The organism is Amycolatopsis eburnea (genome assembly GCF_003937945.1).
GTDB lineage: Bacteria > Actinomycetota > Actinomycetes > Mycobacteriales > Pseudonocardiaceae > Amycolatopsis > Amycolatopsis eburnea.
Genome location: NZ_RSEC01000048.1, coordinates 114,143 through 171,813, shown reverse-complemented (window position 1 = coordinate 171,813; position 57,671 = coordinate 114,143). Strand labels below are relative to the sequence as shown.

At 66.9% G+C, this 57,671-nt stretch carries 46 protein-coding genes and 2 pseudogenes (1 of these 48 cut by a window edge); 23 read left to right on the top strand and 25 right to left on the bottom strand.

Annotation, left to right across the window (positions count from 1 at the left end; translation table 11 throughout):
* Positions 1–569 precede the first annotated feature (569 nt).
* On the top strand, positions 570–5,444 hold the full coding sequence (locus EIY87_RS22270) for a tetratricopeptide repeat protein (protein WP_125311283.1): 4,875 nt from the start codon (positions 570–572) through the stop codon (positions 5,442–5,444).
* Between the two features lie 334 nt (positions 5,445–5,778).
* Here EIY87_RS22270 and EIY87_RS49265 read toward each other — a convergent pair.
* Positions 5,779–5,915, bottom strand: a pseudogene (locus tag EIY87_RS49265) (IS110 family transposase); the annotation flags it as partial.
* Positions 5,916–6,375: 460 nt separating this feature from the next.
* Entirely contained in the window at positions 6,376–9,180 is a 2,805-nt protein-coding gene (locus EIY87_RS22260) for an NACHT and WD repeat domain-containing protein (RefSeq protein ID WP_125311278.1), read from the bottom strand.
* Between the two features lie 330 nt (positions 9,181–9,510).
* Between EIY87_RS22260 and EIY87_RS22255 the strand changes: the two genes are divergently transcribed.
* From EIY87_RS22255 to EIY87_RS47690, 4 genes and pseudogenes are all read left to right on the top strand, one after another.
* On the top strand, positions 9,511–9,870 hold the full coding sequence (locus EIY87_RS22255; RefSeq protein ID WP_125311275.1) for a peptidase inhibitor family I36 protein: 360 nt from the start codon (positions 9,511–9,513) through the stop codon (positions 9,868–9,870).
* 25 nt (positions 9,871–9,895) lie between these two features.
* A complete protein-coding gene (locus EIY87_RS22250; protein WP_125311273.1) occupies positions 9,896–10,759 on the top strand; it encodes a hypothetical protein in 864 nt (287 codons plus the stop codon).
* A gap of 432 nt (positions 10,760–11,191) precedes the next feature.
* Positions 11,192–11,344 (top strand): annotated as a pseudogene (locus EIY87_RS22245) (IS701 family transposase); the annotation flags it as partial.
* A 559-nt stretch (positions 11,345–11,903) separates the two neighbouring features.
* Positions 11,904–13,226, top strand: a complete 1,323-nt coding sequence (locus EIY87_RS47690; RefSeq protein ID WP_158641338.1) for a tyrosine-type recombinase/integrase — start codon at positions 11,904–11,906, stop codon at positions 13,224–13,226.
* A gap of 337 nt (positions 13,227–13,563) precedes the next feature.
* On the opposite strand, the gene EIY87_RS22225 is transcribed toward EIY87_RS47690, so the two are convergent.
* Positions 13,564–14,769, bottom strand: coding sequence for an IS110 family RNA-guided transposase (locus tag EIY87_RS22225; protein ID WP_125311762.1), 1,206 nt, complete (start codon positions 14,767–14,769; stop codon positions 13,564–13,566).
* A gap of 291 nt (positions 14,770–15,060) precedes the next feature.
* A complete protein-coding gene (locus tag EIY87_RS22220; RefSeq protein ID WP_125311760.1) occupies positions 15,061–16,305 on the bottom strand; it encodes an IS110 family RNA-guided transposase in 1,245 nt (414 codons plus the stop codon).
* A gap of 429 nt (positions 16,306–16,734) precedes the next feature.
* Here EIY87_RS22220 and EIY87_RS47685 point away from each other — a divergent pair, with 429 nt between their 5' ends.
* The 7 genes from EIY87_RS47685 (at position 16,735) to EIY87_RS22190 (ending at position 25,503) form a co-directional block, all read left to right on the top strand.
* Positions 16,735–16,881: a hypothetical protein gene (locus EIY87_RS47685; protein ID WP_158641337.1), complete on the top strand. Its 147-nt coding sequence runs from the start codon at positions 16,735–16,737 to the stop codon at positions 16,879–16,881.
* Between the two features lie 260 nt (positions 16,882–17,141).
* Positions 17,142–18,545, top strand: coding sequence for a cutinase family protein (locus EIY87_RS22215; protein WP_158641336.1), 1,404 nt, complete (start codon positions 17,142–17,144; stop codon positions 18,543–18,545).
* Between the two features lie 709 nt (positions 18,546–19,254).
* Entirely contained in the window at positions 19,255–21,144 is a 1,890-nt protein-coding gene (locus EIY87_RS22210) for a thiamine pyrophosphate-dependent enzyme (RefSeq protein ID WP_158641335.1), read from the top strand.
* Positions 21,141–22,304 (top strand): 3-dehydroquinate synthase family protein, encoded by a 1,164-nt coding sequence (locus EIY87_RS22205; RefSeq protein ID WP_125311266.1) that lies wholly within the window; start codon positions 21,141–21,143, stop codon positions 22,302–22,304. The genes EIY87_RS22210 and EIY87_RS22205 overlap by 4 nt, the downstream gene beginning before the upstream one ends.
* The gene (locus tag EIY87_RS22200; RefSeq protein ID WP_125311264.1) at positions 22,301–23,347 is read left to right on the top strand and encodes an N-acetylglucosamine kinase; all 1,047 of its coding nucleotides are present in this window, start codon (positions 22,301–22,303) and stop codon (positions 23,345–23,347) included. The genes EIY87_RS22205 and EIY87_RS22200 overlap by 4 nt, the downstream gene beginning before the upstream one ends.
* Positions 23,344–24,156, top strand: a complete 813-nt coding sequence (locus EIY87_RS22195) for an inositol monophosphatase family protein (protein ID WP_125311261.1) — start codon at positions 23,344–23,346, stop codon at positions 24,154–24,156. Before EIY87_RS22200 ends, EIY87_RS22195 begins: the two co-directional genes overlap by 4 nt.
* Positions 24,157–25,503: a hypothetical protein gene (locus EIY87_RS22190; protein WP_125311259.1), complete on the top strand. Its 1,347-nt coding sequence runs from the start codon at positions 24,157–24,159 to the stop codon at positions 25,501–25,503.
* 37 nt (positions 25,504–25,540) lie between these two features.
* Here EIY87_RS22190 and EIY87_RS22185 read toward each other — a convergent pair whose 3' ends face one another.
* From EIY87_RS22185 to EIY87_RS22165, 5 genes are all read right to left on the bottom strand, one after another.
* Complete coding sequence (locus EIY87_RS22185) at positions 25,541–25,843, bottom strand: NUDIX hydrolase (protein WP_158641334.1); 303 nt, start codon at positions 25,841–25,843, stop codon at positions 25,541–25,543.
* A complete protein-coding gene (locus EIY87_RS22180) occupies positions 25,818–26,561 on the bottom strand; it encodes a class I SAM-dependent methyltransferase (RefSeq protein WP_125311254.1) in 744 nt (247 codons plus the stop codon). Before EIY87_RS22180 ends, EIY87_RS22185 begins: the two co-directional genes overlap by 26 nt.
* Positions 26,562–26,862: 301 nt before the next feature.
* Positions 26,863–27,918 carry a sulfotransferase family protein gene (locus tag EIY87_RS22175; RefSeq protein WP_225439998.1) on the bottom strand — a complete coding sequence of 352 codons (1,056 nt, stop codon included), beginning with the start codon at positions 27,916–27,918 and terminating at the stop codon, positions 26,863–26,865.
* A gap of 11 nt (positions 27,919–27,929) precedes the next feature.
* Positions 27,930–28,619 (bottom strand): HIT family protein, encoded by a 690-nt coding sequence (locus EIY87_RS22170; protein ID WP_158641332.1) that lies wholly within the window; start codon positions 28,617–28,619, stop codon positions 27,930–27,932.
* 215 nt (positions 28,620–28,834) lie between these two features.
* Positions 28,835–29,485: an HIT family protein gene (locus EIY87_RS22165; RefSeq protein WP_158641331.1), complete on the bottom strand. Its 651-nt coding sequence runs from the start codon at positions 29,483–29,485 to the stop codon at positions 28,835–28,837.
* Positions 29,486–29,596: 111 nt separating this feature from the next.
* On the opposite strand from EIY87_RS22165, the gene EIY87_RS22160 reads away from it, so the two are divergent.
* Positions 29,597–30,322, top strand: a complete 726-nt coding sequence (locus tag EIY87_RS22160) for a TauD/TfdA family dioxygenase (protein WP_158641330.1) — start codon at positions 29,597–29,599, stop codon at positions 30,320–30,322.
* A gap of 2 nt (positions 30,323–30,324) precedes the next feature.
* Positions 30,325–31,062, top strand: coding sequence for a TauD/TfdA family dioxygenase (locus EIY87_RS22155; RefSeq protein ID WP_125311246.1), 738 nt, complete (start codon positions 30,325–30,327; stop codon positions 31,060–31,062).
* A 1,133-nt stretch (positions 31,063–32,195) separates the two neighbouring features.
* Here EIY87_RS22155 and EIY87_RS22150 read toward each other — a convergent pair.
* Positions 32,196–33,143 carry a TIGR03560 family F420-dependent LLM class oxidoreductase gene (locus EIY87_RS22150; RefSeq protein ID WP_125311244.1) on the bottom strand — a complete coding sequence of 316 codons (948 nt, stop codon included), beginning with the start codon at positions 33,141–33,143 and terminating at the stop codon, positions 32,196–32,198.
* 435 nt (positions 33,144–33,578) lie between these two features.
* Here EIY87_RS22150 and EIY87_RS22145 point away from each other — a divergent pair, with 435 nt between their 5' ends.
* The 4 genes from EIY87_RS22145 to EIY87_RS22130 all read left to right on the top strand — a co-directional run bounded on the left by EIY87_RS22145 (position 33,579) and on the right by EIY87_RS22130 (position 37,804).
* Complete coding sequence (locus EIY87_RS22145; protein WP_318531897.1) at positions 33,579–34,307, top strand: NUDIX hydrolase; 729 nt, start codon at positions 33,579–33,581, stop codon at positions 34,305–34,307.
* 174 nt (positions 34,308–34,481) lie between these two features.
* The gene (locus EIY87_RS22140; RefSeq protein WP_225439997.1) at positions 34,482–35,672 is read left to right on the top strand and encodes an OmpA family protein; all 1,191 of its coding nucleotides are present in this window, start codon (positions 34,482–34,484) and stop codon (positions 35,670–35,672) included.
* The gene (locus EIY87_RS22135; RefSeq protein ID WP_125311240.1) at positions 35,669–37,015 is read left to right on the top strand and encodes a hypothetical protein; all 1,347 of its coding nucleotides are present in this window, start codon (positions 35,669–35,671) and stop codon (positions 37,013–37,015) included. Before EIY87_RS22140 ends, EIY87_RS22135 begins: the two co-directional genes overlap by 4 nt.
* Before the next feature lie 81 nt (positions 37,016–37,096).
* Entirely contained in the window at positions 37,097–37,804 is a 708-nt protein-coding gene (locus EIY87_RS22130; RefSeq protein WP_125311238.1) for a vWA domain-containing protein, read from the top strand.
* A gap of 57 nt (positions 37,805–37,861) precedes the next feature.
* Here EIY87_RS22130 and EIY87_RS22125 read toward each other — a convergent pair whose 3' ends face one another.
* The 7 genes from EIY87_RS22125 to EIY87_RS22100 form a co-directional block, all read right to left on the bottom strand.
* A complete protein-coding gene (locus EIY87_RS22125) occupies positions 37,862–38,566 on the bottom strand; it encodes a hypothetical protein (RefSeq protein ID WP_125311236.1) in 705 nt (234 codons plus the stop codon).
* Between the two features lie 11 nt (positions 38,567–38,577).
* Positions 38,578–39,843, bottom strand: a complete 1,266-nt coding sequence (locus EIY87_RS22120) for an SIR2 family protein (protein ID WP_125311234.1) — start codon at positions 39,841–39,843, stop codon at positions 38,578–38,580.
* The gene (locus EIY87_RS47680; RefSeq protein WP_158641328.1) at positions 39,833–40,006 is read right to left on the bottom strand and encodes a hypothetical protein; all 174 of its coding nucleotides are present in this window, start codon (positions 40,004–40,006) and stop codon (positions 39,833–39,835) included. Before EIY87_RS47680 ends, EIY87_RS22120 begins: the two co-directional genes overlap by 11 nt.
* A 133-nt stretch (positions 40,007–40,139) precedes the next feature.
* Positions 40,140–42,029: an SIR2 family protein gene (locus EIY87_RS22115; RefSeq protein WP_125311232.1), complete on the bottom strand. Its 1,890-nt coding sequence runs from the start codon at positions 42,027–42,029 to the stop codon at positions 40,140–40,142.
* Positions 42,026–43,816 (bottom strand): SIR2 family protein, encoded by a 1,791-nt coding sequence (locus EIY87_RS22110; RefSeq protein WP_125311230.1) that lies wholly within the window; start codon positions 43,814–43,816, stop codon positions 42,026–42,028. The genes EIY87_RS22115 and EIY87_RS22110 overlap by 4 nt, the downstream gene beginning before the upstream one ends.
* Before the next feature lie 48 nt (positions 43,817–43,864).
* The gene (locus tag EIY87_RS22105; RefSeq protein ID WP_158641327.1) at positions 43,865–44,980 is read right to left on the bottom strand and encodes a mannose-1-phosphate guanylyltransferase; all 1,116 of its coding nucleotides are present in this window, start codon (positions 44,978–44,980) and stop codon (positions 43,865–43,867) included.
* The gene (locus EIY87_RS22100) at positions 44,977–46,521 is read right to left on the bottom strand and encodes a thiamine pyrophosphate-dependent enzyme (protein WP_125311226.1); all 1,545 of its coding nucleotides are present in this window, start codon (positions 46,519–46,521) and stop codon (positions 44,977–44,979) included. Before EIY87_RS22100 ends, EIY87_RS22105 begins: the two co-directional genes overlap by 4 nt.
* Positions 46,522–46,887: 366 nt before the next feature.
* On the opposite strand from EIY87_RS22100, the gene EIY87_RS22095 reads away from it, so the two are divergent.
* On the top strand, positions 46,888–48,519 hold the full coding sequence (locus tag EIY87_RS22095; RefSeq protein ID WP_125311224.1) for an ISL3 family transposase: 1,632 nt from the start codon (positions 46,888–46,890) through the stop codon (positions 48,517–48,519).
* A gap of 53 nt (positions 48,520–48,572) precedes the next feature.
* The gene (locus EIY87_RS22090; protein WP_125311222.1) at positions 48,573–48,902 is read left to right on the top strand and encodes a hypothetical protein; all 330 of its coding nucleotides are present in this window, start codon (positions 48,573–48,575) and stop codon (positions 48,900–48,902) included.
* 253 nt (positions 48,903–49,155) lie between these two features.
* On the opposite strand, the gene EIY87_RS22085 is transcribed toward EIY87_RS22090, so the two are convergent.
* On the bottom strand, positions 49,156–51,102 hold the full coding sequence (locus tag EIY87_RS22085) for an SIR2 family protein (RefSeq protein WP_158641326.1): 1,947 nt from the start codon (positions 51,100–51,102) through the stop codon (positions 49,156–49,158).
* Positions 51,103–51,190: 88 nt separating this feature from the next.
* Between EIY87_RS22085 and EIY87_RS22080 the strand changes: the two genes are divergently transcribed.
* Positions 51,191–51,805, top strand: coding sequence for a hypothetical protein (locus tag EIY87_RS22080; protein ID WP_125311218.1), 615 nt, complete (start codon positions 51,191–51,193; stop codon positions 51,803–51,805).
* Positions 51,806–51,817: 12 nt separating this feature from the next.
* Here EIY87_RS22080 and EIY87_RS22075 read toward each other — a convergent pair whose 3' ends face one another.
* Both EIY87_RS22075 and EIY87_RS22070 read right to left on the bottom strand, forming a co-directional pair.
* Entirely contained in the window at positions 51,818–52,105 is a 288-nt protein-coding gene (locus tag EIY87_RS22075) for a hypothetical protein (RefSeq protein ID WP_125311216.1), read from the bottom strand.
* 149 nt (positions 52,106–52,254) lie between these two features.
* On the bottom strand, positions 52,255–52,716 hold the full coding sequence (locus EIY87_RS22070; RefSeq protein WP_125311214.1) for a VOC family protein: 462 nt from the start codon (positions 52,714–52,716) through the stop codon (positions 52,255–52,257).
* A gap of 315 nt (positions 52,717–53,031) precedes the next feature.
* Between EIY87_RS22070 and EIY87_RS22065 the strand changes: the two genes are divergently transcribed.
* Together EIY87_RS22065 and EIY87_RS22060 are read left to right on the top strand one after the other, a co-directional pair.
* Entirely contained in the window at positions 53,032–53,742 is a 711-nt protein-coding gene (locus EIY87_RS22065; RefSeq protein WP_404800087.1) for a hypothetical protein, read from the top strand.
* A gap of 40 nt (positions 53,743–53,782) precedes the next feature.
* Entirely contained in the window at positions 53,783–54,397 is a 615-nt protein-coding gene (locus EIY87_RS22060) for a GNAT family N-acetyltransferase (protein WP_225439983.1), read from the top strand.
* Here the strand turns inward: EIY87_RS22060 and EIY87_RS22055 are convergent.
* The 5 genes in view from EIY87_RS22055 to EIY87_RS22035 are tightly spaced (at most 54 nt apart) and all read right to left on the bottom strand, a layout consistent with a single transcriptional unit that may run on beyond the window.
* Positions 54,387–54,881 (bottom strand): NUDIX hydrolase, encoded by a 495-nt coding sequence (locus EIY87_RS22055; RefSeq protein WP_125311210.1) that lies wholly within the window; start codon positions 54,879–54,881, stop codon positions 54,387–54,389. The genes EIY87_RS22060 and EIY87_RS22055 overlap by 11 nt on opposite strands.
* 54 nt (positions 54,882–54,935) lie before the next feature.
* Positions 54,936–55,751 (bottom strand): endonuclease/exonuclease/phosphatase family protein, encoded by an 816-nt coding sequence (locus EIY87_RS22050; RefSeq protein ID WP_125311208.1) that lies wholly within the window; start codon positions 55,749–55,751, stop codon positions 54,936–54,938.
* Positions 55,742–56,374, bottom strand: a complete 633-nt coding sequence (gene tmk, locus EIY87_RS22045; RefSeq protein ID WP_125311206.1) for a dTMP kinase — start codon at positions 56,372–56,374, stop codon at positions 55,742–55,744. Before tmk ends, EIY87_RS22050 begins: the two co-directional genes overlap by 10 nt.
* Entirely contained in the window at positions 56,371–57,477 is a 1,107-nt protein-coding gene (locus EIY87_RS22040) for a radical SAM protein (RefSeq protein ID WP_125311204.1), read from the bottom strand. Before EIY87_RS22040 ends, tmk begins: the two co-directional genes overlap by 4 nt.
* A 46-nt stretch (positions 57,478–57,523) precedes the next feature.
* Positions 57,524–57,671, bottom strand: partial view of a hypothetical protein gene (locus EIY87_RS22035; protein ID WP_225439982.1) — the 3' portion only. Its footprint extends 101 nt past the window's final position; 148 of the gene's 249 nt are visible here — the last part of the coding sequence; its start codon lies off the right edge, out of view — the gene reads right to left on this strand; it ends in the stop codon at positions 57,524–57,526.

Sequence of the window (57,671 nt, the reverse complement as noted above, 5' to 3'; positions counted from 1 at the left end):
ACGAGTGTGCTGCCAAGCTGGAAGAGGTTAGGCAGCTCATGAAAGCCTGAAGCTGCCGCAGCAAGGGCGACCAACGCCGCCATGATCGCAGGCAGGATCGGTCGGGCAACTGCGTTGCCTCGAATTGACCTGCCGCCCACGACGGCCATTGTGCCACAGGGTTCGTAACGACGGGTTGCCAGAATTGTGACTGAGCGTGGCTGACCGATCTTCGGCCCGCTGGGATACTCCAAGATCTCTCGTCGCAGCCTGCTCAGTTGTCAGTACCTTGAGCAACAAGGCCAGCACTCGGTACGCGGCCTCGCGGCGTGTCCTATGTCTGGCCAGGGCGCCGGTGAGTGCCAGAATGGCCACCAGTGTGAGTCCGGCGCCCAGGGCCACCGCGGTCGCGATGGGTGCGGTCGCGGCGGTGACCGCACCGGCGCCAAGTATGCCGGCCCCGCGCAGAAAGGTTGGTCGTTGGTTCGCCATGGTCATCTCCTGACAGGTTGTCGGTGTCGCACGGTCGAGCGTGGCGAACTGGTAGTCCGGTTTGGTCCGGTGCCAGAAACCGGACGGGGCGGGCGACGGTGACCGACGATCCGATACCGGGGTTTCGCGCGCGGCTGCGGGAACTGCGCGTCAAAGTCGGCAACCCGTCGTACGAGGCGCTTGACGCCGCGGCTGGCCAGGCGACCGGCTCAAGGCTTGCGAAGCAGACGACGAAGGACCTGTTGGCGGGATCGGGACTACCCCGATGGAAGACGGTTGAGAAGTTCGTGCGGGCTTGCGGACGGTACGCCACGAGCCAAAAGCTGGGGGTGCCGGTTGACGTGGCGCGTTGGAAAGACGAGTACGACCGGGCGCAGCCCAGGCCTGCGGACACCGATGGTCCGCTGCGGCAGCCGTACCGGGCAGCGGACACGGCGGAGACTCCAGTTCGACTGTTGCGGGCGGAGTATGCGATCGTGCCGTTCGCCGGGCGGGACGAGCAGACCGTCCTGCTGGACTGGTGCCGGCAAGTCGCCGGTGGGGACCGTACGGGCGTCGCGGTCGTGTGCGGCGTCGGTGGCGCAGGCAAAACCCGGCTGGCCCTCGAGTTGGCGCATCAGCTCCATACCGAGAAGTGGACAACCGGGGTGCTACCCAAGGACACCGATCCCGGCCCGCTCGCCGCGGTGACGGGGCCGTTACTCGTGGTGCTCGACTACGCCGACGGCCGGGTCCAGGACGCGATCGCCCTGTTCAAGGTCCTGCGCATGCGACCAGGGCCGCCGGCGGTCGTCATGTTGACCGCGCGGTCGTCCGGCGGACAGTGGCTGACGGACATCATCGGCTCACTCGACGACGACCGACACGCGTACCGGCGCGAGGAGATCGACCTTCCCGACCACCATCCAAACCCGCGCGACATCTACGCCCGCACGGTCGCCGCTCTCCGGACGGACGGTCAGAGCCGACTCGTGCTGCCCCAACCGGCCGCAGAGACCCGCTGGACAACCCTGGACCTGGTGCTGCTGGGCTGGATCGCCGCAGCGGGGGCGACCTCCCTGCCGGCTACCCGCGAGGAGCTGTACGACGAGGTGCTGCGGCACGAAGAGAACTACTGGTGCACGGTCTACACCCGGTTCCGCACGGACGTCGCACCGGACCGTGCACTGCTCCGGCGAGCCGCGGCGTGTGTTTCCCTCGTCACGCCGCTAGAAGAGGCCATCGACACCGTGCTTACCGCGATAACGGACCTCGCCGAGGACCCGACGGAACGGCGCACGGTCCGGCGCACCCTGCAAACCTGCCTCAGCTCGGCGGACGGCGAGGGGCTCGCCGTCCGCCCTGACCCGGTCGCCGACCACCTACTTCGTGAGCTGCTTCGAGACGACGCGCTCGTACACCGTGCGGTCACACGAGCAGGCGAGGATCAACTCGAGGTGGCCCTGCTGGCCATGGACCGAGCCAACCAGGACATACCGGACGCAGTTACCGACCTGCTCGTCACACTGGTCGACGCCGACCCCAGCCGGTGGCGGGCAGTCCTGGCGGTCGCAGTGAAGCGAGCAGGTGTGGCGCTTTGCGCTTTGACGCGTCTCGCCGACCGACCGAACAACCCGCTGCCGCTCGATGAGCTGTCGACGGCCATTCCTTACTCGTCACAGTCGCTATTCGAGCTGGGACTCATCGTCGACGAACGTCGTCTCGATGTGGCACGGACGGCGGCCGGCGAGGAGCTGACCAGGCGCTTGATCGATGTTCATCATCGAGCCATGAAAGCCGGTGATCTCCCACGGGCCCTGAGCTGTGTCGTCGAGGCGGTCGACCGGCTCCGGGATCTCGCTGCCGAAGATCCGGCCACATACCTGGTCCACCTGGCCGGCGCACTGAACAACCGCGGCGCCATACTGACGAACCTGGGCCGCCACGAGGAGGCTGTGGAACCCATCCAGGAGGCCTCCGGAATCCTGGGCGAACTGGCAGATCCTGCCGCGCGGTCCCAGTTCGCGTTGTCGATGGCCAACCTCGGAAACCTGTCATCAATGCTTGGCCGGCATGATGAGGCGGCCCGGTACTGCCATGAGGCCGTCGAACTACTGCAGGACCTCGCGGCCTGTGATCCTGTCGAATATCGCGCCAAACTCGCCACGTCGACGCAGATCTTGGCGTCCGTGCGGTCGAGGATGGGACAGTATGACAAGGCCCTCGCCTGCAGTGCGGAAGCCCTCGCAACCCGCCGGAGCATGGTGGCCGACGACCCTCACCACCTACCCGAACTCGCCGAGGCGCTGAGCAACGTCGGCGCGATGCTGCTGCGGACCGGGCGTTACGCCGAAGCGCTCGGACACTGCGCCGAGACCGTGCAGCTCTACCGTGAGCTGGCCGCGAGCAATCCCGCCAGCTACCGGCCAGGTCTGGCGCTTTCGCTGTACAACCTGGGCGGCGTGTTCACGAAGCTGGGACGGGCGGAGGTGGCACTCGACTACAACCTGGAATCCGTGCGTATCTATCGCGAACTGAGTTCGAGGATCCCGGCGACTCATCAGCCCGATTTCGCGATGTCCCTCAACAATCTCGCATCCGCGTTCCTCGGCATCAAGGACTATGAGCAGGCCTCTCTCACGAGCCGGGAGGCGGTCGCCAACTACCGGCACCTGGCCCACCGATCCACTGCGTGGCAACCCGGGCTCGCGATGTCCCTCAGCACTCTCGGCGCCATACTGATCGGGATGGACTCGCATGACGAGGGAATTGCCGCCCTCCAGGAGGCCGTCACCCTCTACCGACGCTTGGCCACTGAGAATCAGGACCACCGAGCCGATCTGGCCGGTGCACTGCACAACATCGCCGCTGTACTCCCGCTCATGGCGGATCCGCAGTCATCGCTGGAGTACAGCCAGGAGGCCGTCGACCTCTTCCGCGCGCTGGTAGCCGACAATCCCACCGCCCATCGACCCGAACTCGCGGGAGCTTTGCACAACCACGGCGACACGCTCATCAAGCTCCGGGCGTTCGAGCAAGCACTGCCCGCCAGCCAGGAGGCGACCAAGCTCTACCGACAGCTCAGCGCCGACGACGCGACCGCGTACCGGCCAAACCTCGCTGCCGCACTGCACAACCTCGGCACGAGCCTGTCGGAAAGCGGACGCCATGCGGAAGCACTACCCCGTTGTCAGGAAGCCGTGACCCTTCGGCGAACTCTGGCCGACCGCGACCCCACCACAGGGCTTCTGCCCCTCATCGAATCGACGCACCTCCTTGGCACCGTGGCACTACGCGTGGGCTGGTTCGACACCGCTCTGGACCACAGCCGATCCGCTGCAGAGTGCTACCGGCAACTCGCCGACGCCGATCCAGCCGCGTATCTGTCCAACCTCGCCGGCGCTCTGCACAACGTCACCTTGGCACTGAGCGAGCTGGGGCGCGACGAAGAGGCGGTGGCGCCGAGCAGAACCGTCGTCGACCTCTATCGCAGGCTGGCCACCGATAACGGCGCGGAACACCTACCCGACCTTGCCCGGGCGCTGAACAACCTCGGTGCCCGGTTGGTGACGCTCGGACACTTCGAGCAAGCACTGGATCCGGTCCAGGAAGCCGTGGACATCCGCCGCCGTCTGGCCGCCGACAACCCGGCTCACCTACCTGACGTCGCGGCCTCGTTGAGCAACCTCGGCGTCCTGTTGGCCGAAACGGACCAACATGACCATGCCCTGGAGCACAGCAGCGAGGCCCTGGTTCTCTTTCGACGACTGGCGGACGAGAACCCGCCTTACCGTCTGGGTCTCGCGACCTCGTTGAGCAGAACCAGTTCTATCCTGTCTTCCCTGAACCAGCAGGGACAAGCGCTGGCATACGCGAAGGAGGCCGCAGGACTGCACCTGGAAGCGGTTCTCGTCGACCCGCTCGCCCACCTGCCGGAGCTGCTCCGCTCGTTGCGGAAACTCACCGCCGCGGACACCTCCCGGACGGCGTGGACTGAGGTGCTCGCCGAGGTCGCCGACAGCCACACCCGCGCTGTATTACGCACGGAACTGGCCCGGTGCAGCTCGCCGGACCAGGCACGGCGAGAACTCCAACTCGCCGCACAGGAAGCAGCCGTGCCGCCGGAATTCGTCTCGCTCGCCTTAGCTGGTGTTGCTCGGCAGACCGTACGAACCGCGGTCCTCGACCTCGACTTCGACCTCGACAATCTGCCTGGGTGGGCGACCACGGCACTGCCGGAGGCCCATCTCGAACTGCTCGGCGCGCTCCGCGCGGCAACGAACTGGCCTGCGCTGCGTGCGGTACTCCACGAACATCGCGACACCGTCGAATCGCCAAAGCTGACCGCCACAGTGGACACCTACCATGCCTTGCACCCGGCCGACCCGGCGCCACGCGCGCTCCGGCGACTAGTGGAGGAAATCCGCACGCATGGATACGACACCTACGTCAGCATGCAGGAAACCTTCAACACTCACGTGAGACTGCTCAACGAGTGGACCGACGCGACGTCCTGGACGCGATCAGCCGAGTTCTTCCGCGAGAACCAGGAGGCACTCACCGACCCCGAACTCGCCCGAAAATTGTCCACAAACAACAGCGCCGTAGCCAGACAGCACCTGGGCATCATCCAACTGGCCACCACTGAGACGGTTGATCATGCCTACGCGATCGCCACCGACCCAGCCATCGCGGAGGAGGCGGTTTTCGATGCCATCGAATCCGGCGACACCAAACGGCTGGCCGCCATCGCGGCAGCCGCACCCGACCTCCGCACGCACTCCACCACCTGGAGCCTGCTCTCGGCCGTGTTGTGCCTCGCCGACCACAACCTCGACGAAGCGGCGAGCCTCGGCCGGCAAATCGCCGAGCAGGGCAGCCCGATCGTCCGTCGCGCCCACGCCGTTCGGCTGCGCTCGTTCGGCGCACACAACCCGCGAATAGCCGGAGTACAGGACCTCGTGACCATCATCGACCCGACGGACAGAGCATGATGGTCATGCCATCCGAAGGCGGACCGAGGATCGCCCGTGGCGCACCCCAAGCGATCCAAGTGGCCGATCGATGACACCTCTGGAACAACCCCGGCCAGGCCGTCGGAAGGCACCATCGCGCGCCGCCGCACAGCCTACACTCCAATCTCAGCCCCGAACCACTAACCGCTCAGACACCGACTCAACCTGGCGGTGCGTGCAGCTCGATCGCCGCTAGGTGCCACCTGAATATCCAGTCGAGGAAGGCGGGGCCGTAGTCGCTTTACTGTTTGAGGTCCTAGTGGCGCAAGGCGAAGTTGTTGGCGATGTCGAATAGTACACCTTCGTCCTTCCTGAGTAGGCCGCAGATGCGGTTCCTGATCCGGGTGGCTTCGCCGGCGAGGTCGTCGTCAAACCCGGCCAGCACCTCCAGCTCGGCCAGGGCCTCGTTGCCGACGCCGGCCGGCGCAGGGTGTGGTCCGGGAGCGTGCGGCGTCTGCGGCGTTCTTGCCTGTACTTCGCTCCTCCACCCACCGCCGGGCCAGCGCAGCGGTGGGTGGAGGAGCCCGCCGGAGGAACAGTTGGCGACAGCTGCCGGGCAGGATAGCCAAGCCGGTGATGCTGCGTGGGGTCCATCGGTCCAGCATGCGGGGCCGTCTCCGGGACGCGCGTCGACTTCTGGCCTGGGTGGCCTCGGCACCTGGCTGGCCCCGAATGGCCGCTTCTGCTCACCCAATTCCTGGGCGTACTGGCCGGGCCGTTTCTCGGCGCGCGCATACAAGCGAGTTGTCTGCAGCCATCTGATCTGCACAGAAGAATACGTCGGCTTGAATACCGTACCTCCGCCAGTCTGGCTATGCTGGCATATCGTACGGCGCTCCTCTAGCGTCCGGTTGAAGGGTCCGTTGTTTGCACGCGGTCTCACGTATTACTCAATTCACTTTTGGGATTGTCACCCCACGTGCTCCGCAACGATTTTGACGCTGACCTCCCACACGTTAACTCGGTTGTGTAGGTCCACCGATACAAGTTGGTGTCGATTTGCCCCGAAGACAACCGACTTGGGAAAGTCCTGGGTCGTCAGAGTGGCTATCGTGCGCGGCGCCTTCCCGTCCGATATGTCGATGAGCTGTATCGTATTGAAGGAGCTAAAGATCAAAAACTTCCCGTCGTCGCTGAATTGAGGATGGCTACCACCTGGCGTGATAGGCAGCTGTGCGATTTGGTGAGGGTGAAAGATGTCGCGGGTATCCCATAGATGATATCGCCGTTCCGGGCTGCTGGACTCCTCTTCTGTGATCAGGCTCCGGCCATTTCGACTGAAGGCGCTGATAACTCCGAGTTCGCGCGGAAGTTCGTCGCCGCCGTCTCGCGAAGGGGGCTGGTCGGCGTGGTCCCACACTTGGTAGCCGTCATAGCTCGTCTTCCTGACGAAGAGGATTCCTGTAACACCGAGAGCGACAGCGTCTGGCTTGTCGGGAAGCCCGGCCACCTCGCGAGGTTTTCGTGGTGTGCTGATGTCCCAGGTTCCCGTGGTGGCGCCTTCATGCGACGGATGACCTGTTAGCAGGGCGCCGTCTGGGCTAAATGCCGGAGCTCCGTCGTTGGGAACTGATGACAGTGCTATCGGGCTGCGAGGGTTGGCCACATCGAACAGGCGTGTCGAATGAGCGGCCTCGCTTACAGCCAGCAGGCGGCCGTCGGGGCTGAAGGCAAGGGAAGCTTGAGCGCTTGTATCCGTTGTAAATGTGGCCAAGAGCCGGATCATCGGGATCTGCCATAAACTTACGATGCCGAAAAGGTTTACGGCTGCAGCAATGTGGCCGCCGGGCTGGATCGCGACATCACCCTGAGATGTGGGATCGCTGGCGATGCGTAGCTCCTTGCTCCCGGCGGCGGACAGGAGAGCGTCACGCGCCTCGTCGGTCGGGGCGACGCGATAGGCGGCGAGGCCGAGGCGCACTGCCGATGCCGTGTCGTGGTTGGTGTAGAGAGCGAGCGCTTCGGTAGCCATCTGCCGAGAACTCAAGGTCCGCTCCTGGGCGAGTGTGTGTTCGCGCTGCTGGACGGCGACGACGGCGACAGCAGAAACTGTCACGAGAAGGACGACGAGGGCCGCGACGAGCCATCGCAGTTGCCGGTTGCGGCGCTGCTGCTGTGTGTGTTCGCGGGCTTCGGCTTCGCGGCTCGCCTCGAGGAACTGCTGTTCCCGAGGTGTCAACCCATGGTCGCGATCTTGAAAATATTCGTAGGCGACGGTTAGCCGCGTACCGCGCAGCAGGCCGCCCGGATCACGAGCTTCTGCTTCCCAGGCGGCAACCGCGTCGGCAACAAGACGGTGGATGCGTCGACCGTCGCGGTCGGTGGTCAGCCAGTCCCGCAGTCGCGGCCACGCCTTGATTATCGATTCGTGAGCGAGGTCGACGAATGTGACGCCAAGGGTGATCAGCCGGGCATCGACCAACCGGTCAAGCACGACGTCCAGATCCGGATCAGTGGGGTCGAGTTCGTCCCGCGGGATGCGGCGTTTCGTGTCCTCGGTGCTCTCACCGATCGCGGTCAGGCGCAGGAACAGCTGCTTGGCTGCACGCTGCTGGGCGGCGTCCATTGTCTCGTAGAGCTGTTCGGCGGTGCGGGCCAGGCCACCGGCGATACCGCCGGTCGCTTGGTACCCGGCCAGGGTCAGCCGGTTGCCGCTGCGCCGCCGCCACGTCTCCCGCAACGCGTGGGACAACGCCGGCAGCACTCCGACCTGCCCCTCTGTCTCCGCCACCAGCTGCGCCACCAGCTCACCCTCGACCGAATAGCCAGCTCGGACGGCCGGCTGGACGATCGCGTCGCGCAGCTCACCGGCCGTCATCGGACCGACCAGCACCTGAGCGTCGGTCAACGCCGCAGCCAGGGCGGGGTGCAGGGCGCAATGGGCGTAGAAGTCCGCCCGCACCCCTACCACGATCCGGCATCGTGCCCCGTCGGCGGCTGCCGCCGTGAGCACGGCGTCGAAGAATCCCGTGCGTTGCTCCCCGTCGGTGCAGAGCGTGAAGACTTCTTCGAACTGGTCGATGATCACGATCAGTTCGTCCTCTGCCGTGGCGGCGAGTGCCTGGCGGATGGCCAGGTGCAGGTTGCGCGCGTCGGCACGCAGCTCGGTATACAGCTGCGCCGCTGTCGTTCCGGTCAGCGCGGCCAGCTGCACAGCACATTCCTCCAGCGGCCGCGAGCCGGGCGTGAACAGCACCTCCCGCGACGGGACAGCGGAAGCCCGAAGACGAGGCAGCAGGCCGGCGCGCAACAGCGACGACTTTCCCGAGCCCGAGGGACCGAACACCGCGAGAAGACGCTGCCGGGCCAAGCGGCCCGCCAATTCGTCCACCACCCGGTCACGACCGAAGAACCGGTCGGCATCACCGGGCTGGAACGCCGCCAGCCCCGCGTACGGTGGCTCCCTGTGATCGCCGTCCGCGCCATCGGATTGCGGGCCGGCTTCAGCGGTGAGCGTGGCAGCAGTGTCGTGCCAGCGTCGTTCCCATGCCACCACGTCACCACGACAGGCCTTGACATACCCCAAAGTCACCGTCAGCGAGGGCAGCTTCTTGCCTCCGGCTGCGTCGGACAACGTACTGGCCGAATAGTGCGCCCGCTGTCCCAGCGCCCGGTACGTCGGACTCCCTGCGTCCATACGCAGTTGCCGCAAATCGGCCGCGAACTGCGACAACACCCCGCCATCATGATCAAGCGGCTGTTCCTGACGCGGCATGAGCCACCACCTCCCCGCCCGGCTCCCATTCTCCGGGGGATGTTGTTCGCTGTCGAGATCCCGGCACCGAACAACCCCGACAGGCTAAACCAGAGCAGGACAACGGCCAGGACGCCCGCAACGCGTCACCATTGAGAATGCGGTGCACCCGCCTGGAGAGGCAACGTACCGGCCCGATCGACACCATCGCCGGACCGGACACTCAGGCGGTACGCGAACTGGTTGGCCTGAGCCGAAATCACACCTGAGTATGACCGAAATCGGTCAACGATTCGCCGAGTATCCGCCCATCGGTGAGCGCTGACCCTCAAGGAAGAGGAGATGTAACTCGTGAAGAAGTTGCTGGCAGGCGGCCTGACGTTGGCCGCGACAGGTCTGTTCATCGGTGTCGCTGCGGTGGCACCGGCGGAGGCGTCCGCGTGCCCTTCCGGGGCTCTGTGCGCCTACCTGAGCAAGGACTACGCAGGAGATCCCGGCACGGTGTACGACAACAACACCAACCTGCTCCAGTACAGCAAGTTCAACAACGCGGTGTCGGTGTCCAACAGCGGTACCAAGTGCACGGTCCGTATCTACAGCGGCACCGGCTACACCGGCAGCCACGTGGACATCCCCCGCGGCTACGGCATCGGTAACCTGTCGGGCACCCCGTTCTACAAGAACGTCGCGTCGAACTACTGGTGCTTGTGACCGTATGCGAGTCACGCTTGCGGCCGTGGCCGCGCTGTGCTTGCTGCCGCTGGGCGGGTGCGGTGACGCGCCCGCCCAGCCGGGTGCTGTGGCACAACCGGTGCCTCTACACGGCGCTACAGTGACCCCACCGGAAGTCGACCGAGCATTGCACGAGGCTGAGGAGCGCTCCGTCGGTCTCTGTATGCAGAAGCGAGGGTTTTCCTACCAGCCTGTGCCGGCACGTCAACTGCCATTCACCGAGAACCCCTATGGGCTGCTGTCCGAGAACGAAGCCTCTGTCGACGCCTACGGAATCACTGCACTCGCACTCACCGCTGCTCCTGACGACCCCAACCTCGAGGTTCTCGCTCGACTCGAATCGGCGGGGCGTGCAGCCTGGCAAGCGACGCTGACGGGAACGGCACAGCATCGGATAGTGCTCGCAGCGCCCGGCGCGGCCACGTTGACCATCAGTACCGACGGATGCGCATTCATCGGACGCGAAACGCTCTACGGTCAAGGATGGGAACAGCAACAGCTCACCCTGGACGGCTTGAGTGCCGATATCGTGTCCACTGTTCTCGCCGACGCCGGATTCCGTAAAGGAGAGAAGGCCTGGGCGACATGCATGCGCCGACTCGGCGAGGTCGCCGAGTCGCTGCAACAAGCACGGGGCCTCATCCAGGAGGCGGTGACCCGAGCCGACGACAGAGCCAGCTTACGGAGGGTGGGCACCGACGAACTTCGCATTGCTCGTCACGATGCGGCCTGCCAACACCAGGCAAATCTGGCCGAGGTGGTCCGGTCCGTGCAGGACCGCGTTCAGGCGCAGCTTCCGGAGTCTTCCTGGCGGGTGGTCGGTTCTGTCATCGATGGAAGGCAGCGTGCCTTGCGGAGCGGACGGTAAGCGATCGGGCGGGCTCACCGGGTACCGCATCGGCGGTCTGGTTGACAGAGCGAGCGGGTCCAGGGTGATCGGCATGCCGGGGATCCGACGAGACGCGGCGAGCGGAAGCGGCTCGTTTTGGCGGGCTTCGCTGTGTCGATCACGGTGAGGGTGTCGCCGACCGCAGGGGTCGACCGTCAAGCGATGGTGACAACTCGGTTCGGTCGTCAGCGCACAACGCGGATTCTGCCAGGAGGTCACCTGGAGAAGAACCCGGCTCGAGCTCTACCTGGGGCCTGCCGGCTCCCAGGTCAGGCCCGGGGTTGGTTTGAGTCACCGCGGCATGAAGACGCAGAACTCTCCTGGGGTCAGTTCTCACGAAGCGACGACAGCAACGTGCAGCCGCGCAAAGCCAGGGTGGTAGCTGACGCGAGACCGGACTTCCCGCGCTGGGCCAAGAACGAAGCCGGACTCGATCACTACCAGGTCCGGTCCTGGCGGGCGTGATATGCCCACATCACGCTGTCGATGCTGGCCCATGCCTGGCTCGCCGTCTCCCGCTCCCTGGCCATGAAAGGGGAGTCGGTGTCGGCGAACCAGGCATGATCGGATCACGCTACCGGAGATCCGGCGCCTGCTGACCAGCCTTGTCCTGCGTGTCACCGACGCCGCCGAGCGCGTCTGGGCCTGGTCACGCTTCCGCCGCCGACGACGACACCAAGCCCGCCTCAGCCACTACAAACGACGCGGCTATCCACTCACCTGACTGCCGTTGCAGTACTAGGGCTATCCGCGCGAATTTCGACGAGGCGCGATCGGCCTGAAGCTGCCGCGTGCGTGGCGCCGACATCCGCTATTCGGCATGAGAGTGCGTACGGACTGGTCGTTCCGGTTTGTGCATCTGGATGCCGGCTGGCGCCTGCGTCGTCTTTGAGGGCGGACGCTGAAGATGTCTGCGGCGGGGAACTGCACTGTTGGGCCAACGCCTCGTTGGTCTCAGCCGGGTGTGGAGGTCGTTGTGGCGTGGGTGGAGCAGTGCGGCAATAGGTCGTGGCGCGTGAGGTATCGACGGCAAGGTTTCGGTGTTCGTTCAGTGTCCGGGTTCGGCTCGCGGCGTGACGCTGCCGCTTACGCCTCCGGGTTGGAGGTTGATCGGCGTCGGCGGGTGTGGATCGATCCGGCGGACAGCGCGGTCACGGTCGCTGACTGGGTGGCGCGGTGGTTCCGGTCGCTGGATCTTGACCTGCGGACGATCGAGAGCTACCGGAGTCGGTTGCGGTGTCACATCCTGCCGAAGTTCGGTGACCTGCCGCTGGGTGCGATCACAGCGTTAGGCGTCACCGAGTGGGCTCGGGAGTTGGAGCGGGCCGGTTTCGCCCCGTCGACGGTGAGTTCGCAACTCAACCTATTGTCGATGCTGCTGACTGATGCCGCTGACGAGCGGCTGATCCCGTTCAATCCGGTGCGCCGGCGGAGGCGTCGTGGTCGGCAGTCACGGCGGGCGGTGGCGGAGCGGGTCTGGGCGACGCCGGAGCAGGTGGTGCGGATCGCCGAGCAGGCCGGTCTGCTCGGTGGGCCGATCGCGCGGCTGCTGGTGATCACCGCGGCGTGGACCGGGTGCCGGTGGGGTGAGCTGGCTGGCTTGCATCGGGACAATGTCGAGCTCCGACGCGGCGTGATCGTGATCGATCCGCTGGTGGGTGCGCTGCACGAGTCCGGGTCGATGCGATGGCTCGGTCCGCCGAAGACCCGGGCCTCCGCGCGGACGATCGCGCTGCCGCCGTTCCTGAGGGAGTTGCTGCGCGAACATCTCGCGCGGCACCGGTACGGGTTCGTGTTCACGACGCCGAGCGGGACGTGGCTGTGGCGTTCGACGTTCCTGCGGCGCGTCTTGCGCCCGGCGGTCGACGGCAGCGAGGCGTCCGGGGCGAAGGCGGGCTGTGCGGCGGTCCGGCCGGGGTTGACGTTCCACGGGTTGCGGCACAGCCACAAGACCTGGCTGATCGCGGGCGGCGCTCCGGAGATCGCCCAGGCCCGCCGGCTCGGTCATCACCTGGACAACCGGGTCATCGAGACCTACTCCCACGTCGCCCCGGAGGTCGAGCAGCGGCTGCTCGATGACCTCGAGCGCCGCTGGCACACCGCGGCGCCGCTGCCGCCCACGCCGTCACCGAGTGTGGCCGACGGTGGGCGAATGGCGCCGGTTGTCCCCCTCTTCGCCACGGTGGGGGTCACCCGTCGACCGGGCCGGGGAGCAGCGGGAACACCGCGCCGACGCCGGACCGGGGCTGGGGCAGTGCTCCAGTTTTGCCCCAGCAGGAGCACAAGATCTCGCGGAACAACGATCACCGAAGATCGAACCCGGAATGCAGAAAACCCCTCCGACCAGCCACAACGGCTGAAACGAAGGGGTTCCTCACGATGTGGAGCTAAGGGGACTCGAACCCCTGACCCCCTCACTGCCAGTGAGGTGCGCAAGACCTTCTGACCTGCGGTTTCCGTGAATCCGCAGGTCGGCTGGGGCACTCTGGGGCAGTTCAACGGACTTCAGCGCGGTTGAGTGCGGTTCTGGAAGGGGCTTTGCCCCAGCTGTGCCCCAGTGAAATTAGTGAGAGAACTGTCCGCGTTCGTCTCGAACTGCTGTGCGGCCGACCGCGACCGTGTGCTTGGAGTTAGCCGAGCAGCATAAAGTCAAGCGGCGCCGAGCCTCCCGATCCCCGTTACCGTTTTCGTAGTTTCTGATCAAGGAGCTGTGGTCACCAGGTCCGGCATGACTTGCGCCCCCAGTCGAACCCATGATCCGGGGGGGTGTCCCTATGGATTTGTCAAGCCGCGGTGGGGACGGTCGCGGGTTCGGGGTGGCGGTAGTGGGTGCCGTTGCGGAGCATGGCGTAGAGGACGTCGCAGCGGCGTCGGGCCAGGCAGATCAGCGCGGCGTTGTGTTTCTTCCCCTCGGCCCTCTTCTTGTCGTAGTAGGATCTGCTGGTGGGGTCGGACAAGGCTGCGAACGCGGCCAGGAAGAACGCGCGTTTGAGTTTGCGGTTGCCGGTCCGGGCCGGGTGCTCGCCCTTGATGCTGGTGCCGGAGGCGCGGGTGACCGGGGCGATGCCGGCGTAGGCGGCCAGGTGCCCGGAGCTGGCGAAGTGGGAGGCGTCGCCGACCTCGAGCAGGATGCGGGCGGCGGTCCTGACGCCGATGCCGGGCATCGAGGTCAGGACCCCGGCAAGAGGGTGCGCATCGAGTATCCCCTCAACCTGCTCGGCGACTTGCTTGCGTTGCTGGAGAACGGTTTTCAGACTGTCGGCGAGCCTGGGCAGGACGGTGTCGGCGGCCGCGGTGCCCGGGACGGTCACGGTCTGCTCGCCCAGCGCGGTCATGATCGTCTCGACCAGCTTGTCGCCGACGCGAGGTGCGTGGACCTTGGCGATGGCGGTGAGCTTGCGGCGCCCGGCCTTGGCGATGCCAGCCGGGCCGCCGCAGCGCGAGAGGATTTCCAGCACCGCCGGGTGGCTGATCCGCGGACCGATGGCGTGTTCGAGGGCGGGGTGGATGCCGGTGAGCAGCCCGCGGATCCGGTTGCTGATGCGGGTGGCTTCGCCGGCCAGGTCGTCGTCGAACCCGACCAGCACGTCCAGTTCGGCCAATGCCTCGTCGCCCACGTCGACCGGCCGCAGCGTGTGCGGCAGCGAGCGGGCGGCGTCGGCGATGACGAACGCGTCCCGGGCATCGGTCTTCGCCCGGCCGGGGTAGAGGTCGGCGATGCGACGCATCGCCAGCCCGGGCAGGTAAGCGACCTGATGACCAGCGGCGCGAGCGACCGCGACCGGCAACGCCCCGATCGTGGCCGGCTGATCGACCACGACCAGCAGCGGCCCATGCTCTGCGAGCTTGTCGAACAGGGCTTTCAGCTTGGGTTCAGTGTTGGGCAGCGGCCCGTCATGCAGCCGCTGGCCGTCCGGATCCAAGCCGACAGCGTGATGGGCTTCCTTGCCGACATCCAGGCCGAGGAACACCCCGAAACTGCTGCTCATCCACCATGCCGTTCGTTCGCCGGACGTGGTCACCGATCGAGCATCGATGGCCGGCACCCACGTTACGACGAGACCTACCCCAAGGTGGCCGTGTCCCTATTCAGCGGTCCCTCGATGCCACCAGGCCCGGTGACACCACCCCCCGGATCATGGGTTCGACTGGGGGCGTTAGTCATGCCAGGCCTGGCGACCACAGCTCCTTGATCAGGAACTACGAAAAAGGTAACGGGGGGGGGCACCGGGCCTGGTGGCATCGACCGACCGCTGATAGACCTCCGATCCTGCTAACTGTCAAGCCGCGGTCGCGGTTGGTGTGCGGGGAGCCGGGTCGAAGGCCTTGGCTGGGTCGTAGGTTTGGCCAGTCTGCAGGCAGTGGTGGAGCTGTCCGAGGAAGCGGTTGAACAGGTGCCGCAGGGCGGCGGCGTGACGGTCGCCGCGGGCTCGGCGGCGGTGATAGTGGTCGCGTGGTGCGCCGGCTCGGCCGATGCTGGCGAAGGCCCAGACGAAGCCGGTGGCGTTGAGACGGTCGTTCTTCACGGTCCGGCGGGTGATGGAGATGCTGCGGCCCGAGGCCCGGGTCACGGGTGCCGAGCCGGCGTAGGCCTTGAGGGATCGGGCGTCGGTGAAGCGTGCGCGATCGTCGCCGATCTCGCCGAGGACTCGTGCGCCGGACAGATCGGCCAGGCCCGGGAAGCTGGTGATGATCGCGTAGTCCGGGTGCTGCTGGAACGCCGCGGTGGTGGACTCGGTGAGCTGGTCCGCGCTGGCGCACTCCGCGTTGAGGGTGGCCAGTAGTGCCAGGGCCTGGCGGCCGAACGCCTCCTCGACCACTTGCGGCTGCCGCAGCTGCGGCTTGCGCAGCTCTATGAGGAGCTGCGCGGCCAGGGCGTCGATGCTGCGCTGGCGGCCGGCTCGACGCAGAGCCGCGGCGATGCGCGTCTTGGTGATCTTCGCGGCGGCGGCGGGTGTCGGCGCCAGTGCCAGGACCGCGCGCGCTTCGGCACTCGCCAGGTTGGTGGCACTGCCCTTCGCGAACGCAGCGAGGAAGCCGGGGTAATACTCGCGCAGCACGGCGCGGAGTTCTTGGGTGGCGCGGGATCGCCGCCAGATGGCGTCCTGGGTTGCGCGGGACAGCACCGCGATGGCTTGGACCTGTTCGCTGTCGGCAGGTAGTGGCCGGTGGGCGTGGGCGTCGGTGCGCAGGATGTTGGCCAAGGTCATCGCATCGACGTGGTCGGACTTCTTCCGCGAGACGCTGTGTCGCTCGCGATAGCGCGCCACTGCCATCGGGTTGATCGAGTAGACCCGTCGCCCGGTCTGTCGCAGGCCGGCGACCAGCAGGCCGCGTGGGGTCTCGATGGCCACCGGGATCGGATCGGTCGCTGTGTCGCCGGCGTCGGCGAGCATGGCCAGCAGCTCGGCGAAGCCATCGGCCGAGTCGTCGATGCGGCGCTTGGCAACCAGGGCACCATCGGCGTCGACCAGGGCGACGTCGTGGTGGTCCTCGGCCCAGTCGATCCCGCAGAACACCTTCACTCTCAAGCTTTCCCCTCGGCTAGCTGTTGTGCTGGTCAGAGACCCTGACGAGAACGCGCGGCGCCCTAATGACGAGGCTCTGAGGCCTGACCTCCGATTGAGCCGTTCGCGATCCCAGCGATCCGCGCGGGCACCGGTCTCGACGGAGAACTCCGGCGGTTCCCGGTCACTGAGATGTCCTCCGCGCGAACGGGCTCGGACGACGAACAAACTGCCCGATCAGGTGAACGGGTGGGACGCGGACACGCCGGTCGCGCCGCTCTATCAGGAGGGCTCACAAGCCCAGGGACACCCGAGACGTCCACCAAGCACATCCGGCCCCACCCGTCCGAACGAGCCCAGGAACCCCAGCGTCCGGATCGGGCGGCCAGCCAAAGGCACCCCATCAACTCGTTCGGTAGTCATTAGGGACACCCCGCCTACACCAGCGTGACCGAAGCCAGGACCGAGGAGATGCTCGAGCGCGCATCCGCCGTCGTTGAACGGCTCTGCATCCGCTTCACTCGCGGACTCGGCCTCGATAGCTTCTTCCCCTACGCCGAGTTCGGAGACATCGGGCGCAAGACGGCCCGTTAGCCCCAGGGTTCTTGTTTCGAGTCCAAGCGGGGAGCTTCAGGCGCGGCGATGATCAAACGATCAGGTCGGCTGGACCCGCGGCCCTAGCGCCTGCGCGAGAGGACACAATCCTGCGACGGAGCCAGCAGACCGGACCAATGCGGGCCATATTGGCATATTACGGGCTTGCGAGGGTGTGGTCGGGTGTGGTGCTGTAACGCAGGCTGTGCAGCGTCCGACCTTGGAGGGCATGTCGGCCACATACCGCGCTGGAGGTCCTCGTGCGTCTCGTGGTTATCTCCTCGCTTGCGGTCGTGCTGCTCGGCGCCGGAATTGCCGTGGGCGTGTCGTGGCGGGGTTCGCCCGTGCCTCGACACCCGTCGGTGGTGAGGGATCTGGCGAGTGTGCGTGACTCGTGCCAGGTGCAAGAGTTGGTACTCGGCGTACGTGGCTCCGGTAAGATCGTTGATCAGGAAGCCAGCCTCGGTTCGATCGTGGACAGCGTCTACCACCGGACATCGAGCCATCTGGCTGCAGGCCGGTTGGTGGCGGTTCCGGTCGACCATATGGCGGCCTCGGTGGTGAATCCGGCCACGGCATCCATGTATCGTGACGGTTTGATTCAGGGGCGCGAGCAACTTGTCAATGCCCTGTATCTGTGGAACCACAAATGCCTTGGTTACCGCTTTGCCAACGCGGACTACTCACAAGGCGCCGATGTCGCAGCCGATGTCGTGGACGGGCTGGATCGATCGAATATTACCGACGCGGCGATCTTGGACAAGGTCGATGGTGTCGCCCTGCTGGGCGAACCGCGGTGCAACCCCGCGGACACGACCGGGGACGCCGTGGCCGGGGTTACCCACGCCGACATCCGTGCCTCTGCCACGGCGGCCCTGGCTCCGTTCCCGATCAAAGCCGAGGCTCGACCTCCCTTCACTGTGGCGCTAGCTGGCCGGGTGCATTCCTGGTGCCAGGCCATGGACTCGGTGTGCGCCTTTGACTCGTCGCGCGTGCTGGGATGTGTCGGCAGGAACGTGTTCAAGATCAACGACACTGTCACGGCGGGACTGGAATGTCTGCGGACGTTCCTCGGACCGCATTTCATTTACCGGGAAGCCGGGAGGACCGAGGCCGCAGGCGCGTGGCTGGCGGGCTGGATCACCGGCGCGCCAGGTTGGACGACACCGCCCGCCCCGCTGCCACCGGCGATCGCGTCGTCTGTCGTGGCACCCGCGTCTGCACCGGTTCCCGCACCCCGGACGACGACGTCTGGCAGCTCAGCACCGAGTACGCCGCCGACAGTGCCAGTGGCCCCACCGGCCGCGGAGATCGACCCGAATCCGCCGCAGGCGCAGGACCCTGGCCCAGGACCCTTTGACCGCCGGAGCGCGCCAACTCGGGACGGTCGACCGCAACCTCTATTGCAGCCACTGGCCAGGACGGCAAGCAGCGGCTCGGTATCCGAACACGTGGGGATGGCGCTGTGTACTGGATCCGACGGGCGCCTGGCGCAGCAGCGATCAGAACATCAGCGTGCAGGACGCGTGCACCGAGAATTACGGAGCCGGCACCATCTCCCACTACGACGACTACCTGCAGAAAGACTTCTGGCGATGCTGGCACTAGTCACACCACCCTGCTGGTGCACGCTCGGCGCCGCCCCGATTTCGGGGAGAAGGTGAGACTGGTGGTGGGCCTGCACGCCAGGGCAGGCCCACCACCAGCGAGGGGATCAGAGGTCGGTGGCGTTCCCATCGCTCGAATCCGACGGACCGCAGGTCACGAGGACCTTGCGACCTCCGGTCGGCAACAACTAGCTAGTCAGGGTCTCGTACGCGATGTGCACGTCGAGACCCCTGACGGCGATCGCGCCGCTGTGTCGAGCAGGTCGGCGAGATCGTCATCGTCATCCACACCCGGTCTGGCACCGCTGGCTGCCGTGGCGCACCAACAGCGGACGTTGCCCGGTTCCGCCACTCACCGTTGCGTCCGGGGCAGGTGGTATACCACACCCGGCGATTCGGGCCACCTCGACGCCGACAACGTCCTGCACTTCGACGGCCGTGCCGACGACCAGATGAAGATCCACGGCGTCCGGATCCACCTGCATGGCGTCGAGACCGCGCTGCAAGAGCTTCCCGTCACTGCGCACGCCGGCGCCCCGGGCGCCGCACCCCGGCTCGTCGCGCACGTCGTACTTGGACCTGGATGTACCACCGTCCCACCCGTCATCCGGGCCCAGCTGTGTCACATCCTTCCCACGCCGCGATTCCCGCCGAGTTCCGCGCGGCCCGGGAACTTCCCCGGGCTCCTGCCAGCGGCAAACTCGACCGCTGCCAACCCACCGAAGCCCCGGACCCGACCACCCGTAACCGACCACAAAGGATAGTGATGGGCACCCCTGTTACAACCACTTCCGGCACCGCCGAGCTCACCGCGATCGCCGACGGAATGCGGTCCTGGGTCCTGCGCGCCAACAAGCATCCCGGTGGCGCCTCCTCGATGGTCGAGGCGATCACCGCGCTGTACTTCTCCGGGGCCACCACGCTGGCCAATCCCAACGACCGCGGAGACCGGTTGATCTACTCTAAAGGCCACGCGGCCGCCCCCTGGTACTTCGCGCTTTGGGCCCTCGGAGCCTGGCCCGGAACGACCTGGCAAGACCTGGCCGGGTTCGGTCAGCTCGGACACAGCTTGCCGCGGATGCCGCGCCGCGGGGCCGCCCCGCAGATCCCGATGAGCACCGGGGCGCTCGGCCAAGGCCTCTCCTTCGGTGCTGGCACCGCGCTGGCCGACCGGCGCCTGCAGACCAATCGAAGGACGTTCGTCGTGCTCGGCGATGGCGAATGCACCGAGGGCCAGGTCTGGGAAGCCGCGATGACCGCGCCCCGGCTGGGGCTGCGCAACCTCGTGGCCGTGCTCGACGCCAACGGCTCTGGCAGCGTCATCGAACTGCCATGCGACGACTGGGCCGCTCGCTGGCGCGGGTTCGGGTGGAGCACGCGCGAGGTCGACGGTCACGACATCAAAGCGATCACATCCGCCCTGCACGACATCCGCCACGCCACGGGTCCGACAGCGCTGATCCTCCGCACCGTCAAAGGAAAGGGTTTGCTCGCCCCGGCTGAAGGTTCCAACAGCCTCAGCGCCGAAGCCGCCGCCGAGCACATCCCCAACTGGGACACCGTCGCCCTCATCGACGCGGCCGTGGCCGCTGTCGACATCCGCTACCCGGCAGCCGCGTCCCGCCGCGGCGCCGAAGCCGTCCCGGCCGGGACCGCACCGCCCGAACCTCGCCTGCAACTGCCGCAGTCGCCGTCGGGCCATCCGGTCGGCGCGGCCCCGGTGGCCAAGAAGACACTGGCCGCCGATCTAGCCGCCGCGCTCGCGTGCCTACCGATGCTTTGGATGGCACCGGACGCCATCCGCAACTGCGGCCTCCTCGACCGCATGACCGCCACCGGCTCGTGGCACTGGGACATCCCCGAGTCCGACGTACTGCAATGCGCCATCGCCGAGCAGGATGCCGCGTCGCTCGCCGCCGGCGCCGCCGCCGCCGGCCTGTGGCCGGTCCTGGTGTCGATGGAAGGCTTCTACTGGCGGATGCTCGACCAGATCCGCCAATCCATCGCCTTCCCGCAGCTGCCGGTGCTGCTGATCGGCACCTCGGGTGGCCTCGGCGACCCGCTCGGTCCGATGGTTCAGTCCGACGGCTGCCTCACCGCGCTCACCGCAGTGCCAGGGCTGGATATTCTCGAAGCCGGCGACATCAACACAGCGACCGTTCTCGCTCTCGAAGCCCTCTCGTCAGGCCGCCCCTGTTACTTGAGGTTGCCGCACGAAGCCGTCCCCGTTCGTGACACCGTCGCCGACCTCGCCGCTCGTTCCACCGGTGACGGTGTCTGGCAGCTACGGCCAGCCGCCGAGCCCGACGTCGTGATCGCGACCGCCGGTGCCCTTCGCGAGGCCGCGCTCGACGCCGCCGAACTGCTGCACACAGCCGACGGCACCCGCGTCCGTGTACTGGAGATCATCAGCCCCACCCGCGCAGCTCGTCTTACCACTGCCCGCCGGGCCGAGCTCTTCCCGTCCACTGCTCGTCACGCGAGTATCCACAACGCGCCGGCGTCAGTGCTGGGGTCCCTGCTGCCTGATGGCGCCCTGGCCATCGGGGCTGACGGCTACGGCCTCGCGGGATTTCCGCAGTCAGCGCTCTATGCTGCAGTGGGGCTGACCGCGCAAGCCGTGGCCGAGCGAATCCGCGCGGGAGCCAGCGCATGACCATGGTCACCCGCCGCACTGAATCCGCGCTGGAAATCGCCGACACGGCTGACGGATGGCACGTGCAGGCCCGGCGCGTCGACTCGTATGCCATCCGCCTCGCGCCCGGCCTGCTGCCCCAGCTCGGCGAGCTGCTTCGCCCGGTCCTCGGACCCCTCGGCGCGCCAAGAGTCGTTCTCGTCGCCGACAGCGGTATCCCCGACGTCCACCGGCGGGTTGCTCGCGCCGCGCTGGCCGCCCTCGATGTGCCGGTCACGACCGTCGAAATCCCGGCAGGGGAGACCAGCAAATCCGTCGACGGCCTCCAGCAGCTGTGGCGCCAACTCGAGGACGTCGGCACCACTCGCCGGACCCTACTAGTCGGGTTGGGCGGTGGCATGGTCTGCGATCTGTTGACCGCCGCCGCGGCCATCTACATGCGCGGGGTGCCCCATATCTTGGTTCCGACCACGTTCCTGGCGCAACTCGACGCCGCAATCGGCGGCAAGGGCGGGGTCGACGCCGTCGGCACCAAGAACCTCCTCGGCGCCTTCCACCATCCCGCGCTGGTGGTCATCGATCCCGAGCTGACGACTACGCTGCCGGCCCGGCAGCTCCGCAACGGCCTCGCCGAGGCCATCAAGGTCGCACTCGTCGCCGACGCCGAACTCGCCGCCCTGCTCGAACGCGGACCTGTGATCAGTGGCGACCTCGGCCGTCTCACCCGGATCGTCCGGTTCGCGGTCGCGGCCAAGCTGGCCCTGCTCGCACCGGACCCGTTCGAGCTCGGCGATCTGCGTCGCTTGCTGAACCTGGGTCACTGCATCGGGCATCCGCTCGAAGCCGCCACCGGCTATACCCTGCCCCACGGCGAGGCCGTCGCGATCGGCATTGCGGTCGCCGCCGCAGTCGCGACGCTCACCGGCCATGCCACTCAGGCCGAGCGGGACCGGATCCTGCGCCTGCTGGCCGTCCACCAGCTGCCGGTGACCATGCCGCCCGACCTGCGGAACCAGGTATGGGCCGGGGTCCAGGCCATCCGCCGGGTCCGCAACGGCGTCCTGCACCTAGTGCTCCCAACTACCCCTGGTCGCTGCGTCATCCTTGACGACGACAGGCTGACTAGGGGCGTGTTTGATCACGCTGTCTCAGCACTCGAGGGTTGGGGAGGCCAAGCATGACCTCCGAAGACCATTTTCTGCTTTTGGAAGGAGGCGGCAGCCGAACCTGGGCCGCGCTCGCCACCGGCACCAACGTGCTCGGCGTCGCCACTGGCGCGTCCACCAACCCACGGTCGGTCGGCGACGCTCAGGCGACCGTCACAATGACCGAGTTGATCACCCAAGTGCTGGACAGCTCGGCCAGCCACGGACACATCGACCCGATCGGAGTTGTCGCCGCGCACGGCGCCGCCTCTACCACCGCCACCGCGGCCAGCTTCGCGGGCTTGCTCAGCACCGCGTGCAGCTGCGCCGGCATGCCCGGTCTTCCCGTACATGTCGTGAACGACATTCTTCCGGTGCTGCTGCGCAAACCGGACGGCGCGGTCTGCGTGGCGATCGCCGGAACTGGCACCGGGTTCGCCGCCCGGCACGACACCCGCACGGCGCGGGCGTCCGGACTGGAATGGCTGCTTTCCGATGAAGGAGGCGGGCACGATCTCGCCCAAGCCGGACTCCGTGCGGTCGTTCGAGCACTCGACCACCGCGGACCGCAGACCGCGCTGACCGATGCTGCCGCAGCATGGTGTGGCCACGTGTCCGGCCCCCTGGGGGATGCACTATTCGAAACCGTCTATATCAGCGGTCACGCCAGGAAGCCGCACGTCGCCACCTTCGCGCCCTCCGTCCTCGCCGCAGCCACCGCTGGTGACGCGGTGGCCACAGCACTCGTCGACTCCGCCGCCGACGCCCTGGCCAGCGGGGTCCGTGCCGTCTGCGCTGATACGGGAATCACCGAACAGAACCCGCTCACCCTGATCCTTTCGGGCTCACTTCTCACGGGCAGCTCGATGCTGCGTCATCGGCTTACCGAGCTGTTAGGCGGAGTCGTCAGCATCACCGACGTTCTCGAGCACGCGGAGGCCGATCACGCGACCGCGATGCTGGCCCTCGGCCGCGCCCTCCGGCAGACCACACTCCCCGTCATCGCGGACTCGATCCCTTTCTGCGTTAACCAAATGCCCACCGACGACCATCCGGTGTCGGCCGGCGGTGCGGCGTGACACCGAAAAGTCGCGACCGACGGGACGAGCCGGCGCTCTACGACGTGGTCGCTGAGGCACTGCCTGCCTGCCGTGGCGCAATCGATCGTTGGCGGCGAGTCGGCGGTGCGCGGCGGGACAAACTCAACCTCCACGGGCGCATTGAGCCGGTCACAGCGGCTGACGAGCAGGTCCAGGACCTGCTGATCGGGGCGCTGCGTGCGGCGTGGCCCGACGTCACGGTCGTCGCCGAGGAACACGCCACCGAGTTGCCTGCCGAGATCGTTGCGGACTGTGTGGTGGTGGACCCGATCGACGGGACCACGTCGCTGCTGGCGGGGACGCCTGACTACGCGATCGCCGTGTGCCGCGTCCGTCGCGGCCGCTCGAACGAGGCCGTCGTGGACTTCCCGGCCTACCACCTCACGCTCACCGCCACGGCCGCCACCGGCCTGCGCGCTCACGGCGACCTCGCCCGGCTCCCGATGTATGGCTCGGACGTCGTGCTGTGCAGCCCTGCCCAGGTCCCGGCCGCCACCCAGTGGGCCCGCCGCGTCGGCGGCGTCCGCACGGCTGCCGTCGCCACAGCCAGCGTCAAGATGGCACTCGTCGCCACCGGCCGCGCGCAGACCGCGGTCTATCTGCCTGGCGGGCAGGGCGCCGCCGTGTGGGACTACGCCGCGGCCGCACTCCTTGTCGCCGCCACCGGTGGCATCGTCCGCGACAGTGTCGGCCGTGATCTGACCCGCAACCTGCCGGGCTGGATCGATGGCTGGACCGCTATAGGCGCTGCCGGGCAACGTGCCCCGAGCGCACCACGGGAGGCCTGAATGCAATCCACACCGACCACCACCGACGGCTGGCGTGGCCAGACCGGCCCCAGCTACGCCGAACCCCAATTGCTCGGGGCGCTTGACCTCGCCGTGGCTAGGGGTGTCCTGCACGGCACAGTCCTCGTCGGATATGACGGCCGGGCCGGCGCGCACGATATCGCCCACCTCGCCGCCGACCTGCTTGCCGCCCGCGGAGCGACCGCGGTGCTTGCCGATAGTCCAGCACCTACCCCGGGCGTCGGCCGTTACGTTCACCAGCATTCCGAGTTCGACGCGGGGATCGTCGTCACTGCCAGTCACAACCCGCCCGGCTACCTAGGCATCAAGCTCCGTGACCACCGCGGTCACGGCATCACGACGCTCCTCGAGTCCGCCGTCCTCCCGGACGTCACAGAGACATTCCCGGTGACGGGTGGCCTGCACCAACATGCGCCAGTGCTCGGCGCCTACGCCGCCACCGTCGGCTCGGCACTCATCGCGGCAGCCCGTCAGTTCGAGGGCACTGTCGTCATCGATGCTGCTCACGGTGCAGTCGGGATGCTCGGCCCGCATCTACCCGACCTGACTTGGCGGCGCGCTCGACCACTGCCGTTTTTTGCTGGACACACCCCAGACCCCGCTCGCCGACCCGCCGCAGACGCCATCGCCGCGCGCTTGCTGTCCGAACTGCCGGAACGTGACCGCGCAGTCATCGCGATGGTTGACGGCGACGGCGACCGTCTTGCCCTCTGGACTACTCGTTCCGGCTACATCGGTAGTGCCGAGCAAGCGGCGATTCTCCTGCGGTCCGGGCTCCGCCCAGCGAGGGTGGTTACGACAGCGGTCAGCCCGCAGTCCGTTATCCGCACCGCGCGCGACTGCAGGGTCAAGGTCGAGCTGGTTCCGGTGGGGTTCAAGCATGTCGTCGCCGCATGGCACCGCAGCACGGACACGTCTATGATCGGGCTGGAGCCCAACGGTGCGCTGGTCGTCGCCGAGGCGCCGGACGTCTACGTTGAACGCGACAGCCTGACCGCTCTCACAACAATGCTCACCGCACTGCCCACACTCGAACACCTCGACAGGGCGGTCACCGAACTACGGCGAAGCCACCCACACCCGCAGCGCATCATTACCGTCGTAGCCGACAACGCGCAGGTCATCAGTAGGGTCAGTGAGCTTTTGTCCACATGGGACACCAGCACCACCGCTGACGATGTGGCCCTGTTCGGCAACGACAGAACGGGGGAGTATCTCGCAGTTCGCGCGTCCGGCACCGAGCCGGGAACCCGTCTCTACCTCGAAACGACGGCAGCAACGAGCGAAAAGATCATGGCGGCCGTCAGCGCGCATCAGCTGGGGTGAGCCACTCGAGCGCTACTGCCCCGCGCAGAGCGACGTACTAGTCCGTCAGTTCATCCGACAGTACGTGGTTGATGAATTCCGGCCGGCGCATGAGGACCGTTTCCAGGAACTCCCGATCCGGTTTCGGCTCGGCGACCCGGCGGCAACCGAGCGCGATAGCGGCGAACCGGTGATGCGTCGCGTATGCCGCGAGGTAGGTCGAGCCGACTACCTCGACCGAGCTGGCCGCGAATCCTGTCTCCTCCAGCAGTTCGCGAGCCGCGGCCTCGGCAACATCCTCGTCGTCGCCTTTGTCGAGGTTCCCGCCGGGCAGCTCATCGACGGCGTTCGAGCGCGACAAGGCTATAGATCGGGTCGGGTCGCGCTGTTTCCTGATTCGACAACGACGAAATTGCGGAGCACAAGTCGGCGATCCGTGCGCGATCGGTCCCCTGGCACCACGCGACGTGACCGCCCGCGATGTGCTCGCGCCATTGGCGGGGGCTCCTGCCCTGACCAATCCCTACGAAGGTCGCCTCGTCGAGTGGTTGAAGGTCGTGGTCGGCGGCCAGCCGCAGGATTCGGTCGTGATGGTCGGATGCCTGCGGGACTAGCTCCCGGCGCGCGGCGGCGGTCACGTCGGCGAAGTCGCTTGGGGCGCGGAACGGAGCGTCGTTCTTGTCGACAGTGGTGATCAGAACGCCGCCTGAGCGCAAGACGCGGGCTCCCTCCGCGAGCACCGGTTCCGGGTCGCGAAGTAGGTGGAGCACCCAGATCATCAGCACGACGTCGGCGGTGCTCGACCTGATCGGCAGAACCGTCGCGTCACCGAGTACAGTGCGTCTTGGCAGCCGTCGAGACGCCAGTCGAATCATGCCCGCGGATCGGTCGACACCTATGACGAGCCGCTGCTGACCGGCCAGGTGCCGGGTCACGATCCCGCTACCGCAGCCGACGTCAACCACGACACGGGCGGTGTGCGGCAGCAATCGTTCTATACTCGTGGCTGCGGCTACCGCTCTCGGCTCACCACCACGTGTTGCGTCGTAACAATCGGATTCTGCATCGTAGTCAATCACTCAGACAACCTAGCCCGCATCCAGCGATGTTGGCGGCACACCATCCTCGACGACTCCGCAGCCGCCGTGAGGATCTCTATTCGGTCGCCGCCGGGCCACCGCCTTCAGGATGCGAGCGGCATTGCGTCCGGCGTGAGCCCGGCCGCGTCGGCGATGGCCAGCCGTGCGCCATCGCCGGAGTAGACGGCCGTCGCCGACTCCACGGCGGACAGAGCGCCACCAGCGTGCTAGTTCGCAGCGAATGCGAATGACCGCATTGTCGTGGCGATCGTTAGCAGTTCCTTGTTCGGCGATACTGACGTCAGAGCTGATGCCGGCCGTCGTCGGTAATCGGCCCGGCTGACAGCGCTCTCCGTCCGTCTTCTGCGTGGCACGCAGCGATAGATCTCGTGATGATGGGATTCAGGTTGCCGAGTCTGAGCTGGCTGAGGAGATGCTCCCGTCGGTTGAACACTGCCTCACGGCGGGGGTCTCGGGCGCCGGCTGCCTGCCGTCGAAGGGCTTCGTCCCGTGCGACGAACTGGCTCAGTTCGGCGGCGGAGTGGTTCCTGCTCCTGGTCCGGTATAGTGGCCGGTAACCGAACTCCTCCATGTCGTCGGCGAGAACGTCCTCGACGGCGATGACGAACCGCCGGTGCCGTGGCTGCCGGAACTGGCCGATGCGCGACGTGGTCACCGGGCTGGACAGGCCGGTCCAGAGCGGGGAGAGCGACGCGGTGCGGACTGCCTCTTCCGAGGCATTGAAGTTGGCCATCTTAGGGGTGAAGGAGATTTCCAAGGCCCGACATAGATGCTGGAGCACGGAATCGCAGTTGCGCACCAAATCTTCGTACCGCACCCGAACCCAGCGACGCCAATCGCCCGTCCGCTCGGCCGCGAGTGCCGCCCGCTGATCGGCTCTCCACGCGAACGCGATCATGTGCGGCTCCTTGGGGCCTATCGGCGCGCGCGAAAAGGACAAGGCCACGTCACGCGGGTCACGGACCAGATGGAGCACGCTGAGTTCTGGAGCGGCACCTCGTATCTGGCCGAGGTGGTGGACGTTCTCCAGACATTTGCACACCCATGCCGGGTGTCCGAGCCGGGTAGCGGCGCTGTCATAGAGCGTGACCACCATGTCAGCGAGGCCGGCGTGGCCGCCTTGGGCAAGTAGGCGGGCTGCGCAATAGCTCCCTTCGGGCCAAGCAAGAACGTTACGATCAAGCAGCTCACACATTGCGGCGGCGAGCAGTGGCGCCTCGCTGTCAGCGAAAAACTGTAGGTCTCTAAGTAGATGTGCCGACGGCGGCGCGAAGACCGGGCCCTGTGCAAGCATCAATCGCAAGAGGTTTGATCCCGACCGTTGGGTCCCGATCATCTGGATACGGTTCATCGGGCCAACCGCTGCCGGAGAAGCGCCGCCGCGCGAACCGGGTCGACGGGATTGATGTAGATGCCCAGGAAAAGTTCGCATGCGCCAGCCATCTTCAGCGTCCCGTTCGGCTTGTTGAACGGGACGAGCTCGATCCTGAGGTGGTGCTCGCCGGCCTTGGATGGCGAGACCTGCATAATATTGAGGATATAGGGGACGGCCGGATCGCCAATCAGCCGCAACGCGTGGTGCAGGCCTGCGGCAAGGTCCCGCAGTTCGGCATTCGTACACTGGCCGAGCTCGCTGATGTGGCGTCGCGGATAGATCAGCATCTCGAACGGCAGACGCGACCACTGCGATACACCGAACTCCACCGTTTCCAGTTCGATGAGTCGCAGCGCCGCCATGTCCGCAGCCGCGCACAGCGCGCACGGTCGTCCCAGCCGGGTCATCTTGTCCGGCACGAACGAAAACCCGAGAATCTGACCATGGGGATGGGCAACGGTCGGACCCAGCACGTCGCCATGCACTTCGAACACATAGACCGCCGCGCATCCGCCTGTCATGAGTAGGCGCGTGTGCTCCGCGATGCGTCGCAGTAATCTTGTCAACCGCTGCGGTGAAAGGTCGGCGAGTATGACGTCGTGGCCCGACGCGTAGAGCAGGACGGAGTGGACCGGCGCGGCGCCGTGCTCGCTGGTGACCACTCCGGAAAGGAAGGGATGGCGGCTGGGCAATATCTGGGTGTCGTATGCCTGTGGCGTCTCCGTCGAGCCCGGGCAGAAGGGGCAGGGCTGATCGTCTGCTTGAACACGGGCGGCCTGAGGAATCATTCCTTCCCGCCCCGGTGCGTGTATGAGCCACTCCTCATGCAAGGCGCTGAACAACAGTGTCGGTGTTGTGTCCCGGCTGCCCCCGACCATCAATTCTCACCTCCACCGGGGTGGCCCGCTGTGGCGTCGAACGCGCGGACGGCTGCGCGTACGTTGTCCCAGCACGGAACCGTGGCGTAGTCCCATAGGCTCGGGACAGCCAACTGCTCGGCGATCTGGCGTCGGAAGAACTGGCTTATTCCAGGATCTCGGCCGACCGCTGTCCGGCCGTCGCCACGCACATGGAGAAGGTAGGGGGAGATCCTCGAAGGGCGCTGCAGAAAGTCGTCCAGAGAGGGATGCACGGAAACAGGCGTGTCCGGCAACCGTAGGTGGATCTCGTCGGCGATGCTCCACACATGCAGGTGGGCGTGCTCGACGCACGCGGATCGTCGGCGGCAGGCGGCGTCCCCGCCGTGCTCGAACATGAGAACCGGGCCGAAGTTGCGCGTCAGGGTCTCCTTGACGAACTCCAGGGTTGCGAGGAACTCATGGCGGTGCGCGGCCGGCATCTCCGCGAGCGAATACCTGTGAACCTTCGGTGCGACCAGCACGTAGCCGGGCCGAAGCGCCCCCACTGCCGGGACCGCTCGCGCTGATGCGCTCTCATGGAGGGGCCGGTCGTGCCAGTCGAGAGCCGGCCCGTCGGGGCTTGCGCACAGAAAACAATCCACGTCGACGACGGCGGGCATCCTGGTCACGAGGCACCTCCCCTGACACCACTCCCACAACGCATCAGCATTGTAAGCCGTCATTGTGGGGGAGGCAAGGGGGTGCAATTTCGGTGCGCTTGCCGTATTATTCTGGGCGGGGTGATCGAATTGGCGGTCTCGGCTTTCGACCTGGACGCACTTCGGGTGTTGCTGAACTCGGTAGGATTCGCCCACATCTGTCACCTGTCCAAAGAATTCGACTACCTCTCCGAACTGGCCCGTCTGGGTCCGCTCGTGGGTCAGTTCGATGGTGCCGTCGTCCGCGATGTCCGGCCCGATCCCGCAGTCGGCAACTCCACCTACTCGCCCTCCAACACTCGCGAGCTTCTCGCTCACACCGAGTGGTTCGAGTTTCCGGGCTTACCTCCCCGCTTCGTCGCCTTGTGGAGCGTGCGGACTGCGACCGGCTCCGGCGGCGAGACCACGCTGGCCGACGCCTATCCGTTCATCGACGGGCTTCCCGCCGAGCTACGGAGCACGTTACTTTCTCGGCGCTACTCTTGGGGGCCGAGTGTTGGCCTGGCCAAGGTTGGAATCGATTACCGCACTAAGCACCAACTCCTCGAACGTGTGCGCGGCGAGTTAGTAATCCGCTTTCCCTGTGACGATCGCTGCCTTGACTATGACGACGATATGAACCGATTCATCGAGCTTGGCCGAGCCTACTTCGCCGAGCACAGCACGGCGGTCCGTATCCTGGAAGACTCGATGCTCATTTGGGATAACTGGCGCGTGCTCCACGCCCGTACCGCCTTCGCGGATACTAACCGGCACTTGAAGCGAGTGCTCATAGCTGATTACCCGACCCGAGATTCCAAGGAGTAGGAATGACCACCGATGCAGCGCTAAGTGTATTGAGCCAGGCGACATATTCTGACACGGAGTTAGATCTCGACCGTGTCCACGCTGCTCTTTCCTCGGTCGGCTATGTGTACATCACCGACGTGCCGGAGGGCTTCGACTACGTCGCACAACTGTCCCGTCTCGGCCCGCCGTCGCCCCAATTCGACGGTGTGACAGTCCGTGAGGTCCGACCCGAGCCGGGGATCGACAACACAGTCTACTCGGCGTCCAACACGCGAGAGCTCTTGCCACACACCGAGTGGTTCGAATATCCGGGCCTGCCTCCTCGCTATGTGTCGCTCTGGTGTTTGCAGCCAGCCGATGGGCCAGGCGGGGAAACTACCTTGGCGGATAGCCATGCGCTCATGCGCGAACTGGCGCCCGATCACGTCGAGCACCTTGCCACAAAAGTGTACCCGTGGCGTCCGAGCGCCGCTCTGGAGCGATTCGGTGTGTCGTTCAGCGCACAGCACCCCCTTGTGGTCGAGCACGAGCACGGGAGGTTGGTGCGCTTCCCCTGTGATGACCGGTGTTCAGCGTTCGACGAGCCGATGGGGCGTTACCTTGAGCTGGGCCGCTCCTTCTTCGAGAGGAACCACATCGCCATCCGCATCGAGAAGAATGCGATTCTGGTATGGGACAACTGGCGCATGATGCACGCACGGAACGCCTTCACCGACCAGCGGCGCCACCTGCGCAGACTCCTGATCGCCGATTGCTGAGGTCGGGTGTCAGATTGAGTGCGCATCGTGAGCAGTTGCTGAGCGTGAGGTTGTAGCTCGTTTCATGCGCCGCCGAGTTCAGTTCTGTCAATGGCTTCCATGATGCGGCTGCTTGCCGGGCATCCGCCAGCGCCTGACGGATGTGCCCCTGGTTGAACAGGCTAGGTCCCAGTGCGGCGAGAACGGACGCGTAGTCAGGGCGGTGAACTACCGGCCGTTCGCGGGCCAAACACTTCCACAAACGCACAGCGCGTGGATGGGTGGCCAGAGCCGCGGGATGGAGATCGCAGTCGGCCAGGCCGCGGCTCTTCGGAGCATGCTCGTAGCTCGCCGTGTGCGCGCGGACGGGCCCACGTCAGCGTCGCCGCTGCCGGTGCGGCCGCCAGTGGGTCGGAACGGCGGTCCAACTCGGTCAGGGTGCGACCAATCCATTCAGGGCATGACCGTAGCTGGGATCATGGGTATTGAGCCGGTCGTGCCTGAGAGATTCCCGCCGCGGCACTGAAATTTCATAGGCGCGCAGCGGGTCCTCCGGATGTTCCACGTGGTTGAACCTTCGGCCCAACCCGGTCAGACGTGGGCGAAGTTGGGTCTGTAGACGGGTCGGCCTAGACGAGCCTCGCCTTCTCTCCACGGCTTCGTAATGGACCACCAGCCCATCTCGTGCCGGTCGACATGGTTCAGGGCCGCCCCCTTTCCCGGTGACGGCACAGACCAGGACGGCCGGGTGCCATTTTCCGGACAGGCCCGACACAACTCGACCCACTGCGGCATAGAACGCGAGCGACTCATCCTGCCGGCCGAGGCCGGGGAGGGCTGCGCCCCAGACGCGAACGGCGCATGGCCGTACGTCGGATCGTGCGCACCATTGAGTTTCCCGCAGGAGGTCGGCCTGGCGGCCCGCTCCTGTTGCCCGTTCGTGCAGCTCGGCCGTGCTCGGTATCTGGTCGAGGCGACCAAGTGGCGCCGCCCATCCCCGATCGTCCGAGGCGCACGCTGGACCCGTTGATTCGCAATCGCCGGCGTGGTAACCCCAGGGCTTGTTCGTTGTCGGTCGCGAATGCTTCGAGCCGGGCAAGCCATACCCTGCGATCCAGGACCTGCAACAATCGCCGTCAGCACACGATCGCACCTCACTCGGAACGCCCATGCCGATGGGGTGCGGCGCGCAGTACGGGCAGCACCTCCGCCGCGACGAGCTGAATGTGGTCAAGGTCGGTGAAGTCCACCACTTGACAGTATGTCCGGCTCACCCCAAGACGGACATAGTGTTCCACGGCATCAGCAATCATGGAGCTCGTGCCGACGATATGGCGGCTCGGGTCGGTCCAGCCCCACCTCTTCGCCCGAGCCTGTGCCTCTGACTCAGTGCTGCCACAGCAGATCCGTAGGAGAACGGATCGTCGTAGCCCGCCTGGGTCGCGTCCGATCTCATCGCACTCTCGTGCGCTTTGGTCGAAGAGCCGCTTTGCGTCAGCCACCGTTGGCATCGGGAGGTTGTGTTCATCGGCGTACCTGGCGGCGAGTCGGGGCGTTACGAGCCCACCTCGGCCCCCTACCACAATTGGCGGCCGTGGAACCTGGATTGGTCGCGGGAGTCCGGGGTTGTCTTCGATGGAGTAGTAACGCCCGACGAACCTCTTCGCGTCCGTCGAGGCCTGCGACCAGAGGAGGTGAAGGATGCGCAACTGCTCCTCCAGTGCTTCGAAGCGCTCCGAGCGTGTGCGGAACGCTGCCCCCATCGCCCGATGCTCGGCCTCGTGCCAGCCTGCGCCGAGCCCAAGCTCAGCTCGCCCGGAACTCATGGCGTCGACCTGCGCCACCGCGACTGCGAGCAGTGCCGGAGGCCTGAAGGTCGCCGCTGTCATCAGGCTGCCCAACCGGACTCGGCTAGTCTCGCGGGCGAGCCCGGCCAGGGTCAGCCAGGCATCCGTCGTTCCCAGCGGATGTGGATCGCGAACGAAGAAGTGGTCGCTACGGAACACCCCTCCGAAGCCGAGTTCTTCGGCCAGGCGCGCCATGTGGACCTGATCGTCGTACGAGGCGCCGAGGTGCGCCTCCATGCTGATGAAGAGCTCCATGGCTAAAGTAACCTATCGGGCAGGGATCGGGCCACTGCAACCGCGACCGGCTCGGAGCGTGGAGATCAGCTCGTCCATCATCCGGCAGACGGTCGTTGGCACTCAGTGACGGACGAGCAGAACGCGCTGGCCCTTCGCCCGAACCTGCCGGTTCCGCTCGCAGGTACTGTTGCTCCATCCTGGATGGCATCGCGTCAGGCGCGCGCGTCGCCGTCTCGGCCAGCATCGTCGTCGCGGCGATCAGAGTCGGTGACACGATGATCGTCCGTCAGGTTGCCGACGCCGTCAGCGGGCTTCCCGGCCGCGCCGGACCCGATGCGGAAGCTCAGCCTGCACCTCGCTCTCGCCGCACACTCGCCGTGGTCGGAAGACTCTGCAGATGAGACATCAAGTCAATCACGACAAGAAGCTTGCCGGTTGAGCTACTGTTCGGTAGTGATCGGTTTGCCTCCTGAGTGCTTCATGTCGGCGTTTGCGGCCGACCTTGTCATCCTGACCATCCGGAAGGGAGAGCTCCACGTCTTGCTGGTCGTCCGCGGTATCGAACCGTTCCAGAACGAGCGAGCGCTGCCCGGGGGGTTCCGGCGCCAGGGGGAGAGTATCGAGGATGCAGCGATACGCGAGCTTGGCGAAGAGACCGGGATGCCGGATGGTCTCGTTGCATTGGAACAGGTCGGCGTCTACTCCGCCTCTGATCGGGATCCGCGCGGCTCCGTAGTTTCCTGCGCGTTTTTGGCTATAGCGCCGAATCTTCCGATCCCGGTGCCCGCGCAGGGTTCAGACGTAAAAGATGCCGGCTGGGTCCCACTGTCGAAGCTGGGTGGCGGTGAGGCTCTGGCGTTTGATCACGACAGGATCCTTCGGGATTCCGTAGACCAGGCGCGAGACAAGCTGCAGTACACGACCATCGCAACTGCCTTCTGTGATGAAGAGTTCACTATCGGTGATCTACGTGAGGTGTACGAAGTCGTATGGGGTGTGCCGCTAGATCGGGCGAACTTTCATCGGAAGGTCAGGAACGCGACCGAGTTCATCGTGCCGACTGGGCGCACCAGAAGCTCAGGTGGAGCGCTTGGCCGCCCGGCAGAGCTCTATCGGGCAGCAGGGAAGGTTTCCGTTCTGGCTAGTCCGATCTTGCGAGGGTCGCTCGTGGCGCGGAGGTAGGGAACACAGACTATTAGTCATAGTTGACACATAGTCGCTCGGATGCGTACGGTCATGGAGTCATCCGAGCGTGCGCCGTGGCGTACGCATGGTCGCCAGGAGTGTTGGGCTCGGCTTGGTGCGGCGTTCTGCGTTGCAGGCCAGGCCCGCTCCGTTCAGCATTTGCGAGTGCACATGCAATCTCGGCAGAGAACTCTCAAGAGATGGCTGATCTGCGCGATCGCCGCGCTGCTCGCCAGCATCGGCCTGATCGCCGTCGCGTGCGGGGACGGGCAGGGGGAGGCGGTGTCCCCGGACTGCGCGAAGGTCGAATCCGTCGCCGTCCCCACTGACCGCGGCTTGACCGCGCTGGTGGTCGACAACAGTGCGTCCACGGCCGCTGGCGACTTCCCACCCCGGACGGTGACTGAACTCCAGCACGCCCAGAGCCGCGGCGATGCGCTGGCGCTCATCGCAGTCGACGGGGCTGGCAAGCAGCCCGCCGTTGTGAAAAAGATCGCGCTGGAACCCCACCCTGGCGTGGACAGCCCCACCGCGGACCGTGCTCGGCCAATCGTTCTGAACTGCGTTGAGCTGTGGGCTCGCGACGAGCAGATGCAGCCGACGGCACCGGGTAGCGCCATCTTGGACGCGATTGCGGTCGCGGCGAGGCAGAACCCGTCGACGCTGCTCGTGGTCTCGGACGGTCTGAACAACGTCGGGCCGTTCGACCTCAACGTGCTCGGCTTTGACACGCCACCCGGGCCCCTAGCAGACGACCTTCTCGCCGGAAACAACCTGACTCCGGAGCTCAAAGGCCGCAAGATCATCTGGGCCGGGGCTGGTGAATCCAAGCTAGCGTTGCCGCAGCCCGCGCGCACCAACCTCACTGGACTCTGGACGGCGGTGCTGGTCAAGGCAGGGGCAACCGTGGATTTCGACAGCCAGATGGGCAAGCGGGCGCCTGCACCGGAGCACCTCCCGGCCGATCCGCTGACTGTCCCCGAGGTCGAGACCGTGCCGTCGGCGTGCGGGGTCGGCAAGTCCATCCCCGCTTCGCTGCTCTTCCCCGCCGATAGCGCGAAACTACTGCCGGGTGCCGACGAGGTGCTTCGCGAGATCGCCGACGACCTGCGGCAGCGCCCGGGCACATCGGCCTTGATCGAAGGGCACACCGCCGCCGTCGGCGACGAGCCGGGGAGACAGCGGCTGTCCGATAGCCGGGCCGAGGAAGTGGCCGCGGCGCTTACCGGAATGGGCATCGAGCGGTCGCGGCTCGCGCCCATCGGGCTCGGGGCCAAACGGCTCAAAGACGCTCAAACGCCGGCAGCGGCGGTTAACCGCCGCGTGGAGATCACTGTGAACGCGAAGGAGTGTGGTCGATGAAGACGAGATGGCTGTCCCGGGGGCTCGCCTCGATGCTCGGACGCCGGACCGGGACCGGGGTGGAGAGTGGCCTCGGCAGGCTGCTCGAAGCCGGGCACCGGCGAAGGCGCGACAACGTCCGCAACGCGCGCCCGCGCTCCGACGAGTTGTACAGCGACGAGATGTCCGTCACCGTCGAAGTGATTAACACTTTGGCGAAGGAAGACCAGCGGGCGGGGAGGAAGCTGCGTGGTCTGATGGTCGAACTCGTCAGCGCCGCGCATCGCAGTGCGCGCTACCGGCACGCGCTCGGCATGTTGCGCGACCACCCGCAGTGGCGGGTCCACCGGCTCCCCGGCCGACCCCAGACCGAGCACATGCGGCACGAGGACGAGACTGGCGAAACGTACGACCGCAACTGCGGCCTCGTGTCCGCGCGCGGCCTGCTCGTGTTCGAGATCGTCTTGACCCTGGTCGAAGTCTTCTTCTGGTATCTCGCTTTCACCAGTGATCTGGACCGGAAGGCGGGATGGGCGGACCCCGCACGCCTCGGGGCGGTCGCGGTCGCCCTCTTCCTGCCGGCGGTGACGCTGCTGGGCGCGCGACTGGCGGGCGCGCTCGCGCACCGGTGGGTGATGGATTACGCGGGCATCAGTCGGCGTAGGCACCGGGGCGCACTTGTCGGGCCGGCGGTGTTCGGCGTCCTGCTCCTGGCCATCTTCCTGCTGGTACTGCACCGATATGACGACGCTGCGGTGAGCGTCGGGTCAATGTCGATCCCCGCATGGCCCATGGCGACGATCTTCGCCGGTGCCCTGACAGCCGACGTGGTGGTGAGGACCTACCTGGTCTCGGAGGTCCGTGACCAGTACCGTCTGCGCGCCGAGGAGTTCGAGAAGCTGCGTGACAAGCTGGTCAAGGCGAACGAGAAGCACCTGGCGGTGTGGCTCACGCTCCGCTTGCGTATCCAGTACCACCGCGACCAGAACGCCCGCATCGTGGCGCTGGGGGGAGGGCTGCTGGCCAGGAGCGAAGCTGAACACGGCGACCCCCACACGACGCGGACGCTGCCCGACGCCGGTGAGGGCCTGATCGCCGCTCCACGACCGGTTCACGGCGTCCGATTGCGCAGCCTGCTGCGGCTGCCCGACCCGCGAGCACCGCGTCTGCTCGGCGCGACGGGCGTGCTCGTGCCCTCACGGTCCTTGGAGGACGCCGCAGATGCTTTGCACACCCACCGCCCGTGGGACGCCGAGATCCTCGCGGCTGAGCTGCAGGACCTGTGGGACGCACTGCACCAGGACGAACCCGGCGGCGGGCAGGGTGGACAGTGGTCCGGTGAACCGGCGCTGAAGGCGAGCTGATCGGTCATGTCCGGAATGCTGGCGCCGACCACGGACCTAGCGCGTTCCCCTCGTTTCGCACGGAGCCCCGGCAGGTGGCGCATGCTCGCCGTACCCCTGATCGTGTTATGCCTGCTGGGGCTCGGCGGGTGGCAGTTGTTTCGCGACCGCGGACCAGCTGCTTCGCCACCGGACCTGTTGTCCTCTGTCCTTGTAGGCCCACGTGACGCGGCCTGCCTGCGCCTGGCGATCGGCATGGACGTCTCCGGCTCGATGGCGGAATTCGCGACCGCCCGTGACGCCGCCCTGTCTCAACTGCAGCAGTGGGCGGCGAAACCGGACACGCTGCGAGACGACGACCAGATCGCGATCGTGGACTTCGCGTTCGAGGCGAAGACCCGCCTGCCGCCGGTGCCGGTCGCGCACAGCGCCCTGCCCGCCGCAAACGCCGTCCCCGACGGCCAGGCCACACTGCTGCGCCCGCTGCTCGGCCGGATCAAGGAGTTTCCGGCGGTGAAGCAGCCGTGCGACACCGTCCTGGTCCTGTTCTCGGACGCGCAACTTTCGGACCTGCCGGCGACGCAGGCCGAGGGCATCTCGCTGCTTCGAGGCGCCGGGGTGCGCGAGGTGCGGTTCCTCGTGCCCGGCACCAAGATCCAGGTGCCGGGCGAATGGTCGCAGGCGTTCCCCAGCGCACGGCCGATCCGCTTCGACGGTCTCAACGCGGGGGAGACGGCTCTGACGATTGGACGGACGATCGCCGACCTGACCCGCCAGGAACTGGTCTCGGCGCTCGCGCCGGCGACCTGACGGACGAGACGTGAGGCCGATCGGATCATCGGCCTCACCCGGTTCTGCGGGAGTTGCTCACGGCAGATAGATCTCGTGCAGCTCGGGGTGCTTGCCGAGGCAGTAGTCCGACGGATCGGATGCGGGAGCGCCGGTGCGAGTCGTGAGATCCGGCGCTGCGGCCGCGATGCGCGCCAGTCCCACCGCCGGGTCTACCCGTCCGGCCAGGTAGTCGGTGACGACCAAGTGCGCTTCGATGTAGGCCATCGGGTGATCGCAGAGGATGTCACGCACCTCGTCGGCGATCGCGATGTTGTCCCGTCCTGCCGCCCGCTCGAGTTCGGCGAGCCCCAGCAGCGCGAACGTTCGGTGCACCGGCTCGTCGGGAGACGAGCCGACGATCCCGCGGTAGAGCTCTACGGCTCGTGCTGGCTCGCCGTGCGTGCGAGCCCACTCCGCCAGCTCCAGACCGATCGAGGCTTCGGTGTACGCCGTCCAACCGGTGGTGCCACGCAGGCTCGCGAGTTTGTCCCGGTGCAGCAGCTCGAATTCGCTCGCGTCGCCCAGCATCCGTCGCGCGGTGAGCTGCACGGTGATCGCCGCCGCTTGGCCGGCGGGTATCCCGTCGACCTCGAACAAGCTTTCCGCACGTTGCAACTCCGCGATCGCCTTATCGGGGCGGTTGTCGTAAAGGTGCAGGCAGGCCTGGTGCCAGCAGGCCCAAGCGATCCAGCGCACGCCGGCCAGGCCGTCGATGCCCGAGTGCAGGTCGCGCACCAGCATGCGGGCTATGGCTAGTTCTCCCGCCCACATGTGGGCGAAGGCTCGTTCGAACAATGCGTGGGCGAGCAGGTCGACGTCTCCGCTCGCGCGAGCCAACTCGGCCGCTTTGGACGCGTCCGCGATCGCTCCCGGCAGATCACCGGTGAACCGCGCGGCCTTCGCTGTTCCGAGCAGGCGCGAGCTTCGGCGTGTAGTCCGTGAGAGCTACTGAGGAGAGTGACGTCGACCCGGTCCAGTCGCCTGCGCAGGGCGGAGGGCAAAATCCAGGCGAGCTTGCTGCGCGCGACGGTGAGGAACGGCTTCGTCCATGGAGCTTCGCCGTACAGCTCGATGGTGCGCAGCCGCGCCGCAGCGGCCTTTAGCCGCTGTCGTTGCGCGGTCAGCCGTGGCAGCAGGATCTCGAGCAGACCTGCCCGGGCGCCAGGGCGATCGCCGATGCGTTCCAGCAGCATCGCGCGCGCCAGCCGGGTGTCGCCTTCCAGGTCCACGGGCTGCCGGTCATCGCGCCGCGTCACGGCCTCTCGCTGGTAGGGCGTGACGTTTCCGGTCAGACCTTCGGCGTCTGCCCAGTCCAGAAAGGCAGGACTGAGTGAGTCGGGGCTTTTCTCGCCGTGGAAGGTGTTGTCGCGGTCGAGAATCGGGAACCGCCGGACGAGACCTTCGCGGTCACCGGTGGTCGCAAACCAGGTGATCGTGTTCGCACCCGCCAGCGCATCGTCCAAGACGAGCCGGAGGTCGACGTCGAGCCCCGCGTACCCGATCACGACTACGTCGCGGCCTGCGCAGTCGTCGACGAGCCGGTGAGCCCAGCCGGTCGGCAAAGGCCGCACGACCTGGTCGGACCGGAAAATGTACCGCCCGTTGCTGACCGTGCCGTGTGGTTTGAGCAGTGTGGCGTCCGCGTCCGGGACCTCGTCGTCGTACGCGGCGACCTTGAGAGCCACTGGCGACGCTGCTTCGATGAGTTCGTCGACGTTGACTGTCCAGACCTGGTCCCCGAATGCTAGCGCGGTCGCCAGGACCGTGTGCACGGCGTTCGGATGCCCTTGGCGCAACGTGCGAGTGAGCCAGAGTTCGAGGGGCAGTCCGCCCTCGTACAGCGCTCGCATGAAGGTTTCCGGTGCCAGTTGCGTCGCGCCGTCCACGGCCTCCGACGGCAGGTTCAGTTGCTCGATCAGGTAGCTGCGCAGCGCGAAGAACAGCGGAAGCCCAGCAGGCGGGACGACACTCGCGCCCGCGCCGACGAGGAACGTCCGTCGCCCGTGCTCACCGGGCAACAGCGCGCACCGTCCACACCCCGACCGTGACCGGCAAGAAGAGCGTCTTCACGATCGACACGCCGAACCACTTGATACCGACGCCATTCGGGCCGAGGATGGGGATCCTTCTTCCGTGCCTGATGCCTGCCTTGCGTCGCAGAATCTCCGACACCACGATCATGCCTAGTACGTAGATCGCGGGAAATAACCACGACATCGGTGGGCCTTTCCTTGTGTCACTGATAAAGGTGTGTCCGCAGAGTCGATGGGTGGTCGTCACCTGTTACGTCGTTCTCAGATTTGGTGGCGGGAAGTCAGGTGAGTGCCGCGATGATCCGGGCTTTGTCCCGGATGATCGCAGTGCACTCGGTCCGGTCGATCAGTCGCGCGACCCCGGTTGGACTGCTGCATTGGACACCCACTTCTTTGAGCTGCAGGAGGATCTTGAGTACCAAGGACGGGCAGCCGAGGTGCAGCGCCGTCCGCAGCGCCAGTTTCAGCTGTGTGACCGCCTCCTCTCGGAGGGCTTCTGCGGCATCCGGTTCCTGTCGGCTGCGTGCCGCCAGTGACGAGCCGATGTCGCGCCGGGCGAGTGTTTCGCCCAGGAGATCGCCGATCGCGAGAGCTCGGGCCAACGTGCCTTCGGGGCCGCCGACGCCTGTCTGTTGGCGGGAAAGGTATTTCGAAACGTTGAACACGCCAGCCGTGTAGCCGATCCGAACGCAGTTGCGCTGGATTTGCTGCCATCCTGAGTCGAGCAGAGAGCCAGCGGTTGGGAGCTTCCCGCGGAGTCGTTCCAGCAACGCCATCAGCCGAATAAGGTGCTCGAGATAGTCGGAGGCAAACCGGTATTGAGCAGTGGGCGGGAAACCAGTGCTCCCCGTGATCCGTATAATTGACCACAGTCCTAACGGTGCATATAGCGCGGTGACGAGGGGCACGTGGGCCAGAGCCAAGACTTTCTTCACTTGGTCCCGCCGCGCGCGTGGGCCCCCCGGCAGCACCGACAGCCAGTGGTTGGCCACGTGGGCGTAGCTGACGGCGATCGCCGCACGACCCGCGCTGTAGAAGGAGAGCGTGCGCCAAGCAAGCGCTCGGGCTCGCCGGGCGATCACCAGAGCCGTGCCGAACCGGTCGAGGGACGAATTCGCATGCGCACCCCACAGCAGCGTTTGGATCCGGACGCTCCGGCTGGTGATGTCGTCCACGCGGGCAAGGAGTTCGGCGACGTCGCGATGTGCGCCAGTGGATGCGAGGACGCCGGTAAAAGCGGCCACAGCACGGCCATCGCGCCGGGTCAACAGGGTTGCAACGTGTTCGTCTACGGCATCGGTGACCGCTTGCCGGAAGTCACGTGCAATGTCAGCGTCCGGGCGGCCTGCCGGGTGGGCGAGGTCCGATGGTTCGGCGACCTCGCGCGCGAGGTCGTTCCAGTTGCCGGTCCATGTCAGCACGCCGGGCACTGTGCTGGCGCGATGTGTATGGCCGTCCGCGCCAGCGAAGCTGCGGTCCACCCAGAGCACCTCGCAGCTGGCCATCGTGCCGGTCAGCCAGGGGAACAGGTCGAAGTCCCGCCCGCTGTACCCGGCGATCAGGATTCGGCGGGGCTGCGGACGCAGCCGCATGTTCTCGAGGATGATCGAACACCGGGACAGGTCGGCTGCGGTCGCCTTCACCGTCCCGTATTCGGTCGCGGTGCCGTGGAGCTTGACCATGATCGCCCGGCCCACGGACGATATGAGGTCGAGTTCGTGATGCCACGGCTGAGGGATGCGAAGGTCGAAATCGATGGTGAGCGCCCTTGCGGCGGTCTCCAGGAAGCAGTCGAAGTTGGTGGTCAGCACGGGCCAGCCATTGCGCTGCGCCAGCCGCATGATCACCCGGTGCCCCACTGCCGGCACCGCTCCCACCTGGTCGGCCACTTCGGGCCTTAAGGATTCCCAGATCCTGAGGTGAGAATCGGTGCCATAAGCTTCCCCGATGGCGCCATAACACGCTTCGGGGAACAGGCGTCGCCGGTATGACCGGTCCCGAGGCACGTATTCTGCCGCCTCTTCGAGCAGCGTCGTGGTTCCAGCCAGGAACGGTGCTACACCGGGCGCGTTGGTCGGTGCTCCCATCGATATACCTGCACCGGCGACGATCAGGGTCGGTTCGTCCGATTGCAGCCACCGTACGGCTTCGGTTGTGGTCAGGTCCTTCATCCGACGCTCGCCTCGCTGGTCGCCCTGGCCCTTGCTAGCTGGGGCGACTGGCCAGCCCTACGCAGCCACAGTTCTCGTTTCACGGCGTGGCGCGCGACAATACGGAACCGCTGCCACCAGCCGTATTGCAAATCGAACACCCCGGTCAGGACTTCGGACGTCGGGAACACCCGGTGCGCGCCGGGCAGCAGGTGGGTACGGATCCCGCCCGCCTTCGAGCCGACGGCCTGGTACCACTCGCGCAATACCGAGTACCGGTCGCCGAGTTCCTGCGCGGAGTCTGTGTCACGGTATGAGTCGCGTAGTCGCCGGTGCTGGTAGGTGACCCAGGCTAGGACATTGCCAGCCTGACCAAACCATTCACTGGACATCATCGCGTGGTGCGGTTCGCGTTCACCGCCCACGGTGCTGCCGAGGCTGCTCGCGAGATCGGTTCGCCGCCGGTACAGGGTAACCCCGATCGTCTGATCGGTCTGTCCGAGTTCGCCGAGGACGCCGTGAACGAAACGGCGGGCCAGCCAGCGCAGGTCGGGCGTGCGGAGCATATGTTCGAGCACCCTGCCCTCGGTTTCGGCGAGCACTTGGCGCGCGTCTCCCGAAGCTCGGCGGCGGTACCAGGTGAGCCAGGCGAAGGCCGGCAGCAGCCGGCCTTGCACCCACAGGCTCGCGCCGATCCGTTCCAATCGTGTTGTATCCGTCCTCGGTCTGACCCGCCGCCAAAGCCTGCGGACATCGTTCCAGCGGCCCGCTTCCCATAGGGCGGCGCTTGTCGCTGAACGAACTTCGTCGGCTGGCATAAGCGGAGCCGCTGCCTGGGCCAGCGACGACACCTCTCCGAATAGGCCGACATCCAGGTACAGGGCGAACGTCGCGACCAGCGGGAGGCTGTGGTCCACGTCGATGCGCGGATCCTTCGGGCTGCGCCCCAGCGGACTGCCGAGCGGGGTGAACTGCCAACGCCGGACAAGCTCACCCAGCAGGAAATCCGTGGGCGCGCAGACCACTGACAGATCGGCTCCTTGCCTCAGCAGGATGTCGAAGATGGACAATGTCGGTTCGTCCGGGGCCAGCGACTGAATCGGCAGAAGATGCGGGTCGTGGTCGCTGTGTAGCAGCCAGACCACGCGCAGCCCGCGCAACGAGCGCGGCGGAAGCCCGGCGATCACTGTGTTGACGTCGAAGAAGTCGCTGCCGCTGTAGCCGGCCACGAGCAGCATCGGTCGCCGGGTGAGCAGTGCGAGAAACTTGTGCGCCAGATCGGGGGAGAAACCTCGTTCGATGCGCTCGAGTGTTGCGCCGAGCGCGCCGGCTCCGCCGACCGATCCATGGAAGTGCAGGAGGTCGCTGTTCGCCCAGTTCGCTCCTGTAGCCGCGGCAGCCCGTTCGATGCACTCGTCGAAGTTCGCGGTCAGGTGACCGCCGCCACGGTCGAGGTGCTGGGCGAAGAAGCGGTGCAGTCGGTTGGGCTCGGCGACGGCCATGTCGGCGGTGCTGCGATCGATCGCCTCCGGGCCGTGGATCCGTGCTGCCACGCCCAGAACGGTCTCGAGCCGGGGCAGTCGAGACTTCCGCTCGGGTGCGAGCGACGGGCACAATGGCTGCTCGAACCAGCCCACGGCGGCGTGCTTGCTGCGGATCGTCTTCAGCGTGCCGGGGAGGAAGAAGGCGTCGAACACGCGCTTCGTCAGTTCCTCGCCGGTGGGCAGCGAGGAGGGGCCCTCCACCGACAAGCCTGCGCCACTGAGCACGGTCACATCCTGCGGGTTCACACTCGCGAATTCGTCCATCAATTGCTGTAAATTCACGGCTCCTCCGTGCGTCTCGGGTGGGCGTTGTCAGGTGAGGTCCGCCCACCCTCGTGCGGTCAGCTCGCCGATCACTTTCTTCACGTCCTGCGCCGCACCTCTGTGCATGATCATGACGACGTCCTCGCAGTCGACGACGACCAGATCGCGCACTCCGACCAAGACGTAACGGCATGCGTGTCGCCCCTTCGTCTTCGTGACCGAACAGTTGTGTGCTTCGTGGGCGAGGACCAGCCGATCCTGTTCGCCGCCGGCGGCGTGCATGTCGGCGACGGCGGTCCAGCTGCCGAGGTCGCGCCAGTCCAGCGCGGCCGGTACGGCATTGAGCCGCCCGGACGTGGCTGCCGGCTCGAGCAGGACGGGCTCGATCGGCGCGCGGGGCGCCCGGCGCCACGCACGCAACGCCTGGTCGTCGGCGTGCCCGCGAGCCGCGACTTGGTGCACGGCCTCACTGACAGCGGGGGCGCACCGGGCCACCAATTCCCCGAATGCCGCGGCCCGCCACGCCATGATCCCGGAATTCCAGAGGTGGCGTTTCCCTTTGAGGTACGACGTAGCGGTCACGGCATCCGGCTTTTCGTGGAATGACGTGACGGCACAGGGGCGGGCCACATTAATATCGTCGGCCGCGACATACATGTAGCCGAAGCCGGTGTCGGGTCGGGTCGGTACGATGCCGAGGCAGGCGAGCCGGTCGTCGTCGGCGGCGTTGATCAGCGCCGTGATCGCCCGGCGCCACGGACCGTCATTGGGTACGAACTGGTCTGCAGGCGTCGACACCACGACCGCGCCGGGGTCGCCGAGGGCGATAATGTGCGAGCCCAGCGCGATCGCCGCGCACGTATCCCGGGCCTCCGGCTCACAGATCACGGACACCACGCCGAGCGGCCGGGTGATCTCGCGGGTCTGCTCGACGTAGCCTGCCGATGTCACGATATGAATCCGGTCGGGTGCGGTGACGGCGAGCGCTCGCCGAACCGCGTCCAGCAACAGAGGTTCACCGGTGCCTACATCGAGCAGAAATTTCGGGGTGCCCTCCCTGCTCACCGGCCAGAGCCGGGTGCCGCTGCCCCCGGCCGGGATCAACACGTGCAACTGACCTTCGACCGTAGCGGGTAGCCCCACGGTGTTCTCCTCTCCGGTCACGGGTTCGAGCTGACGATCGCCGCGGCCGGAAGTCCCGTCGAGATCAGCGAGGACAGGCGGGCTTCGGTTGCCTTCACGTCGAGGGAGCCGAGCGCCCACTGGTCGATGGTGGTGATCCCGCAGGCCTGGACGAGGGCGGGGATGTCGGTCGCGGGCAGCGGCTGACCGCCCGTCTTCGCTTGGGTTCCGTTGGCGAGCACGATTACCAGCAGCGGAAGCTGCAGGTGGGCGGTGCTGAGCAGGCCTTCGAGCCCGGTGTGCAGGAGCGCGAAGTCGCCGGTGACGGCGATGGCGCGGCGCCCTGTGCGCGCGGCGCCACCCGCGACCGTGATCGCCGAACCGAGACATAGCGCTACGTCGGCGGCGTTGTAGGGCGGATAGCACAGCCGGACTGACGAACCGACGTCGGCGGCCACGAAGGCGCCCGCCCGGTGCAGGCGAGCCACGGCGTCGAAGAGGGTTTCCCACGGTCCCGGGGTGAGGACCACGTCCGGCTTGCGCTCGATCTGCGTCCACGAGCTGGCCCGGTGTGTGCGCAGGACGTGCTCAACCTCGGGCACCGAGATCAGTCCTTCCGGTTTGACGTGCCCGGTGGCGCGTCCGAGCAGCACCTCCCGTCGGCTGACTCGCGCCCGCAACCAGTTCTCCAGCACAGGTGCCGGTTCTTCGATCACCAACGTCTGTTCGTGCCGGTCGGCGAAGTCGAGCACGGCCTCGGGGACGGGGACGCTCGCTCGTACCACCATCCGGCAGCAGGCGCCTATAGGCACGGCTTCAGCCGCGGCACCCACGGCGATCACAGCGGTTCCACACGGTGAGGCGCAGGTTCCGGAGACAATGCCGGGCTGCGCGAACGCCGCCTCGGCGAGAGGCTGTGCGATGAGCCGGTGTCGCTGATGACGTCCCAGTTTGGTGAGGCCGTGCGCGGTGTGCCTGTCGAGGCGGGGCCCCGACAGGTAGTGGATCGTCTGGGGCCGGCGTGTGGGCGGGGGTGGTGCGGCGATCGTGGCGCAGTGCTGGTGCATCCGGGTGGTGATCTTCACCAGGGCCGGGATGCTCGCGCTCTCGGACAGTTCCAGGGCGGCGCGGACCAGGTAATCGACGTCGCCGTCCAGAGCCGGCTCGAAGGCCGGGAGCCCGGCCAAATGTGCGACCAGTCTCGAGTCCTGGACGCAGGTGGAGCCCGCCGCGTCGGGGTCGTCACCAGAGATGATGACCAGTCCGGCGCCGATGGTGTGCACCGCGGCGTTCATCAGCGGATCGAGGGCGAGGTCGAGGCCGTTGTGCTTGGTGATCAGGCACGAACGGCAGCCTGCGGCGGCGAGGCCGATCGCGGTCTCGGCGGCGGCCTTCTCGTTAATCGCCCACTCGAAGCTGGCGGCCTTTCGGGCCGCCAGCAACTCGGCCACATGAGTGACCGGAGATCCTGCCACGGCGACCACCCGGTCGATCTGCTGGTCGAGGACGTCTGCAAGGTCGTGACACGTGTCCCGGCTCGTGGAAGCAGGTGCGCGGTGGAGGGCTGGCTCGGTTGCGGTCATGGCGTGCCCCTTCCAGGACTCGACCGGTCGACGATCTTATCGTCAGGCTGACGCTATGGAGCGTTCCGCAGAGACGGTAAGCCCAGGGATAGTTTGTGTCAAGCATGACACTAACCTACCGTGCGGTAACCAGCAGTCGCGCTGGCGAGGCTTCCTGGGCAAGCCGGCGAGGTGCCAGGCTGTTTGCCAACCCGCGTCTCGATGAGTGCTGACCCGTCAGGCGGTCCATGGCTGCCGACGTGAAGTCGGTGACGACCGCGCGACGTCGAGCGCCTGGCTATGTCAGTGAATTTCGGCTCTGGCCCAAGTTTTGTGGTTCGGCCACGCTGCGTAGCAGGAGGGGGAAGATCACGGTGACTTTGCTTCGTGATCGACATCGTTGTGGCGGTGTGCTCGACGTCGCCGCAACTCGCGGGAATCTTGTTGCTGGACTTGCCAAATGTGGTGCTGACCGACCTGCGCGCCGAGGGCGGCGAGTTGCGCGGTGTCATCCACGTCGAGGCAAGCGGCGCCCAGTGCCCGGCCTGCGGAACGTGGTCGGCTCGGGTCCACGGGAACTACACGCGGTCGGTGAACGATCTGCCCACGGTCGGGCGCCGCACGATACTGACGGTGCGGGTCCGTCGTTTTGTGTGCGAGGCGAAGCAGTGTCCGCGGAGGACTTTCGCGGAGCAGGTTCCTGGCCTGACGCGCCGCCACAGTCGCTGGTCGGAGAGGTTGCGGTCGACCGTGGCAACCATCGGTCTTGCCCTGGCTGGCCGAGCGGGCGCCCGGTTGTGCGCGGCCCTGGGCATCAAGTCCTGCCGCAGCACCGTGCTGCGGCGAGTCGGAGAACTGCCCGATCCCGCGCCATCGGATCCTCGAGTCGTCGGAGTCGACGAATACGCCCAGCGCAAAGGCCACGTCTACGGCACCGTGCTGGTCGACGTGGAGACCCACAGACCGGTCGACCTGCTCCCGAACCGAGAGGCCAGCACCGTCGCGGAATGGCTGTCGGAACGGCCTGGCATCGAGGTCGTCTGCCGTGACCGCGCGACGTTCTACGCCGAAGCCGCTACCGTCGGCGCCCCGCAGGCAGTGCAGGTGGCCGATCGTTGGCATCTCTGGCACAACCTCACCCAGACGGTCGAGCGGTGCGTTTCCCGCCACTCAGCCTGCATCCGCGCCGCGTTGAGCACGACGGACGTGCCTGCGCCTTCGGGCTCTGACGCGGACTCATCAAACGATCAGGAGCAGGTCTCGCCGTGGCCGACCGGGCATCGGTTCGCCGACCGCGTCCGCGCTACGCACGCCGCCGTGCACGAGTTGCTCGCCGCCGGTCACAGCCAGCGTGCTATCGCCCGGCATCTGGGCATGGGCGGCAAGACCGTCGCCCGATACGCACGTGCCGCCACGCCGGAGGCCCTGTTCAGCGGACAGTGGCAGAACCGGCCGAGCAAACTCGACCCGTTCAAGGCACACCTACGTCAGCGATGGGCAGACGGCGCGACAAACGCCTGGGCGTTGTGGAAAGAGATCGGAGCCCTGGGCTACGCCGGCGGCTACGGTGCCGTCCGCGACCACCTGCGAACCATGCGCACGGTCCCGCAAGCTGTCGCTCTCAAGCCGCCCTCACCCCGCAGGGTCAGCGGCTGGATCACCACCCGCCCAGAGATGCTCCCGGAGCCTCACCGCCGACGGCTCCAGGCGATCCTGGCGCACTGTCCCGAGTTGACGGCCCTCGTCGAACACGTCGGGACGTTCGCCGACATGCTCACCACTCTTCAAGGCGAACGTCTCGGACAGTGGCTTGTCGACGTCCGTGGCGACGATCTGCCCAGCCTGCACAACTTCGCAGCCGGCCTCGAACGCGACCTGGCGGCCGTCACCGCAGGACTCACGCTGCCGTGGAACTCCGGAGTCGTCGAAGGTCACGTCAACCGGATCAAGATGCTCAAACGGCAAATGTATGGGCGAGCGGGGTTTCATCTGCTCCGTAAACGAGTCCTACTCGCGTAACTCTGAGTGGCTGGACCACAAAATTTGGGCCAGAGCCTGAATTTCGACGGCAGATGCTCGCGAAAATCGACGGCGCCAAGCATGATCAATGTCCGCAAATCCTGACGGCACCGGGCTCGTCCAACTGGCCGATTATGGCCGATGCTCGCCGCTGGTCCAGGTGGAGCGCCCGCAGCGCAGCGAGGACGAACGACCTGGAGCAGCAGCTTCGTCACCGGCGGGATGGCGAGGACGAGCGGGCCCGGCGACTGAAGCCCGTGGCCGGCAGTGACGTCAACATTCGCGAGCACGGAGTCGCTCAGCATGAAGGTGACGTCGCTGTTGCCGGAGAACCGACGTCCAGATTCACGGTCAGAACCAAGCGCCGCTCGCGCGGACTGTGAGTGCAGGCACAGCTGACCGTCGGCCCGAACCGCGCGGAATTTGGTGAGGAGCAATCGCGACGTTCCGTCGCACCACGGCCTACAAGGCGCCTGCGCCGCCGACAACCCGAGACTGCGTACATCGCACCGACCGAAATACGATGACCGGCTTGAAGGCCCGTAACCGAGGCTCTCACTCTGTGCCACAACGCGACAGCAGCTGCAGGCCGCCCCTCAGTTCTCCCGCAGTGACGCGTTCACATTGAGGCTGACCTCACCAGCTGTGCAACGGGTAGTAGGTCTTGGCATGGCTGTGAAGCCGTCGGGTTTCGTTGCCGTACCCGTAGCGACTGCAGCGATCAACTAGTGAGGCGGGCGGGCGAGTGTCGCCCCGAAGCAGCCACAGTGCGACCTCCATACGCACGGCACTGTGCCGCCAACCTCCTGCTCGGAACGTTCTTCGCGCGTCCCGGAGCAGGTCTGCGGCGCCGGCGTCACCTCGCTCGCGAGCGATTTCGCCTCGGACAGCCACCAGATGGGGTGGCATATACGGCATTGCCATCCCGAGTCCCGGGTCGCGAAGGCGAGAGTCCAGAGCGTCGAGACGATCGAGAGCCTCGCTCCACGCGCCCCGTGCCCGCGCGAGTTCGGCGTACTCCCATTCCAGTCGCACGTCGCAGACGGTCAACGGCAGGCCATGCTTCTTGATCGCCGCCCTGCAGGCGGTCAGGTGTTGTTCCGCCAAGGCAACGTTGGATCTTCGGACGTAGCTCGCGATGGCGACCTCGGCCCAGGCCATGGCCTGACGGTTGTCGGTTCGCAGCGCCTCATCGCGGCAGGCATTCAGGTCACCCATTCCGGTTTTGAGTCGACCCATCGAACACAAAGTCAGACCACGGTAGAACAGCGCCCACATCCTGGTCTGCGGACGGCCGTACGTCGCGTTGTCCTCCATCACTTCCGACAACTGGTCAAGGGCTTCTAGATAGCGGCCGCGACTGTGGAGAGCGTCACTGCCGAAGATTTTGGCGGTCACCTTGCCGTCAAGATCATTATTACGCTCCGCGAGGTCCGCTGCGTGGCGATAGTCGCGGGCCGCCTGCGCCTCGTGGTTTGTCATGGCGTGGATGCGGGCTCGCAGATTCGTGATGCGAGTGAGCAGCCTGCGCCGCACATGTGGATCGGAGATCCGTTGCGCGGCGGTCATCGCGTGCTTCAGTTCGTCAAGTGCGGTGGCGTGGTCACTGCCATTAGCGTTGACGTGTGCCCGCCCAAGTAGTGCTGAGGCCTTTAACACTGGGTCGACTGTCAACAAAGTGGCGCGCGCATACCGACGTAACGCTTCTGGTCGGCGTTGGACAACCTCTGCGGTGGCGGCCATGCGGAGGACGACCCGGGCGTCTTGTGGCCAGGACCGCACGCATTTGCGCAAGCCGTTGTAGGCGTACTCGGCTTCGTTGCAGTGCACCAGTACCCGAGCAAGTGCCAAGCGCCGATCGCGTAGTGAGACCGCATCGAACGCTGTCTGCGCGGCTGTTGATAGCGCGGCTACGAAGCTGATTGGCAAGGCGGCTGCGCTTAGGTTGTCGACCTCGCGGCGGTGGCTGGCCGGTAGTCGATCGAATAGCCACTCTGCTGGCTCGGGAAGCTCGATCACCCGCATACGGGCTCGCAGCCGATCTTTCAAGAGTTGTGCTTCCGGGAACAGCGGTGCGGGATCCGGCCAGCGTCGGTATTGGAGCCAGGTGATCCGGTGCGCGTGGTAGAGGAAGGGCATGATGTCGCGATCTCGGCCGCTGTAGCCGTACACCACCACATGTCGACCTGTCACCAACGCGGCGAATGCATCGGCGATAGGCTGTGGCAGCCCCTCAACGTACTGGCTGAGCATCGTCATCACCGAGTCAAGATCCGAGGCTTGACCGTGTAGATGCAGCACATCGACAACGTGATTGGCTGGTGTAGCGAGTTCGATCAACTCGTCCTGATTGGTTGTCACGATGGGGACTCCGAGCCGCACCAGGATGTTGTGTGGCCGTGTCGGCTTCGCGCCCTTTAGAACCGAGTACACCCCGGCTAGGGTCCGTGCGGGCACCTCACGGGCCATCAGGTCAAGGAGCACTTCCAGGCGCAACTCATCGTTGTCGAGCTGCTGTGCGACCGCATCGATGGCCTCGGGGGGATATACACCAGTTCCGCGCGCAACCTCGTTGAATGCCAACAATGCGAGTTTTGCGCCGCTGGGAAGGCGTGAGTATCCAGACGCGCCGGCGCCGCATAATACGGTCGCTCCGGGAGGGAGGCGTGGCATGAATCCACTATGCACCGCGTTGGCCCAAACCACGATCCTTCTTCGAAGCCTCGTCGGCTACTCGGCGGAATCGGCGATGGCGCGGCTGAACCGGGCACCTCGGATTCCGGCCGGCGCGCCGGGATCGCTCGCGCTCACGGCGAGCCGGATGACCGCCTTCGAGCCGGGGGAGCGTCCGGTCGCCGAGGAGATCCGGCAGCTGCCGTGCGAGCGCGTCGTCGCCACGACGTCCTGCTCGGTGCTGGTTGCTGCGCCGATGCGACGTCGGCGGGCGGCGACCGCAGCCGGTGGCCTGGTGGCCGCGGCGGCTGTCCTCGCGGTGGCGCTGGCCAGGCCGGACGTTGCCGGGAGCACGCCGTCGGGATCATCCGCGGCGCAACAATCCGTACCGTCCACCACGGTGCCTGCCGGTTCGACGACGCGGACGGCGGTCGACGTCATGGCGGCCTCGCCGCGGACCGTGGCCCCGGCGGCGCCGAGGGGCGCCGCGTTCGCTTCGCCGGACCGTGGCCGGCCGGGCCCGGACGGTGGTCCGGGCGTCCGGAGCGGCAAGGTCGCCGGAAAGGCCAAAGACAAGGACGTCGGCAAGGAGAAGCGCCGCGGCGGACGGTGAACCCACGGGCAGCTAGGTGGTCCTGAGGTGTTCGGGGAGCTCGCCTCGGTTCCAGCGCATCGCCGTGTGCAGCGCGGCGATCAGGGCTTCGTCGTCGGCGAGGGTCGGCGTCTCGCCCATCGGCAGCCACACCTCGTGGTCCACGACGCCGTCTTGAAGGTAAGACACGAGGATCCCGGGATAGGACAGCTCGTCGACGCGGTGACCCGGCTGGGGTTCACCGGGATACGCCGAGGCATGGCCGAGGGTGACGGTGCGGTGCTCGACCTGCACCAGAACCCGGCGTGAACGACCGTTCATCACGGTGTGCCTCCCGCGACGTGTCAACGAATGCCTTCGGCGGGCTGCTTCACCGGTACGTGGTTGATCGCTGGAACGCCGAGGCCGGTTACACCTTCCTGCTGTGAGCCGCGCCATGGTGGCGTAGTCCGGGTCGCACGCTTTTGCTGTTAATCCAGGCAGAACTCGTTGCCTTCGGGGTCGGTCATCACGATGAACCCGGCGCTGAGCGGCGGTTCGGGCTCGAAGCGGCGTACCCGGGTGGCGCCGAGGGCGATCAGCCGGTGGCACTCCGCTTCGAGCGCCGCCATCCGGTCGGCGCCCTGCAGGCCGGGTGCGGCCCGGACGTCGAGGTGGACTCGGTTTTTCGCGGTCTTGTCTTCCGGGACCTGCTGGAAGAACAGGCGTGGGCCGTGACCGTCGGGGTCCTCGACTGCGGAGCTGCTGTTGCGCTGGTCTTGCGGCACCCCGGCCCGCTCGAGGAACTCGTCCCACGCGGCGAACGGGTCGGCGCCCTCGGGCAGTTCGACTCTGGGCGGCGCCGGGTGGACGTAGTCCAGCACCTCGCGCCAGAACGCCGAGAGCGCTCGCGGGTCGTGGGCGTCGAACGTGACCTGGACGTGTCGGCTCATCGGGGTTCTCCGTTGGTCGTCGGGCTGACGTCGTCACCTTGCCACCAGACGCGGACAACAACGGTCCTCGATTCTTTCGTGAACTGGAGAAGTCGATCGAGCACTCCCGGCTGGCGACTCCCCGCGGCGACCAGAGGTGTGTGCCGACTCAGACCAGGGCCGCGAGTGTCCCCATCGCAGGGTGACGTCGGCTGGGTCGGCTTGACAGCGGCCGCGTCGTCTCGCACGATCCGAACAAGTGTTCGATGAGTTCGGGTTCGCTCGCGGCTTCCCCTCGTGGGCGTCTCCGGTGCGTGTTCGTGGTGCTGGAGGTGCATGGTGGTGGCGGTGCCGGACGCGGTGGCCGGGCTCGCGGCGATCCCAGGCGTCCGCATCGCCGCACAGCTCGGCGAGCCGAGCCCGGATCCCTCGCCGTCCGTCGGGTCGCTGCCGGTAACGCCCGCGCTGGCCAAGCTGGTGCCAGACGGTCTGCGACGCGGCACAACCGTGTCGGTCTCCGGCTCGACCGCGCTGGTCCTGGCGCTGCTCGCCGAGGCGACCCGGGAGGGATCGTGGGCAGCGATCACCGGCATGCCCGATGTGGGCGTGGTAGCCGCCGCCGAGCTGGGCGTCGAGCTGGAGCGGCTCGCGCTCATTCCCCACGCCGGGGCTGAGGTCGCCGCCGTGCTGTCTGCGCTGATCGACGGGTTCGACCTGGTCGTGCTCGGCCCGCCGATTGCTCGCGGCATGCAGGCGCCGCTGGCGCGTCGGCTGGCCGGACGGGTTCGCAACCGAGGTGCGGTGCTGCTAGCCGCCGGCCCGTGGCCGGGCGCGGATCTCGAGCTGAGCGTGTCGAACCGCCGGTGGCACGGTCTCACCGACGACGGTTTCGGCCACCTGGAGTTCCGTGACGTCGTGGCGACTCGCCGCGGCCGCGGCGCCGCGGCGCGCCCGAGCACCGTCGCCCTGCGGCTTCCGGGCCCCGGTGGCGCCGTCACCGCCGGCGAGGAGTCGGCTGGCCATGGACTGCGTGAGGTCGCTGGATGATGCACCCGTCGAGCGGGGCGAGACCGTTACGAGGCGCCAGGTGATCGGCGAAGCCGTCCGCTCGGGTGCGCGCGGGGAGTTCGGTGCGCTGATCCCGGTCCGGCCGGCGGTCAAGGAGATCAAGACGTGCCTGCGTGGCCACTGGCTCATCCTGGATCTCTACGACAAGCTCGCGCCGTTCAGCCAGCGTTACCGGTTGCACGGGTGGCTGTGCGAGGTGTGCCGTGGGCAGGAGGCGTGCGAGCCGGATGCTCGGCGCCTTGCTGAGTGGGCGCTCCTCGACGTCACCGTCCAGCACCCGCCCGACGCGGCGCCGACCGGAGGGCTCGTCCTGGTCGCCCATCCACCGGCCGCGGGAACGCTGGCCGGTCGAATCGCACTCCACCTGGACGGCACCGAGGTCGGCTCGGTGACGGCGAGCCCGTGCGGGAAGTGCCGGACGGCGACCCTTGACTACGTCCACGTCGCCGCGGATTACCGGCGCCTCGGTTTCGGTCGCACGTTGGTGGCGGCCGCGGTGGCTCGGGCGCCCTCGTACCGGTGGACGGCTCCGCTGCCGGACGGCCCGGTGGCGCAGTCGTTCCGGGCCCGGATCGCCATGCGCCGGGCTGGTCCGCCGTGTGCCCACGTCGGAGGCGCGGAGCTCAGGCGATGAGAGCCAGGGGAACGAGCGGGAAGCGGTCCTCGAGGAGAGCCAGCAGGAGATCTGGGAGCTCGGCGGGCAGGAGTTTGTCGCGGCACGTCGAGACCGCGGCGGCCGACCACCAGCGGCGTTCGATCAGGCCGACGCGTTCGTTGGCGGTGTGGCGGAGGGCGACCTGCGGTGCGTCGTGGTCGGTGCGGGCGAGGTAGACGTGGTCGAGGCGGTGGTGCTCGTGGCCGCGGTAGGTGAAGCGGCTTTCGCGCGTCCAGAGCTTGCGGCCGACCTCGTCCACGACGAGCCCGGTCTCCTCGGCGATCTCGCGCCGCGCGGTGTCCTCGAGCCTCTCGCCGGGCTCTTTGCCGCCGCCGGGCAGTTCCCACCAATGGTGGCCGGGGTTGTCGGGGTCGCGGGCGTGGATGAGCAGGACTTCGTCGGCGCGGTTGAGGAGCAGGACGCGGGCGCCGACCCGCAGGGCCGGTTCGCTGGCGACGGTCATCCGGTGGGTCCTCGTGCTCGGCGGCAAGGGTGCGGCCGGGCACGAGTGCCTCGGTCAGAACAGCGTTGCCTCGCAGTCCGCGGCCGGGTCGGACGTTATCAGCGGCGCGGTCGCGGTCAGTGTCAGCGCGACGGCGAGTCCCGAATGGTCGGTCAGTGCCGGGTCGTCGTGACGGGTGCTGTGGACGTACGAGCAGCCAGCGAGGTGCTCGACGAGTGCAGTCGAGGCGTGGGCGTGGTCGTAGCGGTAGCCAAGCTCGGCGCGGCGGGCCCAGCTGTGCTCGACGGCGGTCGGTTGCAGCGTGCGGAAGAGGTCGGTGAGGCCGTGGCGCTGTGTCAGCTCGGTGTAGAAGGCCGTCTCGAACGGCGCGAACTGCCCGGGATGCGGTGGCACGTGACCGGGTTCAAGGACGTTCAGGTCACCCAGAAGCAGGGTGGGGGTGTCGTCGGCGGTGACCTCGTAAGCCTGGTGGAAGGCGTCGATCCACGCGCGCTTGCGGGTGGTCTTCGCCTCGGTGGTGTCGCGGGAGGGCACGTACGCGCCGAGGATGCGCACCGGGCCGCGGTCAGTGCCCACGACGATGCCGGCCAGCCGAGCCGGGAGGTAAGCCATCGCGGCCCCGATCGGGTCCACCGCGGTCTCCAGCTTGGCCAGGAGCATGACGCCGCGTTCCTTGTCGGGGTGCTCGGGGAAGGTGACCGACCAGCCAGCGTCGCGGAAGCACTCGGCGATCAGCTGCGTGCCGGGTCCGGAGCCGGTCTCGGTGAGCACGAAGACGTCTTCGGTGCGGCGGGCGAGCCAGTCGCGTTGGCGGCGGGCCCGTTCGAGGGCAGGGTTGCCGACGTTGAGGGTGAGGACGGTCAGGGGCATGCCGGGCTCTCCGTGAGGGTGCGGTGGATCAGGTCGACGATGGTGCCAGCTGTGGTTCGGGGATCGATGGCGCAGTCGACTATCTCGATGGGCCAGCCCTGGTCGTGCAGGAACGTCGTGGCCGCGAGGTAGCCGTAGGTTTCGCGGAAGCTGCTTCCCGGGCTGCGTTCGAAGCGGCTGTGGCCGCCGCGCGCACGCAGGCGCCGCTCGATGTCGGCGGGGGCGTCGCTGAGCGCGCAGACGAGGTCCGGCCGGTAGGCGCCGTGGTTGAGCGCCCAGACGACGTCGAGGGGGATGTCGTCGAGCCCCTGCAGGACCAGCGACGACGCGACGTACCGGTCGCAGAGCACGACTTTCCCCTCGGCCAGCGCGGGGAGGATTTCGACGGTCAGCTGGTGGTGGCGATCTGCCGCGCAGAGGCAGGCGAGGGCCATGTCGCGGTAGGTGTCGGTGCCGTGCCGGGCGAGGTCACCCAGGGGAGAGCGGGACGGCTGGATGGTGGTGTGCACCGGGACTGCGTCTGCGTCGAGGAGCTCGGCGACCAGTGCCGTGATCGTCGTCTTGCCGACGCCGCCGGGTCCTTCGAAGGTCACCAGCGTGCCCGGGAGACGTGGCGCGGTCATGCGACGTCCAGGGGAAGCAGCTGGTGTTCCTCGGCGGTGACGGGGCATTGTTCGGTGTCGACGTCGCCGATGCGTCCGCCGCCGGCGACGACCGCGGCCGGGCAGCCCTTGCCGCAGGATGGTTCGAGGCTGCAGGAGGCGCAGGTCGGGTTGGCTCCGACCTGGAAGCGGTCGTGGAAGCGGTAGTTGTCGAGGCGGGTGGCGATGTCGCGGTCGGTGAAGATGTTGCCGACGATGAAGTCGGTGTCGGGGTGGCGGGAGATCGGGGTGCGGGCGGCGAAGACGAGGTAGGGGCAGACGGTGACCTCGCCCGGGGTGAAGACGTAGATGATCGTTCCGGCTTCGCAGCCGGCGAGGGGCTTGCGGGCGGTGTTGGGGAAGCGGATGTGGGCGATGTCGAGGTCGGGCCCGTCGAACGGCGCGGTCAGCTCGAAGATCTCCTGCATGTGCATGGCCGTTTTGGCGAGCTTTCGCTGGGATTTCACGCCGCGGCCCATGCTGCCCAGCGGGTTGAGCAGGACGTAGCGGGCGCCGTTCTCGCGGGCGAAGGCGCACAGCCGGACGTACTCCTCGTTGGCGGCCAAAGAGTTCGGCGTGCACAGCAGCCCCTGCAGCAGGCCTGCCGCAGCGAGCTTGCGGACGTTGGCCACGGTCACGTCGAAGGAGGCGCGATCGCCGCGGAACAGTCCGTGGGAGTCGGCGGCGAACCCGTCGAGGGAGACGTTGACGTGGACTCCGGCCGTGGCCAGCTGGTGGATGAGCTTGTCGCCGAGCTCGGTGGCGTTCGTGCAGATGCCGACATCGATGCCGGCGTTGCGGAAGGCGTGCACGATGCCGAGGAAGTCCGGGTGGATGGTCGGTTCTCCGCCGGTCAGCGTCACCCGCCGGACACGGGCGTCGGCGAGTCGGGGGACGACCTTTTTCACGACCTCGGCCTGCGGCATGTCCTTGCCGTGCTTGGTCGCGGAGACGAAGCAGTGCGCGCAGCGCAGGTTGCACCGCTCGGTGATCTGCACCAGGGCCTTGCGGTACGGGGTGTCGACGGTGGTGCGGAAGTAGCAGCTCGAGGCCTGCTCGGCGATGGCGATCGGACGGACGGTCATCGTTTACTCCTTTGAGGACGATGCGGATGGTTGTGGCAGAGCAGATTCAGTTACGCCCAATTCGGTTCTGTCGCAGCGGTATGCCGCGCTGGTGCCGGATGATCGCGTCGCAGCGCTCGCACTGGCGAGGAATCGTGCGGTGCCGCCGTTGGCTCAGCGGCAAGAACGCTGCTACTCCCGTGACACCGCAAAGC

Excerpts from the sequence above, each read along its gene's own strand:
- EIY87_RS22260 (WP_125311278.1), bottom strand. The coding sequence starts at position 9,180 with ATGCCGCGTCAGGAACAGCCGCTTGATCATGATGGCGGGGTGTTGTCG.
- EIY87_RS22225 (WP_125311762.1), bottom strand. The coding sequence starts at position 14,769 with ATGAGCAGCAGTTTCGGGGTGTTCCTCGGCCTGGATGTCGGCAAGGAA.
- EIY87_RS22210 (WP_158641335.1), top strand. The coding sequence starts at position 19,255 with ATGGGCACCCCTGTTACAACCACTTCCGGCACCGCCGAGCTCACCGCG.
- EIY87_RS22205 (WP_125311266.1), top strand. The coding sequence starts at position 21,141 with ATGACCATGGTCACCCGCCGCACTGAATCCGCGCTGGAAATCGCCGAC.
- EIY87_RS22200 (WP_125311264.1), top strand. The coding sequence starts at position 22,301 with ATGACCTCCGAAGACCATTTTCTGCTTTTGGAAGGAGGCGGCAGCCGA.
- EIY87_RS22190 (WP_125311259.1), top strand. The coding sequence starts at position 24,157 with ATGCAATCCACACCGACCACCACCGACGGCTGGCGTGGCCAGACCGGC.
- EIY87_RS22175 (WP_225439998.1), bottom strand. The coding sequence starts at position 27,918 with ATGATCGGGACCCAACGGTCGGGATCAAACCTCTTGCGATTGATGCTT.
- EIY87_RS22155 (WP_125311246.1), top strand. The coding sequence starts at position 30,325 with ATGACCACCGATGCAGCGCTAAGTGTATTGAGCCAGGCGACATATTCT.
- EIY87_RS22150 (WP_125311244.1), bottom strand. The coding sequence starts at position 33,143 with ATGGAGCTCTTCATCAGCATGGAGGCGCACCTCGGCGCCTCGTACGAC.
- EIY87_RS22140 (WP_225439997.1), top strand. The coding sequence starts at position 34,482 with ATGCAATCTCGGCAGAGAACTCTCAAGAGATGGCTGATCTGCGCGATC.
- EIY87_RS22135 (WP_125311240.1), top strand. The coding sequence starts at position 35,669 with ATGAAGACGAGATGGCTGTCCCGGGGGCTCGCCTCGATGCTCGGACGC.
- EIY87_RS22130 (WP_125311238.1), top strand. The coding sequence starts at position 37,097 with ATGCTCGCCGTACCCCTGATCGTGTTATGCCTGCTGGGGCTCGGCGGG.
- EIY87_RS22125 (WP_125311236.1), bottom strand. The coding sequence starts at position 38,566 with ATGCTGGTGCGCGACCTGCACTCGGGCATCGACGGCCTGGCCGGCGTG.
- EIY87_RS47680 (WP_158641328.1), bottom strand. The coding sequence starts at position 40,006 with ATGATCGTGGTGTCGGAGATTCTGCGACGCAAGGCAGGCATCAGGCAC.
- EIY87_RS22115 (WP_125311232.1), bottom strand. The coding sequence starts at position 42,029 with ATGAAGGACCTGACCACAACCGAAGCCGTACGGTGGCTGCAATCGGAC.
- EIY87_RS22110 (WP_125311230.1), bottom strand. The coding sequence starts at position 43,816 with ATGGACGAATTCGCGAGTGTGAACCCGCAGGATGTGACCGTGCTCAGT.
- EIY87_RS22100 (WP_125311226.1), bottom strand. The coding sequence starts at position 46,521 with ATGACCGCAACCGAGCCAGCCCTCCACCGCGCACCTGCTTCCACGAGC.
- EIY87_RS22090 (WP_125311222.1), top strand. The coding sequence starts at position 48,573 with ATGCTCGCGAAAATCGACGGCGCCAAGCATGATCAATGTCCGCAAATC.
- EIY87_RS22080 (WP_125311218.1), top strand. The coding sequence starts at position 51,191 with ATGAATCCACTATGCACCGCGTTGGCCCAAACCACGATCCTTCTTCGA.
- EIY87_RS22075 (WP_125311216.1), bottom strand. The coding sequence starts at position 52,105 with ATGAACGGTCGTTCACGCCGGGTTCTGGTGCAGGTCGAGCACCGCACC.
- EIY87_RS22070 (WP_125311214.1), bottom strand. The coding sequence starts at position 52,716 with ATGAGCCGACACGTCCAGGTCACGTTCGACGCCCACGACCCGCGAGCG.
- EIY87_RS22065 (WP_404800087.1), top strand. The coding sequence starts at position 53,032 with ATGGTGGTGGCGGTGCCGGACGCGGTGGCCGGGCTCGCGGCGATCCCA.
- EIY87_RS22055 (WP_125311210.1), bottom strand. The coding sequence starts at position 54,881 with ATGACCGTCGCCAGCGAACCGGCCCTGCGGGTCGGCGCCCGCGTCCTG.
- EIY87_RS22050 (WP_125311208.1), bottom strand. The coding sequence starts at position 55,751 with ATGCCCCTGACCGTCCTCACCCTCAACGTCGGCAACCCTGCCCTCGAA.
- tmk (WP_125311206.1), bottom strand. The coding sequence starts at position 56,374 with ATGACCGCGCCACGTCTCCCGGGCACGCTGGTGACCTTCGAAGGACCC.
- EIY87_RS22040 (WP_125311204.1), bottom strand. The coding sequence starts at position 57,477 with ATGACCGTCCGTCCGATCGCCATCGCCGAGCAGGCCTCGAGCTGCTAC.